Below are 57,671 nucleotides of genomic sequence, written 5' to 3'. Positions count from 1 at the left end.
ATGAAGAGCGATCCGAACATCAAGCTGCTGAGTCAACAAGGCTTGAACATTGGCTATGTCGGCTTTAACGTCGAGAAAAAACCTTTCGATAATAAACTGGTGCGTCAGGCACTGAACCTGGCCGTCGACAAAGCTTCGATACTGAAGTCGGTTTATGCCGGTTCTGGCCAGCCAGCCAAGAACGTCATCCCGCCTACCATGTGGTCTTACAATGACAAGGTCAAGGACTTCCCTTATGACCCGGCCAAAGCCAAGGAACTGCTGACCAAGGCGGGTTATCCCAATGGTGTGGAAATAGAACTGTGGTACCTGCCGGTGTCACGCCCTTACAATCCAGATGGCAAGCGCATGGCCGAACTGATACAGGCCGACTGGGCCAAGATCGGTGTCAAAACCAAGCTAACCACCTATGAATGGACTGAATACAAAAAACGCAGTAAAACTGGTGAGCAACATTCGATGATGTTTGGCTGGTCGGGCGACAACGGTGATCCGGATAATTTCTTTGAACCAATTCTGGGCTGTGAAGCCGTCAAAGGTGGTGGCAATATCCCACGTTGGTGCAACAAGGATTATGAAGACCTGATACAAAAAGCCAAATTGACACCAAAACAGAGTGAAAGAGCCAAACTGTATGAAAAAGCACAAGAAATTGTGCATGAAGAGGCGCCTTTGCTGCTGTTGGCACATTCTTTGCGTTATACCCCAGTGCGCAAGGACGTGATTGGCTTCAAAATGGATTCAACCGCCCATCACTACTTCAAAAAAGTAGACCTGGCAAAATAAGAAATACTCCGGCGTGGTGTCAGTTTGCGATGTACATGCAAATTGGCACCACGATTTTTATCGGGCTTACGCAAAACCGCCCCAGCTGCGTTGCAGCTCCCGCATTTACTAAGGCCATGTACTAAAGTACTGGCTTCGTCGCTGGCGGTGTAGTCGGGGTTTCAGGCAACATGTTGCCTTCCGACGTAACAGACCTCCCCTATAAGGGAGGTTTACCGAAAGCGATAGCCTTGCTGGGACAATTTTGCGCAAGTCCGATTTATATTGATGCTGAAAACCGGTATCCATTTATGGTTTGATGTACCGAACTCGCTGATCTGTTTTAAAAAGGTTTTTCGATGCTGGGTTTTATCTTGCGGCGCCTGGGCGTAGTCATACCCACCTTCATAGGCATCACGCTGTTGGTTTTTTCACTGATACACCTGATACCCGGCAATGTGGTGGAAGCCATGACTGGCGAACGCGGCATGGATGCCGAACGCTATGCAAAACTGATGCATCTGTATGGCCTGGATCAGCCCCTGTATCAGCAGTATTTTTCTTATCTTGGCAAAGTCCTTCAGGGTGACCTGGGACGCTCCATCATCACCCAGGAACTGGTCAGCAAGGAATTTTTTACTCTGTTCCCGGCCACACTGGAATTGTCTTTGTGCGCCATCATTTTTGCTGTCGTCCTTGGCTTGCCGGCCGGCATACTGGCAGCACTGAAGCGCAATACCTTCCTCGATTACTCTGTCATGGGCGCTTCGCTCACTGGCTATTCCATGCCTATCTTTTGGTGGGCGCTGCTGCTGATTTTGCTGTTTTCCGTGACTCTGGGCTGGACGCCGGTGTCTGGCCGTATTGATATTCTGTTCGACCTGCCGCCGGTCACAGGGCTGATGCTGGTTGACAGTCTGCTATCAGGTGAAGAAGGCGCATTCAAATCTGCGGTCATGCACCTGATTTTGCCCACCATTGCGCTGGGGACCATCCCGCTGGCCGTCATCGCCCGCATGACCCGTTCAGCCATGCTCGAAGTTTTGCGTGAAGACTATGTGCGCACGGCCAGGGCAAAAGGCATGTCATGGATGCGAGTGGTCTGGGTACATGCCCTGCGCAATGCCCTGATACCGGTGATTACCGTTATCGGCATGCAGGTCGGCACCCTGCTGGCTGGCGCGATACTGACAGAAACCATATTTTCCTGGCCAGGCATAGGCAAATGGCTGATTGAGGCGATACAAAGACGGGATTACCCAACGGTGCAAGGTGGCATTTTAATGGTTGCCACCATCGTCATTGCAGTCAACCTGATTGTCGATGTGCTGTATGGCGTCATCAATCCGCGCATACGTCACTGATGCATGAATTTTCATTCTGACTTTACCGACCTGGGCACAGATTTATGAGCAACACCAGCTTACCCGGCAATACTAGCAATAGCAGCGTGGCCAGTAACGTGACCATTGCACCACCGCACCCGCTGCTTGAATTCTGGCAGTATTTCAAACAGAACCGTGGCGCGGTCATCGGCCTGGTACTGGTTGGCGTACTGACGATGTGCGCCCTGTTCGCTGAATGGATAGCACCACATTCACCGATTGAGCAATATCGTGATGCGACCCTGGCACCGCCTGCCTGGACCCCCACTGGCAGCAGCAAATTCTTGCTGGGTACCGACCCGGTCGGGCGCGATATTTTGTCGCGCCTGATCCACGGTTCCCGCCTGTCGCTGATCATCGGACTGGTATCGGTGACGCTGTCAATGGGTGTCGGCGTGACCCTGGGTTTGGTCGCCGGTTTTTCACACAGCTGGACCGGCAGGTTTTCGCGCATGCTGGAAACCATTATCGTGCGCTTCATGGATATCTTGCAGGCACTGCCCAGCCTGTTGCTGGCGATTGCGGTAGTCGCCATACTTGGCCCCGGCTTGATGAATGCTATGTACGCGATTGCTATCGTCCTCATGCCATCCTATGCCAGGTTGACCAGAGCTGCAGTCAGCGGCGAGTTGAACAAGGATTATGTGAATGCCTCGCGCATAGCCGGTGCAGGCAATTTGCGACTGATGTTCAACTGCGTGTTGCCCAATTGCGCTGCCCCCATCATAGTCCAGGCGACACTGGGATTTTCCACCGCCATCCTGGATGCTGCTGCGCTCGGCTTTCTTGGCCTGGGTGCACAACCCCCAACGCCAGAATGGGGTTCCATGCTGGCCAGTGCCATGGAATTTATCCAGAGTGCCTGGTGGGTTGTTACCTTTCCTGGTCTGGCGATCCTGATTTCAGTACTGGCCTTTAACCTCATGGGTGATGGCTTGCGCGATGCACTCGATCCCAAGTTAAAACGCTGAACAAAGATTCAACATGAAACCATTACTGGATATTAAAAATCTGCGCGTCGAATTTGGTTCGGAATCCCAGCCATTCACCGCCGTGGATGGTCTGGACCTGAAGATAGAGCAAGGCGAAGTCGTCGGCATCGTCGGCGAATCCGGCTCAGGTAAAAGCGTGACCTCGCTGGCGTTGATGGGTCTCATCGATTTTCCCGGTCGTGTGCGTGCCGAACAAATGGATTTTGATGGCCGCAATCTGCTTAGCATGAAGGACAAGGAAAGACGGCAATTGCTGGGCAAGGATATTGCCATGATCTTTCAAGACCCCATGACCAGCCTTAACCCCTGCTATACCGTGGCATTCCAGTTGATGGAAACCTTGCGCCTGCATCAGGGTGGCAAAGAAAAAGACTTGCGCACCAAAGCCCTGGCCCTGCTTAAACAAGTGGACATTCCTGATCCGGAACGCCGCATGCATGCTTACCCACATCAATTATCCGGCGGTATGAGCCAGCGCGTGATGGTCGCCATTGCCATCGCCTGCAACCCGCGTCTGCTAATTGCTGATGAACCAACGACGGCACTGGATGTGACCGTACAGGCGCAAATGCTGGAACTGTTACTGCAACTGCAAAGTAAACGCGGCATGGCATTGATGCTGATCACCCACGATCTGGCCGTAGTAGCGCAGACCGCAAAACGGGTGGTCGTCATGTATGCTGGCCAGGTTCTGGAAACCGGCACGGTGCCAGACATTTTCAACACACCCAAACATCCGTACACCCAGGCATTGCTGGCCGCCCTGCCCGAACACAACCTGGGCAAGGCGCGGCTGCAAACCATACCTGGTGTTGTGCCTGGCCTGTATGACAGACCCAGCGGTTGCCTGCTGGCACCGCGCTGCAGTTATGCCACGGAACTGTGTCATACCGACAGACCGCCATTGCAAGGCGAAGCGAATGCGCAGGTACGCTGCCATTATCCGCTAGACGCACAGGGTGCCCCAGGTAAGGGCTGGCAAGCGATTCATATTCATCAGGCGGCATGATGCAAAATACGTCTACTCAGGCTCCGGTTTTACTGGAAGCAAAAAATCTGGCCAAACATTATCCTGTGTCACAGGGTTTTTTGCGTCCCAAAGCTTTGGCCAAAGCCCTTGACGGCGTCTCTTTTCAACTGACAGCGGGTAAAACCCTGGCCGTAGTGGGTGAATCGGGTTGCGGCAAATCCACCCTGGCACGCCAGATCACCATGATAGAAGCGCCATCGGGTGGCGAATTATGGATGGCTGGAAAAAACATTGCACATGCCGACAAGGCGACGCTGAAGCAGGTCCGGCCGCTGGTGCAAATGGTATTTCAAAACCCCTATGCCAGCCTGAATCCGCGTAAAAAAGTGGGTGCCATGCTGCAGGAACCGCTGATCATCAACACCCGCCTGTCATCTGCCGAACGCGAAGAAAAAGCGCGGGCAATGATGACCCGCGTGGGCTTGCGGCCAGAACACTATAGCCGTTATCCGCATATGTTTTCAGGTGGACAAAGACAGCGCATCGCCATTGCCCGCGCCCTCATGCTTGACCCTGAAGTGATCGTTGCCGACGAGCCAGTCTCCGCGCTCGATGTATCAATACAGGCTCAGGTATTGAATTTATTGATGGATTTGCAGCAGCAAAACGGCGTCGCCTACCTGTTCATTTCGCATAACCTGTCTGTCGTCGAGCATATTGCAGACGACGTGCTGGTCATGTACCTGGGCAAAACGGTTGAGCATGGCGACAAGCAAAGTATTTTCAAACAGCCGCTGCATCCCTACACCAGGGCATTGCTGGCCTCTACACCACGCATAGACCCGGCCCAACGCCAAGCCAAGATGATGTTGCCAGGTGAGTTGCCCTCACCGCTTGCACCACCGCCAGGTTGTGCCTTCAACAATCGCTGCCCGCACGCGAATGACCGCTGCCGACAAGAAATCCCCTTATTACGTCCGTTTGCAGACCGCTTGCTGGCCTGTCACCGTGCCGAAGAAATCAACTAAATAGTATTTTATTTGCAATCATTTTCGAAACTTTGACCAAATCTGCCGAACTTCGTTAAACTCACGCAGTCTTATGACAGCTATAGCAAGCTGCTGCGGGCAGTGATTACTTGAAACCAGCCGCAAAAAGTTTGTCGTATTTTTATAAAACACTTCACTCTCAGGAGACCCCCAAGTGAAAGCTCAAGTACTTAGCGCTATCGCGCTGATGATTGCCGGTACCGTCGGCAGCAATATCGCCTTTGCAGCAGAACCAGCCAAAGCAGCCTCCGCATCGTCTGTCTTGTTATCTGGCATAGAATCTGGTCACAATGACAGTTCCGTACGTGCGCAGGATGATTTTTTCCGTCACGTCAATGGCAGTTGGCTGAAAAATACAGAAATCCCGGCCGACAAAGCCTCTGCTGGTGCCTTCATCGACTTGCGCGAAGCAACCATTCCGCGCCTGCATGCGATTATTGAAGGTCTGTCCAAGGCAAAGAATAAACCAGGCACTGATGCACAAAAAATCGCTGATCTGTACGCCAGCTTCATGGATACCGCGCACATCGATGCATTGGGTCTGAAGCCACTGCAAGGCGAATTTGCCAAAGTAGATGGCATGACAGACAAAAAACAGATTCCTACACTGATGGCCTGGCTGAACCGTACCAGCATCGGTGCACCATATGACTTCCAGATCCACCAGGACAATAAGGATTCAACAAAATACGTGCTGGACGTAAGTCAATCCGGCCTGGGCTTGCCAGACCGCGATTATTACCTCAAGGACGACGACGCAAAACTGAAGGATTTCCGCGCCAAATATGTCCAGCATATCGAAAAAATGCTGACCCTGGCCGGTGACAAAGAAGCAGCAAAACATGCTGCCGATATCCTGGCGCTGGAAACCGAACTGGCCAAAGTACAATGGACCAAGGTTGAATTGCGCGACCCGGTCAAAGCCTATAACAAAGTTGACATCAGCAAACTCGATACTCTGACACCCGGCTATGACTGGAACACCTATCTGAGCGAACTGGGCATCAAAGGCAAGATCGATTACCTCATCGTCAGCCAGCCCAGCTACCTGACCGGCTTTAACAAAGTACTGCAAGAGACATCGCTGGATAGCTGGAAAACTTATTTCAAATGGCATATCCTGCGCTCTGCTGCTGGTCAGTTGTCGAAAGATTTCGCCGATGAAAACTTTGCATTCAATGCCACTACACTACGTGGCGTACCGGAACAGGAAGCCCGCTGGAAACGCGGTGTTCGCCTGGCCGATTCCGGCATGGGTGAAAGCCTGGGCAAGATGTATGTTGCCAGACACTTCCCGGCTGCAAGCAAAGCCAAAATGGAAAAACTGGTCAGCAATTTGCTCGTCGCCTACAAGCAAAGCATCGATACCCTGGATTGGATGAGCCCGGCCACCAAAAAAGAGGCGCAGGCAAAACTGGCGACGTTCATGCCCAAGATTGGCTACCCCAACAAATGGCGTGACTATTCCGGCTTGACTGTCACCAAGGGTGATGCAGTCGGCAATTTGCGTCACATCCGCAGCTTTGCCGCGCAATTTGAACTGAACAAATTGGGCAAACCGGTAGACCGTGACGAATGGGGCATGACGCCACAGACCGTGAATGCGTATTACAACCCGGAACTGAATGAAATCGTGTTCCCCGCAGCTATTTTGCAACCACCTTTCTTCAATGCCAAAGCAGATGATGCAGTCAACTATGGTGGCATTGGTGCCGTCATCGGCCATGAAATCAGCCATGGTTTTGATGACCAGGGTGCACAATATGATGGCAAAGGTAATCTGCGTGACTGGTGGAGCAAGGAAGACCACGAGAAATTTGCGGCAAAAACTGCCGTTCTGGTCAAGCAATACAGTGCCTTTAGTCCTATTCCTGGCTACAACGTCAATGGCGAGCTGACTCTGGGTGAAAACATTGCCGATAATTCTGGTCTGGCCATCGCTTACAAGGCTTACAAACTGTCGCTTGGCGGCAAACCGGCGCCAGTGATTGGAGGCCTGACTGGCGATCAGCGTTTCTTCATGGGTTTTGCTCAAGTTTGGCGCGGAAAAATGCGTGAAGCATCCATGATCGTGCAGTTGAAGACTGATCCACATTCACCTGGAGAAATCCGTGCGAACGGCACACTGCGCAATATGCCAGGCTTCTATGACGCCTATAAACTCAAGGAAGGTGACAAGATGTTCCTGACACCAGCCGAGCGCGTCAGTATCTGGTAAGTACCTGCCATCAGGATTTGCCGTCACGATTTTGCGTTAGCTGGTGACGGCGATGAAAAAGGCAGCACTGGAAACAGTGCTGCCTTTTTTCATACTGCAGCAGCTATCAGGCTCTGTCAGGCTCAGGCCGGTGTTTTTATTTTCTGGAAAAAAGCCAGTACATCCGATAGCTCACGGGTACGGGCAAATGAAGGCAGGCTTTGCCAGACGCGCTTGCCATAGGGCTTGGAGATCAGCCGCGGATCGCAGATCATCAGTACCCCTCTGTCCCCTTCGTCACGAATCAGGCGGCCGGCTCCCTGCTTGAGGTTGATGATGGCTTCTGGTAACTGGTGATGAACAAAACCATTCAAGCCCTTTTTTTCCATCGCTGCAATGCGGGCAGACAGCACGGGGTCATCGGGTGGAGAAAATGGCAGTTTGTCGATAATCACCAGCGACAGCGCTTCGCCACGGACATCCACCCCTTCCCAAAAACTTTGGCTACCGATCAGAACGCCATTGCCGGCGGCGCGGAATCTGTCCAGCAATTCTGTCCTGCCGGCGTCACCATGTACAAACAGGGGGAAATCCAGGCCACGTTTCTGGAATTCTTCGCGCAAGCGTTCGGCGCTGTGTTTTACCGCTTTCAAAGTCGTGCACAACAGGAAGGTGCGGCCGCCGGCTGCTTCTATCACCGGTAATGCCGCATCAATCACCGCATCCATGTATTCGTAAGAATTCGGTTGCGGCATGCCGTTAGGGACGTAGAGATAACCCTGTTCCTGATAATTAAAGGGGCTGGCCCAGGTACGGGCAGGCTCATCCCACAAACCCATTTGCGACACATAGTGGCTGAAGTCATTTTTTACCGCCATGGTGGCGGAAGTGAAGATCCAGGCGCGCGGCACGCCTTCGCGCTGCTTGTTGAAGATGGGCGCAATCGACAAGGGTGTGCGATGTAATTGCAATGAAGTGGAAAAGGCTTCTACCCACAAGACATAGTCGCCGGACTTGCCATCATCTGCGGCATTCCATTTTTCGTATTGCTCAGCCAGTAAAATGGACCGTACCCGGCACTGTTCCAGCGTTTCCGCCCTCTCCGCCTGTTTTTCCAGGACGGCGATCATGTCCTGCATACAGGTTTTCAGGGTCTCCAGGGCTTCAAAAAACGGGCTGGAAGGGGCAATCTGGTCAATCGAGTACCTGACTACATCCTGCGGAAATGCCAGCCGCAAATCACGCGCAGCACGCTCTACCGGTGCCACCAGTTTGGCCCATTCGGCACCATCCCTGGCATGCGACAGGCCTTCTGCCAATACATCACGGCATAATTCCAGCACCTGCGAGGTGGACACTGTTTCACCAAAGAACAGCGTGGCCGTTTCCGGCAACTGATGGGCTTCATCAAATATAACGGTATTCGCAGATGGCAACAATTCGGCAATGCCCGTATCTTTCAAAGCCACGTCGGCAAAGAACAGATGGTGGTTGACCACCACTACGTCCGCCTGCTGCGCTTCCTTGCGGGCTTTCATGACAAAGCAATCCTGATAATACTGGCACTCTGACCCCATGCAGGTATCTTTGGTGGACGTGACCAGGCTCCAGACCGATGCATTTTCCGGTACTCTGGCCAGTTCAGCCTTGTCCCCCGTATTTGTGGTTTTTATGAAACGGCTGATATCACGCAGATAGCCGACATCTTCGCGTGAGCTCAGGCGGCCATTCTGTATGGTTCTTTCCAGGTGGTAGTGACAAAGATAATTGGCCCTCCCCTTTAGCAAGGCTACCGACACGGGTGCCTTCAGCACTTTGCGTATGGTCGGTATATCGCGCAAATACAACTGATCCTGCAGATTCTTGGTTCCTGTAGAAACCACCACCTTGCCACCCCATAACAGAGCAGGAATCAGGTAGGCATAGGTTTTACCTGTACCTGTACCAGCCTCGGCGATCAGGGTCTTTTGCCCGGCGATGGCGTCTGCTATGGCCTTTGCCATCTCGGTCTGTGCCTGACGAGGGCGATAAGCGTTCACCGATGCACTTAATGGGCCGGTTAATCCAAAAATATGTTCTACTTCGGCATCATGAATGCCGATTGCATCCGGTGTGGCAAGTGATTCAGTCAAAATGAGGCAATCAGAAACTAACTATCAGGACAAGGAAAAGCGGATAATCATGCAGGGACATCAGGTGTCAGTTGCATCCTAAGCAGTGTAATATGGTCTTTCAGTTGTAATTTGCGCTTTTTGAGGCGACGCAGTTGCAGTTCATCGTGACTTGGATCCTTGATCAGCGTCTCGATTACCACATCCAGGTCTCTATGTTCAACCTCCAGCTCGATAATGCGTTGTAGTGTTTGTTCCGGGTGGCTCATAGTCTTCTGGTTGCAGTAAAATAAAGTTTAATTAAGGAAAGACCATTTTTGGGTTTATCCCGTTAGTTTAATCTACCAAGACGTATGAGCCAATATAAGATCGAAGCTGGAACCGGACAACATATCGGTGACCGGCAGGAACAACAAGACCGTGCCGCACTTTTTGCGGCTCCGCATGCACCCGGCTATGTCATGGCCGTGGTGGCAGACGGTATGGGGGGGAAAAGCGGTGGAGCACTTGCTGCAGAGCAAGTAGTACGGACAGCAAAACAACTCTTTGATGAATTTTACCCGGGAAACGATGTACGCAGCCTGCTAGAAAACATAGTCAACGAAGCACATACTGTCATTAAATTGTCGGGCGTATCCTCAGAAAAGGAGCCTCACAGCACTTTTGTTGCTCTTATAATAACACCGAAACAAGAAGCCATCTGGGCACATGTCGGTGATTCGCGCCTGTATCGCTTTACCGGCCCCAATTTTACCGAGAGAACCAAAGACCATTCCTATGTGGAAAAACTGGTGGATGATGGCAAAATTGCCGCTGAAGAAGCCAAGACCCATCGTTTATCGAATATCCTGATCAATGTGCTGGGTTCAAGCACCACGGCACCCTACGTCACCTTTGGTGAATACAATGAACTAAAAGCGCATGACAATTTCTTGTTATGTTCTGATGGCCTCTGGCATTATTTCGATGATCATGAACTGTCTGCTGCCGTAGCAGCCAACAGTCCACGTCAGGCTTCCGAGTTTTTGATCAGAAAAGCCAGAGACAGGGCCAACAGCCGGGGCGACAATTGCACGTTTGCGATTATCAAGCTGGTAGAACTACCAACAGAAGTCAAATCATATACCGTGCAAAAAATGCGTCGGGCGATCTGATTCTGCTAAAAGTTCACTGTCAGTCATCAGATTACGGAGCCGGCAAGAATTCATCTCTTGCCGGCTCCGCTAGTTTTCGAGCTGGCTTGTTCAGGCTGAATTACTTACCCTTGCTGGCCATCAATTCCTGATTCGCCTTGCGGTCTGCATTCACTTTTTGCACGCTTGGTCGCTCAGACATCATCTTGACGTAATCACGCGTCGGCAAATCCGCCAGGAAATCCCTGCCATAAATAATCTTGGTCGCCATGGAAATCAGGGGGAAATGCACTACCGCCACACAATCGGCCATGGTGAATTCCTTGCCACCGACAAAAGGATCAAATTTAGCCAAACTAGCAAATGCCGGGATAGTGTGCGTCAATTTTTTTTCCACTTTGGCTTTGACTTCGTCAGTGACTTTGCCGCCGAAAAAAGCTTCTGTATATAATTCGCGCGCTGGCAATTCCAGGTGCAATTCAATGAAAGTAATCAGCTCGCGTAACTTGGCGACGGCAAAAGGGTTCGCTGGCAAAAGTGGATGTTCAGGGTAAAGATTTTCTATGTAGTCGAGTATCACCTGGGATTCACACAATGAACCTTCAGGCGTTTCTATATAGGGAATCTTGCCCAGCGGTGAATGCATCAAGAGTTCTGGTGAGCGCCCGGTCCATACCAGCTTCTCTTCAAAAGGAAGCGATTTCTCGATTAACGCCAGTTTGACCTTGTTGTAATAATTACTGAGGGCGAAGCCGCAAAGTGTAATCATATATCTCCGTTTTATAGGTGGTGCCATTGCCGGTGCATGTGACATTCAGTGCACTTGCTGGCTAACAGCATATTGTTATCGTGACCGTTTGAAATACGGGATCACTCTTATTTTCCCACAAAACCAGATCAGTTTTCTTTGTCGGTACGGAAATCGATGGTTTCAAAATTGATGATGTTGGAATCTGCTTCCGGCCCTTTGACAGCCACAGGCTCCACGACTGCACGCGTCCATACTTTCGGCTTGCCTCCGACAGAGCCCATTCTTTCCAGCTCGTTGGCGACAGAAATCAGTAACAAGATATCCCGGTACACAGGCAATTCAAAGCCCATGCGCTTACCATCCCTGTCGTCGACCAGCAGACTCTCCAGGAAAGGCAGGATATCGTTGCTACCCCACAAACGGCAAATACGATTCGTCAGGTGTTCAAAATCTTCCAACTGCCGCACTGGCACAAGGGCGGGATCAGTCTCGTATTCTGGAATATTGGCATTGAAAAACACGACAAACCTGTCTCTCAGAATATCGTATTTTTCCTTGTTTCCGGTTACCCGGTACAAGTCCAGCAAATACAGCCATGGCACCGGCGATTCTGGCAAATCAATTTCTGCCTGCGGCTCCAATATTTCTATGGCACGCTGCGGGTCATTGACAGAAATCCAGAATTCGGCTTCCTGCGTCACATCTGAAATCTCTTCCACCTTGACGGATTGACCGCGTGTGGAAAAGAAATTGAATGTGCTGCTATTGCTGTCTTCCAGTGTAGGCACATAAGCTTTGCTGAATATGGATGGCGTTTCCAGTTCACCAAGATTGCTGTCAGGCGCATTTTTCTTGGCTGGCATAGTAACCTGGCGGCTGGTATCCGCGGCTTCGTCATCATCGATCTGGTACATCGAACCCGTTGTGGTTGGCCCATAGGATGCCTGGATACTGTCCACGATTTCTTCTATATTTTTCCTTGGCTCCGGTTCATGTGCACGCTCTTTCTGCTGCCACCAGGTGGCTGTAAACCGTTTATGCATGCGGCTGATGTACAGCAGGAGGAAGGCAATAATGCTCAGGCCAGTCAGCGCAAAGATGGACAAACCTATGATCCACTCCTTGGGAAAACTGCTTTCCCTGGTTTCCTCCAGAGCCGCCTTGTCCAGCTGGCTTTGGCGTTTGAGTTGTTGCGCTTCTTGTTGCAAGCTGAGGATTTTTTGCTGCTCTGATTTCAACTTGGCAGGCGCAACCTCGACTGGTACCTCATCCCGCAGCATGGCAGCAAACTGTGCCTGTGCAGCACGCAGTTCTTCTATATTCGATTGCGGGCTATTGACGGTCAGCTTATCACTCAAACGCAAGCCTGGCTCAATGATGACAACATCGTCCGACAACTTCAGTTGATCCCTGGCCGGGCGGGCATTTTTAGGTAATGGGGGTACCGAAGATTTTTCCGGGCTTTTTTTTACAGTGACGACTTCAGTGTCAGGACGTATGACTTCAGACATTTCTGGCTGAGGCTTTTCTTTCCTGACTTTCGGCTTTACTGGTCGTGGTGCTGCCACCGTATCGACAGGCGTATTTGTCACAGCCGCTTGTGGCAGATTAATGGCAGTTGGCGCTTTTTGGCTGGGAACCGGCTGCAAGGCCGACAAGGGAGGATCAAGCAAGATCAAAAATTCGCGGTGCAACTGGATTTCACACCCCATGTCCACCATGATCTTGACGGCGGGTTCCATCAACTCTTTTCTAGTTACCAGTGTCAGGAAACGTACATTGCCTCTGGTAAGCAGCGTAACGCCGGCCTGCGCCAGAAAAGCACCGTCCGTCGTTTCTACTTTGGCCTTGAAACAAGACTGATCAATCTCTGGAGCATCCCTGCCTGTAACTTCGAGTTGTGCCCGTAATGGCTGCCCCAAACCTGATTGCACAGTCAGGTTGCTAAAACCCAATGCATGTGCGTTACCCGTTGCCCCAGTTGCAAGCGCCCCCAGGCATAACAGGTGTAACGTTGATCGACGGAATGGAACAAAAATAATAGGACCTCAGAATCAGTTAATTCAGAAAATCAATTAGTCAATTGCTATTCCCGAATGTATGTTATCTGCAATCTTACTGGCTTTATAAGCATCCTTAAAGTCGTAACCAAATGAAAACATGGGTTTCACACCAAAATGCCTGTGAATTTCAACATATTTATCATTTGCAGCAACAAGCCTTATTATTTAACTCATAAAAAACAGATAGTTACCTCCATATTTTCTCGGTGAAAATGAAGTGATGGCACAAAGGCAGCGTGTTTTAATATCGCATTTAATGCTTGATTTCAAGTATTAAAATCATATTAAATGTGAGCTGATTGCCAAATGATCTGTGATACTTTCTTGTTTGCGTACTATCAAACTAATTTAATTTATAGCAACATACAAGGAAAGATTTTATTTCTTGTTAATATCAAGAATCTTTTTGGCGATGCCACGCAAAATATTGACTTCTTCCGCTTCCAGTTCGGCGCGTGCCAACATGCGCTTTAATCTGGGCATCAGCTTTTTGGGATTATCAGGATCCAGGAAATCGATAGCGACCAAAGCTTGCTCAAGATGCCTGTACATGCCATCGATTTCTTCCGCTGACGCCATCTGCCCCTGAAAACCGATATTGCTGGCAACAGGCACATCCGTATCGAATGCCATGCGGCATTCATAGGCCAGCAGTTGTATGGCCTGTGCCAGGTTCAGGGACGAATACACGGGATTGGCCGGAATATTGATCAACACATGGCAATTCACTACGATCTCATTTGGCAGGCCATAGCGCTCGTTGCCAAATATCAAAGCCATTTGCGCTGGCTGGCGCTGCACCATATCTTCTGCAAAGCGGCGCGGGCTGACCACAGGCGGCGAAAACTCGCGCAGCCTGGCACTGACTGCGGCCACGTACTCACACCCCTGCAAGGCCTCTTCTATCGTGCTGACAATGCGTGCCTGCTCCAGGATGTCTTGCGCACCACTGGCAAAAGCCACCGCTTCAGGGTGCTGCAAGGTATCGTCAAACCGGGGATTGACCAGAACCAGTTCAGAAAACCCCATGTTTTTAACTGCCCGCGCAGCAGCGCCTATATTGCCAGGATGGCTGGTTTCCACCAGGATGAAGCGCAGGCGTTGAAAAAGAGATGTGTCAGTTTTGGGCAAGTTCATTTAAAATAGCGGTATCAAGCGTTAATTTTCCATCGGTTGTGCTGATCATTGCCTGACTGACGACAATTACGCACGCTCTTTATCATTTTTGTGTAGCTTTGCAATTACCTCACTTTTCGGGTGACAGTAATTCGCATGCTGTCATTTTATCGGAAACCTTATGCACCCAATGCTGAATACGGCCATTAAAGCCGCTCGTCGTGGCGCGACGATTATCAATCGCGCATCTTTTGACCTTGATCGTGTCACAGTCACAGAAAAACATTTCAATGATTTCGTGACTGAAGTCGACAAGGCTGCCGAAGCCGCCATCATTGAAGTGTTGACCACTGCATACCCGGATCATGCCGTATTGGCCGAGGAATCAGGTGCTTCCGCTAATCTGCACGACGAAAATGACAATGTCTGGATCATCGACCCACTCGATGGCACCACCAACTTCATTCACGGCTTCCCTCAATATTGCGTTTCCATCGCCCTGCAACAGCGTGGCGTGATCACGCAATCTGTCGTGTATGACCCAACCCGCAATGAAATGTTTACTGCCAGCAAAGGCGCTGGTGCTTTCCTGAACGACAAACGCATACGCGTTACACGGTGCGACAAACTGGCCGACGCACTGATCGGTACCGGCTTTCCTTCCCGTGACTTGTCTGGTCTGGACGAATATCTGGCCATGTTCAAGGTCATGACCAGCAGATGCCAGGGTCTGAGAAGACCAGGTTCCGCAGCACTTGATCTGGCCTATGTCGCAAGCGGTCGCCTGGATGGTTTTTTTGAAAAAGGCCTGGCCCCCTGGGATATCGCCGCAGGTGCATTGCTGATTACTGAAGCTGGCGGCATCGTCGGCAACTTCTCTGGCGATTCCGATTACCTGCACAAAGGTGATGTACTGGCCGGTACACCCAAGGTATTTGCACAAATGGTCAATGCAATGCAACCGTTTTCAGCGATCAAGTAATTTCTCACGCTCCGAAAAATTGGAGCGCCCCACTGCCCCACATGCCGGACTGATGGATATCGGTCCGGCCACTTAGAAACACAGTCAAACCACATGGCATCATTCAACGAACTCGGCTTATCCGAGAACATTGTTCGCGCAGTCACCGAACAAGGCTATACCTCGCCAACCCCGATTCAGCAACAGGCTATTCCGGCTGTCATCAAGGGTGGTGATCTGCTGGCCGGCGCGCAAACCGGCACCGGCAAAACCGCAGGTTTCACCCTGCCGATATTGCAGCGTCTTTCCACTTCACCCAATGCACCCAAGGACAAAACCAGCAGGCGCCCTATCCGCGCCCTGGTGCTGACACCGACGCGTGAACTGGCTGCCCAGGTAGAAGAAAGCGTCAACACCTATGGCAAATATGTACCGCTGAATTCTGGCGTCATTTTTGGCGGCGTCGGCATCAACCCGCAAATCAAATTGCTGAAACAGGGTGTCGATATCCTGGTGGCCACGCCTGGACGCCTGCTGGATCACCATCAGCAAGGCACGATAGACCTGCGCCATATTGAAATCCTGGTACTGGACGAAGCCGACCGCATGCTGGACATGGGCTTTATCCACGACATCAAGAAAGTGCTGGCGATCTTGCCTGCCAAACGTCAGAATCTGCTGTTCTCTGCCACTTTCTCGGATGAGATCAAGACACTGGCCGACCGTCTGCTTGACAACCCGGCCATGATAGAAGTGGCGCGCCGCAATTCCACGGTGGAAGTGATTGCCCAGAAAGTGCATCCGGTTGACCGCGACAAGAAGCACCCTTTGCTGGCCCACCTGATCAAGACCCATCAATGGTCACAAGTTCTGGTATTTACCCGTACCAAGCACGGTGCCAATAAACTGGTGGAACAGTTGATTAAAGATGGCATCGCTGCCATGGCCATACACGGCAACAAGAGCCAGTCTGCACGCACCAAGGCCCTGGCCGAATTCAAGGAAGCCAGCCTGACAGTGCTGGTAGCGACCGACATCGCTGCACGCGGCATCGACATTGACCAACTGCCACACGTAGTCAATTATGACTTGCCCAACGTGCCAGAAGACTATGTACATCGCATAGGCCGTACCGGTCGCGCTGGTGCCACTGGCGAAGCCGTATCCCTGGTGTGCGTGGATGAATTCAAGTTGCTGGCCGACATAGAAAAACTCATCAAGCGCCAGATACCGCAAGAAATCATTGATGGTTTCATCCCTGATCCACACGCCAAAGCCCAGCCCATACAGTTGCGCAGCCAGGATCACAGAGGCGGCAGAGCACAACCATCAGGCCGTGGACAACGTCCACAAGGCAAACCAGCAACACCTGGCGCGGCGCAGTCAAAACCACGCCCAGCCGGCCCCCGCCCGGTAGTCAAGCAATCTGCACCACGCAGGTCGGGCAGTCGCGGTAACGGCTAATACAATCCTGCCAGCCTGCAGCAATAACAAAGCCAGCCTACTTGCGTAGCTGGCTTTTTTCTTGTTTTTTGCGACAATATGCCAGGGTATTTCATGCGCTTACCCTTCGTACACAGGCAATCCCGCAGAGTACCCCCGTAGACCACAGCAATCGTCTATGATAAGGTGCGCACCAAAATTAACGACTGGCCTGGCAAAAAATACGAAAAATAGCAGGCCCGCCGTTGACGCTGCACAAGACCTGGACAGGCCATCGCCGCATCCAAGGCAATAGAAAATACATTAATAAAATCAAGGCTTTATGAGCACAAAAGAAATTCAGCACACACCGATGATGACCCAGTATCTGCGCATCAAGGCAGATTATCCGGACACGCTGGTGTTTTATCGCATGGGTGATTTTTACGAACTGTTTTACGGTGATGCTGAAAAAGTGTCGCGTTTGCTGGGTATTACCCTGACCCAGCGTGGTAGTTCTGGCGGCGAACCGATCAAGATGGCGGGTGTGCCTTTTCACTCGCTGGAACCCTACCTGGCCAAGCTGGTCAAGATTGGCGAATCTGCCGCTATTTGTGAGCAGATAGGCGACCCGGCCACCAGCAAGGGGCCAGTGGAACGCAAGGTGATGCGTGTCATCACGCCCGGCACGCTGACTGATACCGATCTGTTGCCAGAGAAGTCTGACCGTCCTTTGCTGTCGCTGTGCATGCTCCAACAAAGAAAAACCGTCAGCATAGGCCTGGCATGGCTGTCACTGGCGAGCGGTGCCTTGAAGCTGATGGAAGTGTCCACCGATGAAAAATCGCTGCCACAGCGCCTGCAGCAAGAGCTGGAGCGCATCAGCCCAGCTGAAGTCTTGCTGTCTGGCGGCACGCTTTTGCTGGATGAACACTATAGCCAGCTACCGGGCAAATTCTCTGAACTACCCGACTGGCATTTTGATGTCAAACAAGGGCAAAAAGCCTTGCAGGATCAACTCGGCACGGCATCATTGACAGGTTTTGGGGTAGAAAACCTGAATGCCGCCCTGGGTGCCGCCGGAGCCTTGCTGCGCTATGCGGAAAGCACGCAAGGGCGCGGCCTGAAGCATGTAAATACCCTGAATGTCGAGACCGAGCATGAATTCATCGGCCTGGACACCGCCACCCGACGCAATCTGGAATTGACTGAAACCTTGCGCGGGCAAGAATCACCGACGCTGTTTTCTTTGCTGGATCATTGCCGTACCGCGATGGGCTCGCGCCTGTTGCGCCACTGGCTGCATCATGCGCGCCGTGACCAGTCAGTGGCAAGGGCCCGCCATGACGCCATCAAGGCGCTGATACAGGCAGATTCTACCGATGGTCTGGCAACCACCCTGAAATCGATTCCGGATATTGAGCGTATCACCACCCGCATTGCCCTGCAGTCGGCGCGCCCGCGTGATTTGTCTGCGCTGCGCGACGGTATGCAACATTTGCCTGGCCTGCGCAACTACGTCAGCCTGTGCATCGCCGATAACCAGACCGGCCTGCTGACCAAAGTGCTGGCTGACCTGGATACACCAACAGAATGCCTGGATTTGCTGGAGCGCGGCCTGATGCTGCAACCGGCCACCATGGTGCGTGATGGTGGCGTGATTGCCACCGGCTTTGATGCCGAGCTGGATGAATTGCGGGCATTGTCCGAAAATGCCGGGCAATTTCTGATCGAACTCGAAGCATCGGAACGTGAACGGACCGGCATTGCCAATCTGCGTGTCGAATACAACCGCGTCCACGGATTTTATATTGAAGTAACCAATGGACAGAGCGATAAAGTCCCCGACAACTACCGCCGGCGCCAGACCCTGAAAAATGCCGAGCGTTACATCACGCCAGAATTGAAAGCATTTGAAGACAAGGCCCTGTCAGCCCAGGAACGGGCGCTGGTGCGGGAGAAGATGCTGTACGAACGCTTGCTGCAAGACTTGTTGCCGCAAGTTCCTGCCTTGCAAAAAATTGCAAATGCAATTGCCCAGCTAGATACCCTGGTCAGTCTGGCCGAACATGCGACCAAGAATAACTGGTGTGCCCCACAACTGCTTGGCGAGCCGGTATTGCATATTGCCCAGGGCCGTCACCCTGTGGTGGAAAACCAGATCGAACGCTTTATCGCCAATGATTGCGATTTTTCTGCCGAGCGCAAATTATTACTGATCACCGGCCCCAACATGGGTGGTAAATCGACCTTCATGCGCCAGGTAGCCTTGATTACCCTGCTGGCCTACGTCGGTAGCTATGTACCGGCCACAGAAGCCAGCATAGGCCCCATAGACCGCATCTTTACCCGTATCGGTGCGGCAGATGATCTGGCCGGCGGACGTTCTACCTTCATGGTGGAAATGACAGAATCTGCAGCAATATTGAATGGTGCCAGCGAACATTCCCTGGTCTTGATGGATGAGGTAGGCCGTGGCACCTCCACTTTCGATGGACTGGCGCTGGCCTGGGCCATTGCCAAACACCTTATCCAGGTATCCCAAAGCTATACCCTGTTTGCCACGCATTATTTTGAACTGACGCAATTGCCCGAGGTGCATCCATCAGCCGAAAACGTGCATTTGTCAGCGGTGGAGCATAAGGAAAATATCGTTTTCTTGCATGCGGTGCAGGCCGGGCCAGCTTCGCAAAGCTATGGCTTGCAGGTGGCGCAGTTGGCGGGCATACCGCAAGCCGTCATCAGATCGGCACGCAAACACCTGGCTGACCTGGAAGCACAGTCACTGCAATCGACCTCGCAGTTTGATTTGTTTTCATCAGCGGTGGCAGCACCGAAACCCGAGCCCGATCCCGTCGATAACACTCCTGCCAATACCGAATTGCTGGAAACCCTGGATTCCATGGAACCAGATAGCATGACGCCCAGGGAAGCTCTGGCAGCGCTGTATGAATTGAAGGGCCTGCTAGGTAAAAACTGATATCCGGTTGTATCCAGCTGCATCCAGTTATGTCCAACTGAATGCAAAATTGAAAATGCCGTTGTATTCAACGGCATTTTCATTTAACACTAGTGCAACTGGTGGCTGCGATATTCGCCGTCCGCGCCATCGTCGTCTTCATCATCGTCATGATGATGGCCATGGGCACCATGTACATGGCCATGAGCGATTTCTTCTTCCGACGCTTCGCGCACATCGTCGACGGTCAGGCTGAAACGCAAGGCAATGCCAGCCAGAGGGTGATTACCATCGAGCACCACTTTATCTTCAGCGATATCGGTGATGGTAAAAATATGGGCGTCGTCATCTTCAGAATCTGAAGACTCTCCGGATTCTTCTGGCATACCTTCGAACTGCATACCAACTTCAAGTGGAGAAGGGAAACGCTCGCGCGGCTCAACCTTGACCAAGGCGGCATCATAATCACCAAAGGCATCTTCAGGATTGAGCTGTATCGTGGCACTAAAGCCTTTTTCCTTGCCTTCCAGGGCTTCTTCTATCTTGGGAAAGACCTGATCGTACCCGCCATGCAAGTACACCATAGGCTCTTGCCCGTCTTCAATCAGATTGTCTTGTGCGTCTTTCAAGGTGTAGCGCGCGGTAACAACTGAATTTTTGCCTATCTTCATAGCAATTCCTTAAAAATTTATCTGCTTCCGGATTATACCCGTCTAGTCGAGTGCTTTGCCTCGGCCTATAATGCGGGCATGAAAAAAATCACCTCATCCCTCCCCTTGCTTGGCGGCATCTCAGCCGAAGAGTTTCTCAGTGAATACTGGCACAAGAAACCTTTGCTGATCCGTCAGGCCATTTCCGGCTTTCAGCCTTTGCTGGCCAAGACCGATTTGTTTGACATGGCAGGTCGCGACGACGTTGAATCCCGCCTGATCAGCTTTTTTGGCAAACATTGGGAAATGCAGTCCGGCCCACATCAGCACATACCAGTCAAGGAAAAGAAAGACTGGACTCTGCTGCTACAAGGCGTCAACCTGCACAATGATGCGGCAGACGCCCTGCTGAGGCAATTCCGCTTTATTCCCGATAGCAGGCTGGATGACCTGATGATCAGCTATGCGGTGGATGGCGGCGGCGTCGGACCGCATTTCGATTCTTATGACGTCTTCCTGCTGCAGGCATATGGTCAACGAAAATGGCGCATCGGCGCACAAAAGGATTTAACTCTGATAGAAGGCATGCCTTTGAAAATTTTGCGCAACTTCAAGGCTGAGCAAGAGTTTGTGCTGGAACCCGGCGATATGCTGTACCTGCCGCCCAACTATGCGCATGATGGCGTGGCAGTCGGCGAATGCATGACTTACTCCATCGGTTTCCGTGCTCCGTCTTACCAGGAACTGGGCGAATCTTTCTTGCATTTCATGTCTGAATCCATAGACTTGCCAGGACGCTATGCCGACCCTGACTTGAAATCCAGCGCCAAACCGGCTGAAATCAGTACAGAAATGCTGAACGATATCTCGGCCGAAATCGCCAAGATACGCTTCACTGATGATGACATCCTGATCTTCCTGGGTGAACACCTGACCGAGCCCAAGCCCAGCGTCTTCTTTAACGGACCAGAGAAACCATTGCCGCCCAAGCGCTTCCAGCAATCTGCCATCAAGAATGGCTTGAAGCTGTCGCGCAAATCCCAGATGTTATACAAAGGCAAACATGTCTTCATCAACGGCGAATCCTTTGCTGTTGGCAGGGAAGACAAGATGTGCCTGACGCAGCTGGCGAACCAAAGGGAACTCGATGGTAGCGATATCACAAATATCTCCGCCGACGTGCTGGAAGCATTTTGCTTATGGTACGAAGATGGCTGGCTAGAAATCCGTTAATTGCCGAAAAACAACGAAAATACATGTCGCAGCGCAGCATTCAAATTAAAATTTGAAAAAAAATTTTCGTCTTTTGAAGGCTTATTTTCAAGTAAAAGTTGGAAACCACGACTAAAATTGCCCTCTAACCTATAAATAATGACAGATTTGAGTGCAAAAATGCATCTATGCCTATTCCAACAATGGAAATATCATTATAATTCCGGGTTAGGAAACTTTCGTAGGGGCCGAATGTCGTTTTGGCGAGAAGCTCGCGAATTAACCTATAGAGCGATAATTACCGGTAATTATTCATCGCAACGTTTTGATCTTCTTTTTTGATCTATTTATTGAAAGTACAAACATGAAAAAATCACTCTTGCTCGTTTCCCTGTTGGCAATCGCTTTGGCTGCTTGCGGCAAAAAAGAAGAGGCAGCATCTGCTTCTGCAGCAGCTTCCGTAACAGCGCCAGCTCCAGCATCTGCTCCAGCAGAAGCCCCAGCAGCAGCTCCAGCTCCAGCAGCAGCATCTGATGCAGCAGCAGCTTCTGGCGCAGCGCCAGCAGCTTCCGCAGCAGCATCTGCTCCAGCAGCAGCTTCCGCATCTGCATCCAAGTAATTTTTAATTACTTAAGAAAAACCGGCCCTTGGGTCGGTTTTTTTTCGTCTTTTACAAACCTGTCGGTCGCATTTTCTGGTGGCACGCATGCTGATATCAGCAGCATGCCATAGCAAAGGAAACGCAGCGCTGGAAAAAAGTGAAAGAAGTGAAAGATACAAAAAAAGCCACGACAAGTCGTGGCTTTTTTTAAATGGATTACTTATTTCTTCAATACCAACTCGCCAGGCAGGCTATGCAGATAGGCCGCAATGTTTTGAATGTCATCATTCGACAATTCTTTTGCCTTCGGGCCCATGGTCGCATTGCTACGGCCATTGGCACTCGCCACATCGCCACCACGCTTGTAAGATTTCAGGGCTTGCGCCAGGTAATCAACATGCTGCCCAGCCAGTTTTGGATAAGATGGATCTTTCGGGTTACTGAAATTGACGCCGTGGCAAGAAGCACAGTCGAATTTTATAACCGCAGCTTTGCCGGCTTCAATATTGCCACCTGCCAGTGCTGCGAAAGATGCCATAGACAACAGCGTTGCCAACACAATAGATTTCTTCATGGTTCGCTCCTGTTTTTATTTTTGTTGGGAATAGTAAGCTGCCAGATCAGCGATGTCCTGTTCGGACAGGCTGCCAGCAATACCACGCATGCTAGGATGCTTGCGATCACCTTTTTGATAGGCTTTCAAGGCATTTTCAATGTACTTGGCGGATTGGCCACCGATCATGGGCACTTGATACACTTCCGGGAAGGTAGCCTTGTAACCTGGAATGCCGTGGCAACCTATACACATAGCGATTTTTTTGTCGGCAGCATCTTTAGCATTGCCAACCGGATCTGCTGCCGCAGCAGCTTGAGCGAGACTCGCCATGGCGAGGAGTGCAAACAATTTTTTCATAGTAGCGATTATTAATTTAGCTGGCAGATCAATAAATACAGTGTTTTGATATAACTCAGCATTTTAGCCGATTACGACCAGATTTGCGCAAAAAACCTGCCCTCTATTATCTGTTGAAAGATGAAAATGCTGCATTTATGCAATCCGGCATGGCGTTTTTCATGCGCGCTCCAGACTTTCATCGCGATTGCTTTCGCAAAAAAAGAACAGGCGTTCACAAGAGGGCAAATTCTGGCTTATACTCTTCAAACAGTTTTATGACGCAATGCATGTTATTCGTGCGTGGCCACCTGTGTGGTTTTGCGTAAATCCTAAATATAAATTCCGGGTACAAACCATGACGCAAGTCCCTAATAATTTACGCTTTGACGGTGCCGATAATTATGTCGCCACCGATGACCTGAAACTGGCCGTGAATGCAGCCCTGAGTCTGCAGCGCCCGCTATTGATCAAGGGCGAACCCGGCACCGGCAAAACCATGCTGGCCGAAGAAGTGGCCGCCGCCCTCAACATGCCGCTGATGCAATGGCATATCAAATCCACGACCAAGGCCCAGCAAGGTCTGTACGAATATGATGCCGTCTCGCGCCTGCGCGATTCACAACTCGGCGATGAAAGAGTCAAGGACATCCACAATTACATCATCAAGGGTGTACTGTGGCAGGCCTTTACAGCCGACGAGCCGGTGGTATTGCTGATTGATGAAATCGACAAGGCCGATATCGAATTCCCGAATGACCTGTTGCGCGAGCTCGATCGCATGGAATTTTATGTCTATGAAACGCGTGAAATGGTCAGGGCCAAACATCGCCCACTGGTCATCATCACGTCGAATAATGAAAAAGAATTGCCAGATGCCTTCCTGCGTCGCTGCTTCTTCCACTACATCAAGTTTCCTGACAAGGAAACCATGCAGAAAATCGTCGACGTGCATTTCCCGAAACTGAAATCGGATTTGCTGGCACAAGCCCTGCAGACTTTTTATGAAATCCGTGATGTGGCCGGCTTAAAGAAAAAACCATCCACTTCAGAATTCATAGACTGGCTGAAGCTCTTGCTGGCTGAAGACATTCCATTGGAAGCCATGCGCAGCAAGGATAATAAAGCCATTGTCCCACCGCTGCACGGTGCCCTGCTGAAAAATGAACAGGACGTGCATCTGTTTGAACGCCTGGTCTTCATGTCACGCACCAATCGCTAAACAACGTGCTGATCTAATCAACACTCCCAGCATTATCGAATAAAAAAATGGCACTGCCATATCTTTGGATATGCAGTGCCTTTTTAATATTACCGGTATTTATACCAATGCTTCGTCTGTGCGATTGCTGTCAGTATCCTGTCATTATATTTTGATGCTTCATCTTGCTCAGAACAATCTCAGAATAGTTATTGCGTCTGCTTCAACTGTTCCAGGATGGCCGGATTTTCCAGCGTAGAGATATCCTGGGTAATTTCCTCGCCCTTTGCCAGCACACGCAACAAGCGACGCATGATTTTACCTGACCGTGTTTTCGGCAGGTTATCACCAAAACGGATTTCCTTGGGTTTGGCAATTGGTCCAATTTCTTTCGCCACCCAGTTGCGCAATTCTGTTGCTATCTGTTTCGCTTCTTCGCCGGTAGGACGTGAACGTTTCAGAACCACGAAAGCACAAATAGCCTCACCGGTGGTTTCATCTGGTTTACCGACCACGGCAGCTTCGGCAACCAGCGGATTGGCGACCAGTGCCGATTCAATTTCCATGGTCCCCATGCGGTGTCCGGAAACATTGAGCACATCATCAATACGGCCGGTAATGGTGAAGTAGCCGGTATCCTTATTGCGGATGGCACCATCGCCCGCCAGATAGACCTTGCCACCGAATTCTTCCGGAAAATAACTCTTCTTGAAACGCTCAGGATCACCCCAGATGGTACGTATCATCGATGGCCACGGACGTTTCACCACCAAAATACCGCCCTGCCCGTTTGGTAAATCATGGCCTGTCTCATCCACAATCGCGGCCATAATGCCAGGCAAAGGCAAGGTACAGGAACCTGGCACCAGCGGCGTCGCACCTGGCAATGGGCTCATCATGTGGCCACCGGTTTCGGTCTGCCAGAAAGTATCAACGACCGGGCAATTGCCACGGCCGATATGGTTGTAATACCACATCCAGGCTTCGGGATTGATAGGCTCACCGACGGAACCCAGCAGGCGCAGTGAAGACAGATCGAACTTGTCCGGATGGATAGCTGCATCGCCATCAGCCGCCTTGATCAGGGAGCGGATAGCCGTTGGTGCGGTATAGAAAATAGTCGCCTTGTGTTTTTCTATCATGCTCCAGAAGCGGCCTGCATTCGGGAAGGTAGGCACACCTTCAAACACAATTTCAGTTGCGCCCGCGGCCAGCGGACCATAGGTAATATAGGTATGGCCAGTGACCCAGCCGATGTCAGCAGTACACCAGAACACGTCTGCTGGCTTGATGTCGAAGGTCCATTTCATGGTCAGAATCGCCCACAGCAGATAACCGCCTGACGAATGCTGCACACCTTTTGGCTTGCCGGTGGAACCGGACGTATACAGGATGAACAAGGGATGTTCGGCGCTGACCCATTCAGGTTCGCAGACTGCAGATTGGGTGGCAACCAGTTCATGCATCCACAAATCACGTCCTGCGGCGACCTTGATGTTACCGCCAGTGCGTTTGTAAATAATGACATTCTTTACTTTTTCACAATCGCCAAGTGCCAGTGCCTCGTCCACAATGGTTTTGAGTGGCAGATGTTTACCGCCACGCACTTGTTCGTCCGCCGTGATGACTGCCACTGCACCCACGTCCACAATACGTTCTTGCAGCGACTTGGCAGAAAAACCACCAAACACCACCGAATGCGTCGCACCTATGCGGGCACAGGCCTGCATGGCAACAACACCTTCTACCGACATCGGCATGTAGATAACGACGCGGTCACCCTTGACTATGCCCAATGATTTCAGCCCATTGGCAAACTGACAGACTTTTTGATGCAGCTCCTGGTAAGTGACTTTGGTGACATCGCCACCATCCGCTTCAAATATCAGTGCGACCTTGTCAGCATTGCCATTTTGCAGATTCACATCGAGGCAATTGTAGGAAACATTCAGCAAGCCATCTTCAAACCATTTGTACATCGGCGCATTTGATTCGTCGAGTGTGGTTTGGAAAGGTTTGTGCCAGTGCAGATTTTCACGCGCCAGGCGGGCCCAGAAGCCTTCATAGTCCTGTTCGGCTTCCTGGCACAATGCATTGTAAGCATCCATGCCCGAGATAGCGGCGTTGGCGGCAAAAGCGGCAGGTGGATAGAAAATGCGGGATTCGGCTTTGCCTTCGTGTTGAGCAGCATTTTGAGCAGCATTAAGGTCAGACATTTGTATCTCCAACTTGTTATAGTTTGATTGAAATCATCACTACCATTGAGCCAGCACAAAATTCTTATCGATCGATAAGTCATTTCACGCACTCCGGCGAGCCTTCATGACCCATTCTGCATTCAGTATAGGCGTCAGATCAGCACAGCTGCCATGCACAAAGTAGTTTTTACACACGCCAACCTTAAACTTGGAGACTTACTCAGGCCTTACGGTTGCTTTTATGGAAAATAATACCACAAAGATACCATTCAATTGCCACTACATCCTGAACATTTCAGCCTTACCACACGAGCCCTGCCGGGCCATGTAAAATATCGCTTTGCCTTACATCACGCGTTCCCCTGTTGCCCATCAAGCAGATTGTAAACATGTCAAAACCAGAATCTCCAGTAAAACTTTCCCCTCTTGCCAGCTTGATTTTTTTCAGCCGCTGGCTGCAACTTCCTCTGTATCTGGGTTTGATACTCGCACAATGCGTGTACGTCTTTCATTTCTGGGTTGAACTGGTCGATTTGATCGGTGCCGCCATGGGCAATGAAGCAGCCCTGAAACATATCGTCGATGCCGTTGCTACCGGCAGCGTCAAACCGACCAAGCTGACTGAAACTACCATCATGCTGGTGGTACTGGGCCTGATTGACGTGGTCATGATTTCCAACCTGCTGATCATGGTCATTATTGGTGGCTATGAAACCTTTGTATCCCGCCTGGGGTTGGATGGCCACCCTGACCAGCCAGAATGGCTGTCGCACGTCAACGCATCCGTGCTGAAAGTCAAACTGGCGATGGCGATCATCGGCATCTCGTCTATCCATTTGTTGAAGACCTTCATCAATGCAGGCAATTATGAGCCGCATGTCGTGTTGGCACAGACCGGCATACATCTGGTGTTTTTGTTATCTGCGCTGGCCATTGCACATTGCGACCGGATCATGACCCAAACTGCGCAAGCAGCCAGTAAGCATTAAAGTACAGAATATTGCGCGCCTCCATACTTAGAGATATACCGTTTTCCTTCACCTAGCCAAGAGCCATATCATGACAGTCATCAAGCAAGACGATCTGATCGAATCCGTAGCCGCTGCGCTGCAGTACATCAGTTATTATCATCCAGCCGACTATATCGCCCATCTGGCGCGCGCCTATGAGGCAGAACAAAGCCCGGCCGCCAAGGATGCCATTGCGCAGATTCTGACCAATTCGCGCATGTGCGCCGAAGGCCGTCGCCCGATCTGCCAGGACACCGGCATCGTCAATGTGTTTCTGAAAATCGGCATGAGCGTGCGTTTTGAAGGCTTCAGCGGCTCCATTATCGATGCCGTGAATGAAGGCGTACGTCGTGGCTACAATGATCCGGACAACAAGCTGCGCGCCTCCATCGTCGCCGACCCGCACTTCGAACGTAAAAATACCAAGGACAACACACCGGCTGTCGTGCACATGGAACTGGTACCTGGCGATACGGTGGATGTCAAAGTCGCAGCCAAAGGCGGTGGTTCTGAGAATAAAACCAAGTTCGTCATGCTGAACCCGTCTGATTCCCTGATTGACTGGGTCATGAAAACCGTACCTACCATGGGCGCGGGCTGGTGTCCTCCTGGCATGCTGGGCATAGGCATAGGCGGCACCGCCGAGAAAGCCATGCTGATGGCGAAAGAATCCCTGATGGATGACATCGACATGTATGAACTCAAGCAACGCGGCCCGCAAAACAAGACCGAAGAATTGCGTATTGAACTGTGCGACAAAATCAACGCGCTTGGCATCGGTGCACAAGGCCTGGGCGGCTTGACTACTGTACTCGATGTCAAGATCAACATGTACCCTACCCATGCCGCATCGAAACCCGTTGCCATGATCCCGAACTGCGCGGCGACCCGCCATGCGCATTTCGTACTCGACGGTTCTGGTCCCAGCTATATCGAACCACCAAAACTGTCTGACTGGCCAGATGTAAGCTGGGCACCTGATACAGAAAAATCCAAACGCGTAGACCTGAATACCCTGACCAAGGAAGAAGTCGCGTCCTGGAAACCAGGCCAGACCCTGCTGTTGAACGGCAAAATGCTGACCGGCCGCGATGCCGCTCACAAGCGTATTCAAGACATGCTGGCCAAAGGTGAGCAGTTACCTGTCGATTTCACCAACCGCGTGATTTACTACGTCGGCCCGGTTGACCCTGTACGTGATGAAGCAGTTGGTCCGGCTGGCCCGACGACAGCTACCCGCATGGATAAATTCACCGATATGATGCTGGAAGAAACCGGTCTGATTTCCATGATAGGTAAGGCAGAACGCGGCCCGGTCGCCATCGAATCCATACGCAAACACCAGTCTGCCTACTTGATGGCAGTCGGTGGTGCCGCTTACCTGGTATCGAAAGCAATCAAATCAGCTACCGTAGTTGGTTTCGCTGATCTGGGCATGGAAGCCATTTACGAATTTGATGTCGTCGACATGCCAGTCACGGTTGCTGTTGATTCCACAGGTACATCTGTCCACAATACCGGCCCTAGAGAATGGCAGGCTAAAATCGGCATTATCCCGGTCAGTGCCTGAGTACGTACCTGACATGAACACCCCTGCATGACACACGAAACCTCTGCGCCTATAGGGGTGTTTGATTCCGGAATTGGTGGCCTGTCAGTTTTACGGCACATACAACAGACATTGCCGAATGAATCTCTGTTGTATGTGGCCGATTCCGGTTTTGCGCCCTATGGCGATAAATCTGCGGTGCTGATACTCGAACGCAGTATCGCGGTGACAGAATTTTTGCTCAGCCAACAGATCAAGGCCCTGGTGATCGCCTGCAACACGGCGACGGCTGCTGCCATTGCCCATTTGCGTCTGCATTATCCCGAACTGATTATCGTCGGCATGGAGCCCGGTCTGAAACCTGCAGCCTTGCTCAGCCAGACCAAAACCGTCGGCGTCCTGGCGACACGCTCCACCCTGCAAAGCGATAAATACCAGCGCCTGCGCACGCAGTTAAGTGTAGAAACCGGGGTTGAATTTATTTCGCAGGCTTGTGTTGGCCTGGTTGATCAGATTGAGAAAGCGGATATCAATTCAGAACAGATACGCATCCTGCTAAAACAATACCTGACACCTTTACTGGATGCCAATGCCGATACCCTAGTGCTGGGTTGTACGCATTACCCCTTGGTTGCCGATCTCATACGTGAACTTATACCCGAACTTATACCTAAACTTATGACCCAGCATGTCGCTGGCAGCACAGCAGTGCAACTGGTGGATACCGGCCAGGCGGTCGCCCTGCACTTGCAACGCCTGTTAGTACAGCGTGGGCTGGACATGAACACTGATGTAAAACCTGCTTTTACAGCCTACGCTAGTGGCAATATTGAACGCTTACAGCAGGCCTGTGCAAAATGGCTGAACATCGCGCCCAAGGATGTCCGCATGGCAGCGCTAAATACCTGATCTTCAGCACTTGCACCCTGGATCACAAAAACTTACTGCCTCATCACCGGTGCCGGCAACACCAGATTCGTTGCCTTGGAAATGGCGCTCCACAGCACACCAACAACCGCATTCCAGACCTTTTCTATGGTCACCATCAGCAAGCCGCGCAAGGTTTTTGCAAAACTCAGGGCCATGTCTTCTAAACCGTCCAGGAAAAACTGCTGGGTTTCCGGGGTAATCTGCTTGGTTAATATGCCGGTGCTTACCAGCCCTGCTTGTTGTGCAATGGCTTTTAACTGCTGCTGGGTGAAGCCACGCAAGGCAGTCACGTCGGTTTGTAAAACGCCTGTGGCCGCAGCCTGCATATCGGCGACAAGTTGATCAAGATCAAGTGACATGATGTTCTTCCTTTTGCATATTACTGCAAGTTATCTCTACAAGTTGCGCTGCAAGTTGCGCTGCAAAATCAGCACAACAAATTAGCGCTGCAAGAAATTTTCGTAAGTGATGGCCTGATCCAGATAGATCACGGCCTGGCCTTTGAATGCCAGCACCTCATAGACTGTCACACCTTGCTTGCGGTCGGTATCGCGCATTTTGCCCAGGGTGTCCGAGACTTTCTTGATCGCATAGGCACTGGGTGGCGTGCTGTCATCATCTATCATGCCCGTGCTGCCGCGCTTGTCGAGTGCGCGATTGATGGCATCGGTCACTTTGTTTTTTGGCATGGGGCGGGCACCGGCTTGCAGACTCAGTGCGTCCAGCCGTCCTATGAGTGAATTATATTGATCAGCACGACTGGCGAAGCTGCTTTTATCCGTACCATTTGAAGCACTGGCAAACAGGATCATGGTATCGGTATTGGCGGCAGCCAATCCAGCAACCACAGTTTTATCATAGGCTGGGGCCAGTTGCGTGGCGCAGGCAGCCAGCATCATGCATAGGCCAAGCAGCCATAAACGCGTCAATAACAGGATACTTGTAGTCCGCTTCATGGCTCTCCACATTTCATGCTGTCAAAAACTTTATCTTAACATCATGGAATGCAATTTCAACCAAACTACTTATACTGCCAGGTGGTTTTATTTTAAGGAGAGAAAGAAGCCGCAATACGTTTCGTGGCTGCATCATATTTTTCACGATTGCTGCTGGCATAAGTCCATTGAAACAGACTGCACCATTTTCCATCAGTCATCAATTTCTCGTAAAAAATCTGCTGGCCGTTGTTGCCACCGTTATTGCCACCTTGGATACCAGAGACAACTGCAAAATGTTTGCCCTTGGCATGATAAGTTATTTGCCTGGCATCCTTGGTCTTATTTTTTTCTGCTTTGGCAAGGAACTCTGCAGGCGTGGTGTCCCATTCTTCTATGCAGGCGCGCGCATACACTCTCAGTTCGGCATCCTGTTTTGCTGACAAAAACACCTGGCCATCGCCATTGGCCGCCTCACCCTGCGGCTGCAAATAATCGGGATAATCAATCGCAAACCCGTAGCGCTGATTGACATAGGTTTTGTAGACCGTGTCTGCACTGGCAGAAAAGCTAAGGCAGGCAAACAGGAAAATGAGGGGACGCAGTCGCATTTTCAATTCAGACGGCCCTCATTCCCACACAGAGAACAAGGGCCTGCAAAAGCTTAAGCCAGCACTGCAGCAATGGCACTGGCCGTTGCTTCGACATTGCCAGTGTTCAAGCCGGCAACACACATGCGGCCAGAACGCACCAGGTAGACACCAAATTCTTCCTTCAGGCGATCACATTGTTCTGCCGTCAGACCGGTGTAGCTGAACATGCCACGCTGGGTCAGGAAGTAGCTGAAATCACGGCCTGGCAGTTTGGCGCTCAGTACATCATGCAATTTATGACGCATGAGCTGGATACGGTCGCGCATGGCTACCACTTCAGCTTCCCACATAGGGCGCAGTTCAGGGTCGCTGAGAACTCGCGCCACCAGTTGGCCACCGTGCAAAGGCGGGTTGGAATAATTGCGGCGTATCGTTGCCTTCAACTGTCCCAATACATTCACGGCCTGTGCTGCGTCCGGGCACACCACACTCAGTGCACCACAACGTTCACCATACAAGCTCATGCTCTTGGAGAAAGAGTTGGCGACAAAGAAATTCAAACCTTCATCCGCCAGCAGACGCACGGCGTAGGCATCTTCTTCAATGCCATCACCATAACCCTGGTACGCCAGATCCAGGAAGGCAATCAATTCACGCTCTTTCAGCACAGGCACCAGTTGCTGCCACTGTGCCTTGCTCAAATCAACACCGGTAGGGTTATGACAGCAGGCGTGCAGCAAGACGATGCTTTTTTTCGCTGCACCTTTCAGAGCTTCCAGCATGGCATCAAAACGCAGGCCGCCAGTCGCGGCATCATAGTACGGATAGGTTTTGACCGTCAGGCCACAACCTTCAAATACGGCACGGTGATTATCCCAGGTGGGGTCACTGACCAGCATGCTACTTTCAGGGAAATAGCGTTTGATGAAATCACCACCAACCTTCAGGCCACCACTGGAACCGACCGATTGTATAGTCACCACACGGCCAGCCTTGACCGCCGCATTGTCGGCACCAAACAGCAAATGCTGAACTGCTGTACGGAAATTGGCCGCACCTTCCATAGGCAAATAAGGGCGGGCACCGGCATCGGCCACCACCTTGTGTTCTGCTGCGCGGACGGAAGGCAGCATGGGAATCTTGCCAGCATCATCAAAATAAATACCGATGGACAAATTGATCTTGTTCGAACGAGGATCTTTGCCAAACGCCTCGTTCAGGGACAAGATGGGGTCGCCAGGGTAGGCTTCGACGTGCTGAAACATGATAAAACTCCAGATGGTTGGACATAAAATCAAAGCGGCATTGCTTGCATTTTCACCAAAATAACATGCACTGACAATGTGCGTCATACCGCTATTGTGACACAAGCCACCTTCAGCTTAGGATACAGCTGCCCTCTCACGTCAGTGAAAACTGTATTTTTCTGATTCAAACCGACATAAAAAATGCTGCCACCTATCACAGGTGGCAGCATCAATTACCGCACAGCAATGTGATTAGTGCCCGTGCGAGTGTTCCTCGGCTTCTACTGGCATATCACCACCGTTTTTACCCTCAAAAAAGAAAGGCTTGCGGGTTTTAGGTGTTTTCCCAATTTCATTCATGGTCGCTGATTCGTACAAGCGCCCATTCAACATGACATGGCTGACACGGTCTGACACCCGTATGTCTTTCAACACATCACCATCGACGATCATCAAGTCTGCCAGCTTGCCGGTTTCCAGCGAACCCACATCCTTGTCCAGCCCCAGATAGCGCGCACCGTTGATGGTGCCACTGCGTATCGCTTCCATCGGTGTCATGCCACCTTTGACCAGGGTCCAGAGTTCCCAATGGGCAGCCAATCCTTCACGCTGGCCATGCGCACCCAGATTGACCGGCACACCAGCACGCTGCAATGAGGTTGCCGTTTCTGCGACCCTGAGGACATTGAAATCTTCTTCCGGTGCAGTTTCACGCCTGACGCTGCGCGGTTCCAGTAACGATTTGGGAACATATCTGGTCAGCAAAGGATGTTTCCATACGTCCGTGTGCGCATACCAATAGTGTTCACCATCCAGGCCACCATAGGCAACCCCCAGTGTAGGCGTGTAACCAACCTGGGTTTGTGACCATAATTGCCGGACATCGTCATACACTTTTTCGACGGGCAAAGCATGTTCAACGCCGGTGTGGCCGTCGACCACCATGGTCATGTTGGTCTGGAATAATGAACCACCTTCAGGCACCACCATCATTTGTGTCTGCCGTGCCGCTTCCAGGACTTGCTGGCGTTGCTCGCGTCGTGGCTGGTTATAGCTCTTCACCGAAATTGCCCCGGCTGCCTTCAGGCGCTTCAGGTGCGTCAAGGCATCATCCAGGTTATTCACGATGGCGGCAAAATTACCCTTGGCACCGTACAGTATGGTACCGGTCGAGTAGATGCGTGGCCCCAACACCTGCCCGGCCTTTTGCAATTCACTCTGGGTAAAGATCTCGCCGGTATCGTTGGAAGGATCGTGGATAGTCGTTACCCCAAACGCCAGCGACGCATAGTTGACCCAGCTTTGCTGCGGGATAATGCCACTTTCCCCCATACCGCCATGCCAGTGCACATCAACCAGCCCCGGCAATATGGTTTTACCTTTCGCATCTATCTGAATGGCACCATCGGGCATGGCCACATCACTGGCCTTACCTATGCTGGCTATGCGATTATCCCTGACGACGATGCGGCCATCGTCAATCACTTCATCGCCTTTCATGGTGACTATCCTGGCACCGGAAATCACCGTCAGACCGGTGGGCTTGTCGGCCTGTTGGCGGAAACCTATCTTGACGCCCTGCTCCGCCGGTTTGGGCAATTCAGCCGGTGCGCCGGGTACAAATGCAAAGGCGTCTTTCAGGTCGCGGCTGAATAATTCATCACCCAAAGAAAAATGAATGCGCTTGCTGTCACCCGACCAGTGCAGATACTGCCCGGCATTCACGTCCAGCTGTTTGACTGGCAAGGCATCCATCTTCTGCCCTATGGTAACGGCCTTGCCCGCCAGCGGTAACGGTGTGACATAGGCATGATAACGCTCACCGAATGCCAGCCATTCACCATCTGGCGAAATCGCAAATTCACCGGCAAATTCGCTTTTTGCCACAGGTTGTTCAGGCTTGCCGTCCAGCGGCAGCCGTACCAGCAAAGTGGTCCAGTCAACCTCACCGGTATACTGGGTGCGTGTTACATACACGGCGTCACTATCTTTGCCAAACTGGGGGGCACTGCCCTCGTCCGTCAGCAGGCGTGGCTCGGATTTGCCATCGACGCTTGCCAGAAAGACGCCCGTCTCCATCCCAAACCAGGGTGAGGTCAGGAAACCACCCTTGGCTTTGACATAGGTGACTTGCTTGCCGTCCGGTGAAAAACGCGCCTGTATATATTTGCCTGGCGCCTTGGTGACCACGGTTTCTTTGCCGCTGGCCAGATCCATCACCCTGACTGAACCCAGTTTTTCATCATTCCAGCTACTGAAAACCACTGATTTGCCATCGCGCGAAAAACTGGGGAAGAATTCAAAATGGGTATTTTGCGTCGTCAGACGGTGCGGCGTGCCATTTGGCAAGTCTTTGACATAGATATGCCCCAGTGCCGAATACACGACTTTATCGCCCTGCGGTGCCACATTCACCCAGCGCAACTGATGCACATCAAACTGATCAGGCGCAACCTCATGCGGGAAACGCAGGGCATCACGGACTTCACGCGTGTCTTTCACATGGAAAGGAATTTCCACAGCCTTGTGAGAATTGTTAGAGAACGGATCAAGACGCCAGATCTTGCCCTTGGCCCAGACCACGATTTCCTTGCTGCCGGGCATCCAGGCAAACGCTGGATAAACACCTTGTATGGCCCAGGATTCCTGCATGTCACGTTCCAGTTCCGGCCAGGCTGCGACCTCTTCACCGGTCTGCAAGTTCTTCAGGAATAAGGTGGACTGGTTGCGCACGCGGCGTACAAACGCCAGGTATTTGCCGTCTGGCGAAGGAACCGGACGTACTGCGCCACCGGGGCCGCTGACCAGGACCTTGACCTTGCCATCCTGCATATCGCGACGGAAAATCTGGTAAATCTGCCCGTTGGAATTTTTATTGTATTCAAAGGAAGTGCCAGGTGTAGTGTCTTGCGAATAATAGACATAGCGTCCATCCGGCGAAAATGCCGGCTCACCCAGATCTTTTTGCCAGTTTGGCTTTTCATTCAACTGCACGCCAGTACCACCGCTTTGATGGTACAGCCAGATTTCACCAGACCCCAATGAGCGGGTGCCAGTATAGTGCTTGCGCGCTGCAATATATTGGCCGTTCGGATGCCAGACCGGGTTATTCAAGAGACGAAAGTCTTCCTTGCTGACCGCATGCGCATTGCTGCCATCAACATTCATGACCCAGACATTGTCACCACCACCAGCGTCAGACATGTACGCAATCTGCTTGCCGTCAGGTGAAAAACGCGCCTGCATTTCCCAGGCCATGGAATGGGTCAGCGCCGTCGCTTCGCCGCCAGCAATCGGCAGCGTATACAAATCACCCAGCAGATCAAAGACCAGTTGTTTGCCGTCGGGGCTGACATCCACGCTCATCCAGGTGCCGCTGCGCGTGTCGATATTGACTGTTCTGCTTTCGCCAGGAGGATGATTGACATCCCATTTCTTTTTCTCTGCATCCGGCTTGGCAGTTGGTTCTGCCGCCAATGCCGGCAAACACAGCATGACAGCCCATGCCACCGGCAATAGTCGTGAAACACCCATACACTTCCCCCTCGTTAGTTTTTACCTGGTTTTGATCTGGTTTTTCTTTGGCTCTTATTTGGATCTTATGTGCCTCTTATGTGCCTCTTATTGGCTTTTTTGATAGCCAATAATGACAGGCAATAATATATCCAAAGCATATCAGCCAGATCGTTTCAGATGCATCCTCAGGCAAAAAGTTCCCTATGACAAGCTGTCACCATGTTGTATTCCCCGGCAATATCTTGAATTACAACAAAGCAGCATGCCATAAGCCGTCAAATCGACTGGCATCAGGTATGATTTGAGCAATTGCATCCTGTCCATGACCATGAATCTATTTGCGCTAGAGGACGAAGTAACACAGCTTGCTGCCAGGCTGACTTCAGCACATGGTCTGGAAAAATTCATGACACAGTTAAGTCTGGCCTGGCATTTGCGGCAAAGGGATAGCCGACGTGCCTCTGAACTTGCCGCCCTGGTATTGACAGAACTGGCTGAGCTGGATGCGCCAGAAACCCTGCGCAGGCAATTTCATGCCCGCCTTTGCCTGGTCAGGTCAGAAATTGCCGCCCTGTATGGCAACCTGGCTGCCGCCGAACATTTGCTGGCCGACAGCATAGCTGTTTTCACCGATCTCAACGACACAACTGGCCTGGGTGATGCGTGCCTGACCGACGCCGCACTGGCACTGGAGCAGGGAGATGCCGGGCGTGAAGCACGGGCCTGCAATAATGCCATTACCTGGTACACGCGGGCCAATGACCAGCTCAGGCTCTCCATTGCAGAATCCTGGGCCATCTATGAACTGGCATTTTATGACCCGATGGCAGCCGCTGTCAGGCATGCCGCCTTTGACAAGCAACACCAGCAGGCATCCCACCCGGCAGTGGCCGCCCATCTGGCAGCGGCACAGGGCGTCATCCAGGGTCGGCGTGAACCGGCCCGGGCGTCGGTCTATTATCTGCAAGCCAGCGAACTGGCCCGTCAGGCCGGCTTGATACGGCTGGCGATTATTTCTGCTGGCAATTCTGGCGAATCGATGCAGGCCGTGGGTGATCTTGAAGGTGCTGCCGGTGTCTTTGATTGGGCGGCAGAACGCGCCCATGAAACCGAATGGCCAGCCCTGGTCGGCTATGCCATGTCCCATCTGGGTAGTCTGTTGCGACAATTGGGACAACTGGAACGCAGCCAAAAGACACTGGAAGAGGCACTCAATGGCTTCTCGCATGCACCGGGGGGCATCAATAAAGCCATCGTCAATGCGGAACTGGCCGAGTGCCTGTTATTGCAGGGAGAAACCGAAAAAGCCGTGCTGGCATTCAGTGCAGCCATCAGCCTGTTTCGTGCCGCCCATTCCATGGACGACTTGCCACAGGCATTGATACGTTATGCACGCGCCCTGTCCATTGCTGGCCAGGCCAGTGATGCCCTGGATGCGATAGAAGAAGCACGAACCCTGATCCACCTGCACCAGTTCACCGCCCTGGGTGTAACGCTGAACCAGACACTGGCAGAAATCCATGCACGCCATGTAGTCAGCCTGCCAGACAACATGGATGCGCCAAATGCCACCATCTATTACCTGGAAGAGTCACTGCAGACTGGCAAACTGACCGAGGGCTGGCAAGCCAGCACAGAATTGCTGATGGCATTAAGCAATGCCTGGTCAGATATCGGCGACACCGGCAAGGCATTGGCATATGCAAAAATGGCTGTCGCAGCAGAACAGCGTGAAAGTAAAAAACAGGCCAATAACCGCACCGCCATGGCACAGGTCCGGCATGAAACCGAACTGATACGTGCCGAAGCCGAACAACACAGACTGATTGCCGCGTCAGAAGCGCGGCGCGCCGCCACCTTGCAAGAAGCAGGTGCCACCCTTGAGCGGCTGGGCAAGATCGGCCAAAAAATCACCTCCAATCTGGAGCCGGAAGCAGTCTTTGAAGCGATACATCATCACCTGAAAGATTTGCTGGATGCCACCACTTTCATCATTTACCTGTTATCCGACGATGGCAAGACCCTGACCCAGGCCTTTGGTATAGAAGAAAATTTGCCGCATCCCTATCACGAAGTCGCCGTCAACGATGAGCGCGCCTTTAGCGCCCGCTGTGTCAATGAAAAACGCGAAATCAGGCTGGAGCTGCAGGCCGACAATGATTTTGCCGCCGTCCGGAATACCCTGCAGACGCTCAGTCTGCTATTTGCTCCGCTGAGTATCAATGAACGCATTCTGGGTGTGATGACAATACAGACACCGCGCGAGCATGCCTATGGCGAACGCGAGTGCCTGGTGTTTCGCACCCTGTGTGCGTATGGTGCGATTGCGCTCGATAATGCCAATGCCTATCGTGAATTGCGGTTGACCCAACAACAACTGGAAGCTGCCAGCATTACCGAAAGACAGGCGCGCAAAAAGGCCGAAGATGCCACACGCTTGAAGAGTGAATTCCTGGCCAACATGAGCCATGAAATCCGCACCCCCATGAATGCTGTCATCGGCCTGGCTCACCTGGCCTTGCAGACCAGGCTGACGCCCAAGCAATACGATTACGTCAGCAAGATCCATCATGCCGGCGAATCGCTGCTTGGCATCATCAATGACATCCTGGATTTTTCAAAAATAGAAGCGGGCATGCTGGATGTTGAATGCATCCCGTTTTCCATAGAAGAAGTATTGACCGGTATCTCCACGGTAACCAGCCAGAAGGCAGCTGAAAAACAGGTCGACTACCTGGTTCATGTCGATGCCAGCGTACCGGCCAGCCTGCGTGGTGATCCTTTGCGTCTGGGCCAGGTATTAATCAATCTGGTGAATAATGCAGTCAAATTTACCCCGGCAGGTGGCAGTATCAATATACATGTGCACAGTTTGCCAAAACCTGCACACGCCCCCAACACGTCACTGCTACGATTTTCCGTCAGCGATACCGGCATAGGCATGTCGACAGAACAGCAACAGAATCTGTTCCAGCCGTTTACCCAGGCAGATGGATCGACCACCCGTAAATATGGTGGTACTGGCCTGGGCTTGTCCATATCACGTCGTCTGGTGGAATTGATGGGTGGGGAAATTAGCGTCCACAGCGTTGAAAACCAGGGATCGACCTTTGCCTTTGAACTGGCTTTCGACGCCGATGCCCATCCTGTCAACAGACAGCATCTGCCAGGCAACTCATCTGCCCAGCACGAAAAACACCGGCCTGCACAGCTCTCACAGAACCATGCTGGTCGTCGTGTCTTGCTGGCAGAAGATAATCCTGTCAACCAGCAAATTGCGCTGGAACTCTTGAGCATGGTTGGTATCAATGCCGATGTTGCCGAAAATGGCAAGGAAGCAGTCCGCCTGGCGCTGGCCTCTGCCCCCGGTTATTACGCCATGATTTTCATGGATTTGCAGATGCCTATCATGGATGGCCATGAAGCCGCCGCCCTGATACGCAAAGAAACCCAATTTGACGACACCCCCATCATTGCCCTGACTGCGCACGCAGTTGGCGATATTCGTGAACGCTGCATGCGCGAAGGCATGCAGGATTATCTGACCAAACCGGTGCAACCAGAAGCATTGTTCAGGATAGTGTCGCACTGGATCACAGGTGACCCCGAACAGACCGAGCAGATCAACATCGCGTTGGCAGCACCGCAGGAAGAATCAGACATCATCTTGCCGCACTTTACGCAACTGGATACCCGCCAGGGCCTGCATTACATGGGTGGACGTCAGGATTTTTACCTTAACATGCTGCACCGTTTTCAACAAAGCCAGTCAGACACCCTGCCCGAAATGCAACGCCTGCTGCATGCCAACGATGATAAAAACGCAGAAAGATTAAGCCATACCCTGAAAGGACTGGCGGGCAGCATAGGCGCAGTGGAATTGCAAAAAATCGCTGCCGAGATGGAACTTGCCCTGTCCGATGTAAAAGACCGGGAAGCAATTTTTGCTTTGCAAGAACGACTGCAGCAATCACTGAATGCTGTCCTCGATGAACTGACAGCGCAACTGCCAGACAGGCTACCCAGACCGGCGGAAGCGGCAGTCAGCGAACTTGAGGCGAAACAATTGCTCTCTGATTTATATCGTTTATTGCTGGCATCCGATGGCGACGCACAAACCCTGTTTGATGAACACCAGAATGCCATCGCAAGCCAACTGAGTACTGACAGCATGGTACAGCTCAGGCATTTCATGCATCAGTTTGAATTCGAGGCGGCAGCCGGGGTTATTGCCCAACAGTGATTGCAGGCAGCACGCTAAATCAGCTTGCGCTCTGTCAAACTGCTTATCCGGTCTTCGGCAATACCCCAGTCACGCAAAATAGCTGCGCTATGTTGTCCTGCTGATGCGGGTGGCAAGCCCAGCTCTGGGCTGGTGCGGCTGAATCTGGGTGCGGGTGCTGGCTGGGTCACCCCGTCCACATCCATAAAATTAGCCCTGGCCTGATTATGCGGATGTGTCGGTGCCTCTGCCATATCCAGTACCGGGGCAAAACAGATATCCGTCCCCTCCATCAATGCGCACCATTGCTGCCTGGTCCTGGTTTTGAACAGGGCCGCACATTTCACTTTTAATTCTGGCCACTTGCTGGCATCCATTTGCACTTCAAAGGCAGGGTCTGCGATGCCAGCGACTTGCAATAACAGAGCATAAAACTGTGGTTCTATCGAAGCGATGGAAATGTATTTGCCATCGGCACAGGCATAGGTATCATAAAAATGGGCGCCCCCATCGAGCATATTGGCGGCACGCTGGTCATTCCAGGCACCGAAGGCACGGAAACCGTAAATCATGGCCCCCAGCAAGGCAGAACCATCGACCATGGCAGCATCAACAACCTGCCCCTTACCGGAATTGCGTGCCTCCAGCGCGGCGCAGACCACCCCAAATGCCAGCATCATGGCACCGCCACCAAAATCACCCACCAGATTAAGCGGAGGTACAGGCGGTGTATCTGCCCTGCCCATGGCATGCAGCATGCCGCTGAGTGCGATGTAGTTCAGATCATGCCCTGCCGCTTGTGCCAATGGCCCATCCTGCCCCCAGCCGGTGATGCGCCCATATACCAGGCGGGGATTGGCGTGCATGCATGGTTCCGGCCCCAGCCCCAGCCTTTCCATGACGCCAGGCCGAAAACCTTCCAGTAAAATATCTGCCTGCCCCAACAGTTCCAGCACCAGTGCCCTTGCTTCTTCCTGTTTCAAATCCAGCGCCAGCGAACGCCGGCCACGCGCCATGACATCGTATTTGCTGCCCAGCATGGGGAAAGGATTATTGCTGCCCGCCGCCAGTTTGCGGTCTATGCGTATCACTTCCGCCCCCATGTCGGCCAGCATCATGGCAGCAAACGGACAAGGGCCCAGACCCACCATCTCAATGACGCGTATTCCTGCTAAAGGTCCTGCCATATTTCATCCTTCATCTGTCGTTTTGCTCTGCCTGACTATTTACAGATTGCGCGCAATAATTTCTTTCATGATTTCATTCGCGCCACCATAGATACGCTGCACCCTTGCATCCACATACATTTGCGCTATGGGATATTCCATCATATAACCATAGCCGCCAAACAATTGCAGGCATTGGTCGATGACCTTGCATTGCAGGTCAGATATCCAGTATTTGGCCATGGAAGCCAGTTCGGTATCCATGCGTCCTTCCATCATATCGACGATGCAACGGTCAATGAAGGTACGGGCGATGGTTGCTTCAGTCTTGATTTCTGCCAGCACAAAACGGGTGTTCTGCATCTCGATCAAGGCCTGCCCAAAGGCCTTGCGTTCGCGCGTATGCGCTATGGTCAGGCGCAGTGCCCGCTCTATGGCGGCAACACCGGCCACACCAAGTATCGTGCGTTCATACGGCAATTCTGTCATCAACTGGCTGAAACCCTTGCCTTCCACACCACCCAGCACGCGTTCAAGCGGCACACGTACGTCGTCAAAGAACAGCTCGCAAGTGTCCTGGCCTTTTTGCCCTATTTTTTCCAATATGCGACCAACGCGGTAACCCGGGCAATCTTTGGTTTCGACCAGTATCAGCGAAATCCCCTTGGCACCGGCATCCGGGTCGGTCTTGCTGACGACCACGACCAGGTCAGCCAGATAACCATTGGAAATAAACGTCTTGGACCCATTGATGACATAGCTATCGTCCTGGCGCAGGGCGCTGGTGCGTATGCCTTTCAGATCAGAACCGGCACCTGGTTCTGACATGGCAATGGCAGCCACCATTTCACCACTGGCCAGCCTGGGCAGGTAATAGTGCTTTTGTTCTTCCGTACCCTGATTCAAAATGTAGTGGGCGACGATGGCATGCACATGAATGCCCAGGGCCATGTCACCGGCATAGGTCAGCTCTTCAAAAACGATGGCCTGATGCGCAAAGCTGCCGCCTGATCCCCCATATTCTTCGGGTATGTCTGCCAGCAATATGCCCATGGTGCCCGCCTTGTTCCAGACATCGCGGTCCACGTGCTGCTGTTTTTTCCAGCGATCCTGATGCGGGATGACTTCGGCATCGACAAAACGACGCACGGCGTAACGAAAGCTGTCCAGTTCTGGTGTCATCCAGCCAGGCTTGGTTTGCATGGTGTCTCCATCGTTTATCGTTAGCTGCTTATCGTTAGCTGCTTATCGTTAGCTTACTTGTTAGCTGGCTTTCAAGCTTGAATTGCCGCAAACCTGCTTTAAGGTTACCATCTTCGCCAGCCATTAGACATCATCCCTGATTTGCAGGATATTCTGCTTGCAGTGATGGAACAGGGCATGCAAAGCTCATTGCAGGAAATTGAACAACTGCGCCTGGCCGATTTACCGCCACGCCTGGCTTTTCAGCGTCTGATAGAAGTGCACCTGAACACTCTGCTGGCACCGGATCATGATTTTATTGCTGTCTTGCTGTATGAATGGCGTTCGCTGGATAAACCTGCCCGTGCTGGCATCCTTGCCCTCAAGAACAGGTACGAAGTGATGTGGGAACAAACCATCGTCGCCCTGCATGCTTCGGGCGACTGGGCCATGCCGACACCACTGGACAAATTGCTGATGTTTGACACCCTGAACTGGACCGCCCAATGGTATCGCCGTGGCAGCGGCATCGATGGAATCGGCATAGAGGAACTGGCTGCACAATGCGTGCAATTCATCTTGCGCACCAAAACCACAAGCACGTCCTAATTCTCAATACCGATTTCCAGCTTGCGGGTGTCAATAATCAGTTTTTTGCCTAGAAACAGCTTGTTCCCAACCATGCCACCCACCCCCAGGCTACTGATGGCAGCCTCTTGCAGCAAGCCCATATCCTGGATATAGCTGATTTCCCTGATGGGCAGGGTCAGCCCCGCCATTTTTACCGTGGCATCGCTGGCGACCGTATGGGCAGTCAATATTTTGTCCCAGGAACGTATAGGATAACTGATGGGAACAGCATCTTTCCTTGCCAGCCGTTGAAAGGTTTTTTCATTGCTGAGCCAGGCAAAGGCACTGGAACCACTGTCATACATGACGGTTTTATCCGCACCGTCAAAATGCACTGGCATAAGTATCCTGCGACCGCTGAAACTGAAAGGCACAAATTGCGTACCAGCGCCAACCAGCGCATCGCGCTTGCGGGCCAACTGGATCAGGTTTTTCTTGAAATCCAGCGCCACTACCCTGCCATCAATCAGGTCTGCTCCTATGGTCCCAAGCAGTTCTATGCTGTCATCACCCCAGTTAACGCCAGCACCTTCACGCGGCATGATGCCAACATTCCTGGCATTGACTTGCATGTTGCCCAAAGTAAAATTGAGACTGGCAATCTTGTCGGCTGAATACGGAATACGGTATTTCTCTGCAATCGACTTCCATTTATTCGAATACACAATGGTGGATGGATGTCCGAGATCAAACTGCATGTAAAACACTTTACCCCCTGCCCCCGCAAAATGCACAGGCACAAGCATGGCAGCATGCTCTAATGGTGGCAAAGGCGGTGGACGCGGTATGGCACTCCAGAGGATGGCAACCTCCCCCTCATCTGCAGCCAGTTGGATTTGTGCTGGTGGTATTGTGGGGCCGGACGAACAGGCTGGCAGGAGCAGTGCTATAGAGATCAACAATGGCGAGAACAGCAGCCGTAATTGACTGACCGGATAGATGGTGTGCAGGCTTTGCATTTAAAACCTCCAGCTACTGAAGCACATTTGCCGGAAGACTTTCCGGCAAATGTGCTGGCAAATAAGATGCTTATGCAGGATTACGTTTTGAAAACAGTGCCACCAGACCAACAATCAGCAGGATGGGGAATAACAGTGGCAAGAGTGCCAGGGCGATAGAGCCAAGGACGACGGCAAAGATGAAGAACAATAAAATGCCTACCCCTGCCAGCACCACCCCCGTCAGGCCCAGTGCAAACAACAAGGCAAGTGCACCTATGCCGCAGGCAAGGACGAAGCCGAAAAAGCCACCAACCACACCCATCTCATGGCCATTGACATGCATGTTCACATCACTGAACGAACCTATGCTGATGAAAGCCAGCAGCATAAGGAAAAACAGGATCAGTGCAGTGCGTTGGTTGGAAGTCATGATGTGCCTCTCTTGAGTGTGGTTGGGCTTTTCAAAGCCAGTGATGTAGATCGATGTAGTTATCTTAGACACCACCATCCTCATCTGCCATGCGCTTGCGACAGAATGCATAAATCACGGGTCAAGCAGTCAATTTGACGGAAAATCTGTAGTGAAGAAAAGGAGAAAGCCGACTTAAAGCCGGCTTTTTTTGGGGGCAGTTACCTGCCATTAAATAGTCAGCCTTACTTATCGCCAGCCCCGATTGTTCCCATTGCTGCCAGTGTGGATACCCTGACCGGGAAAACCGGCTGCCGCATGTCAGGGGCTTGCCATCCAAACAAGAATTGACAGGCGGCACCACAGATGCGCCCCTGGCAGGCACCCATGCCAGCCCTGGTCATCAGCTTGGCGCTGCGCCAGTCGCCATGCAAGGCCAGTTGCTGGGCGCTGACATCTTCGCAACGGCAAACCAGTGTGTCTGGCTGACATAGATGACGCCATTCTTCATCGGTGGCAAAGCTGCTATTGAGCAGCGCGGCAAATACCCGCGCCTGGTCGCGCATGGCCAGCGCTTCGGCGTTGATGGCCTGCCCCGTGGCTGCCAGGCCAGCAATATGCCCTTCCGCCAAAGCTTTATCGACACCGCCTATGCCACAGGCTTCACCGGCGGCCCAGATTGCAGGCTGGCTGCTGGCCTGGTGTGCATCTACCTGAATACTGCCGTCTTTGAATTCGCAAGCCAGCAGGCTACCAAGCTCAAGGTTGGGTAGCAGCCCAAAGCCGCAAGCCAGAAAATCACAGGGCAGGTCCAGTATCTTGCTGCCATGTTGCAAGCTGATGCTGCTTAACTGATGCTCGCCATTGGCCTTGATGACCCTGGCGTCATGCCGGTAAGCGATTTGTTTCAGGTGCCAGAACAATTTCACAGCCTGCAGGAACTTGCCCCGATGATGACGTAGCAAAGTCAGCAAGAAACGCATCAATTCGCCAGTACTGCGATGCTCTGCAATAGCAATCACCCTGGCCCCTGCCCGCCTTGCGGTGTCAGCCACTGCCAATAACAAGGGGCCACTGCCAGCGATCACCACACGCTTGCCGTTTACCGGCATACCACCTTTGATCAGGGCTTGCAGTCCGCCTGCCCCGGTAACACCGGGCAGTGTCCAGCCAGGAAAAGGCAGCAACAGCTCGCGCGCGCCGTTACAGAGTATGAGTTTTTGCCAGCGTATTTTTTGTGCGCCATCGACGGTTTCCAGCAAAAATTCCTGCTCGCTGGCCCGGGCCACGATACGTGCGCCGTACACCATGCGCAGGTTGGAGCGCTGGCTGAGTGTGTCCCACAGTGCCTGTGCGCGGCTATCGCGCCACTGCCCTGCTACACCACTCAATATCTGGCCACGCCAGATCTGGCCACCAGGTGCCGGATTTTCATCGATGACGGTCACCATGCCTGCCTGCGCCGTGGCGGCCAGCGCTGCCGCCAGCCCGGCCGGCCCGGCACCTACAATCAGCACGTCAGTAGAAAAAGGCAAGATTGTAGCGATCATCATTGACCGCCATATTCTGTATTGATGACCATGCCTGAGCAGCAATATTCCTGACAAGCCAGGCGATGTGGCTGGCCATTGATGCTGACCCGGCATTCCTGGCAAACGCCCATGCCACACACGGCAAAGCGTGGCTGGCCAGATACCGATACATGGGTCTGCTGATGCTGGTATTGTATTAATGCCGCCGCCACGGTCATGTCACTGCGGCTTTCAACGGGCTGGCCGTTGATCCATATGTGTGCCTGTACGGCAGTTTGCTCAGGCATAGTTGACACCCTGTTCGGGAAAAAAACGTGCGGGCCGATAGGCAGTGTCATCAATCCTGGCAGGACGTCCGGCAATCTGGTCGGCCAGTATCTGTGCCGTAGCCAATGCTGTCGTGACACCCAGTCCTTCATGCCCTGCTGCGACCCAGATACCGGGCAAAAGCGGGTGTGGCCCTATCACAGGCTGTCCATCGGGAGAAGCCGGACGCATGCCAGCCCAGGCACGGATAATCTGCATATCTGCCAGACAGGGTAATAATTGCATGGCGGTCTGCAGCACCGCACCCAGGGCACGCGGGTCTATGCTGGTATCCGTCTGCCTATCCTGGCGGCAAGAACCCAGCAACCACTGGCCGGTCGGACGTGGCTGTATGTTGGCAGCGACGGCCAGGGCATCTGCCGTGACTGCCGCCTGGCCATAGTTCATGCTGACAATCTGGTGGGATAAACGTCCGGGGTAACGATCGGTGATGGCAAGATGCCCCTTGCGACCAAATATGGCGATCTCTGGCAAGAGCCTTGCCACATCCAGACCAGCGGCGATGACAATGACATCTGCTGACAGCCTGCTACCGTCTTGCAGCTTCAGGCTGGCTGCATGAACGCTGCTGACCTGCTGCCCCAGCAATAGCTGCCCACCCTGCTTGCGCAATTGTTGTGCCATGAAATGGGCAATCTGCGGCGGATAAACCACGCTATCACCCACCACCCGGACGCCACCAGCCAGACCGGGGCGCAAGGCTGGTTCCAGTTTTTGTACCTGCGCACCAGTCAGGGCATCTGCCTGCCAGTCGCGCGCATTCAAGGTAGCGGCCCTGTGCTGTGCTTCTGCCAGTTGCGCCTCATCCTCGGCCACCCACAGGGTGCCACAGGGGCTGGGTTCGCCAACGCCAGGAAATTCGGCAAAAAACTCGCGCCATAAGCGCAAAGACAAGAGGCACAGATCAAGTTCCTGGCGACTTTCATCCAGTGCCACCAAATGCCCCATGCCAGCCGCCGTCACACCACAACCGGGCGTGGCAGCGTCAATCAAGCCTACCTGAAAACCGTCTTGCTGTAATTTGAGCGCGCAGGCACTGCCGACTATGCCTGCCCCTACCACCAGCGCCCTTGGCTTGATACTCATCACTGCCCCCATCCTGACCCAGCCTGTCAGTTAGGCACAGGCAGCGCAGGCAGCACAGGCAATACCGGACGGCTTGCCAGGGCTGCGTTGACGATCTGCTCCACACGTGCACGCAAGGCACCATCCAGTGGCAGACGCGGTGCCCGTACCCTGTCGTTGGAATCGATCACCAGGGCTTCCACCAGTTTGATGTTCTGCACCAGGTAGGTGGAAACATCCAGATCCAGCAAAGGACGGAACCAGCGGTAGATATCCAGCGCCTCGGCATACCTGCCAGCCTGTATCAGGCGATAAATTGCCACCGTTTCATGCGGAAAAGCCACTACCAACCCTGCTACCCAGCCTTTGGCACCGGCAGTCAATGCTTCAAACGCCAGATTGTCCACGCCAGTGAACAAGTCATAACGGTTGCCCAGGCGGTTGATGATTTCTGTGGTGCGGCGAATGTCATCCGACGATTCCTTGACGGCCACAAAGCGCGCATCGTCAGCCAGTTCTTCCAGTATGTCGGTGGTGACATCGACGCGATAGGCCAGGCGATTGGAATAAATCATGATGGGCAAATCACCCGCCGCGGCAATGCTGCGCAGTGTGGCGACGGTCTCACAATGATTGGTATGGTAAATGGTACTTGGCACCACCATCAAACCATCGGCACCCGCTTTGGCGGCTTTTTCTGCCAGGGCACAGGCATCGCGCGTCGCGGCTTCAGCCACGGTCATAATTGCCGGCTTGTTGCCTGTGACCTGCTTGGTCAGCTTCAATACATCGATGCGCTCTGCATGCGACAGCAGCGGGCCTTCACCCAAAGAGCCACAGGCAATCAGGCCATCGCAACCGGCATCCATCAGGTAGTGGAAACAACGTTCCATCTCTTTGAAATCGAGACTGTCGTCGGGATTGAACTTTGTCGTTACTGCAGGAATGACACCTTGCCACATGGTATTTGCCTTGCTTTCTCCGGCGAAGACCGGTTAATTTTGAAAATCACTCAAAGAAACCCTGCGCTGACAACTTGCCGAAGAAATCGATCACAGCAAAAACAAAGCTTAAAATGAAGCGATTGGAAGCGAGTGGTAGCGAATTAAAGCAATTGCGCAGCTGTCAGGCTTGAACGTGAGAAAGTGTAAGCCCGCCGGGGGCAGCAGTCTTGATGTTTGTAAGTGTTTTGAAAGACGAAATCGGCATAGTCGCCATGGGGCGGCGACCGCAGGCTCGCAGAGTGTCACAAATTACGAATCAGGCAAGAATGACGTCGCCACCCTTGCCCCTATAGCCAGAATAAAGATTGAACTTGGTTCAGCTCGCCGACACCAAAAAGAACACCCCAGCCATGGCGATGCCTGCACCGGCAATACGTGGCAACTGGCTGGCCATCCATTGCTGCGCTGTCTTGCCCGCCATCCAGCCGATGACATGGATCAACACAGTCGCCACTACAAAGCCGCTGCCATATAGCAATGCAGATGCATTTGCCGGCATTTCCTGGCCATGTGCGTAGCCATGCGCCACTGCAAACACGGATACCATGGCCATACCTGCACCAACAGGCAATTTAACCGCAAAGCTGATCAGCAAGCCAAGCACCACGACAGAAGCGGCAATACCGTGCTCTACACCCGGCAATGCGATGCCCGCCAGGGCCAGCGCGCCACCGGCGACCATCATCAAGGGAAAGCTGGCCGGTATCAGCCAGGCCCGTGCATGCTTTTGCTGCGCCGCCCAGATACCTATCGCCAGCATGGCCAGCAAATGATCGAACCCGGTAAACGGATGGAGAAAGCCATCCAGCAGCGCATTCATGGTATGCAGCACACTGTCATGCGCCGACGCTGGCAATGTGGTCATGGCAAGGCTCAGTGCGATGATCGCGCCCAGGGATTGCGATTTGCTTGGTTTCATGCGTTTCTCCCGATTCCAGATTAAAAATTAGTTTTTGACTTCGTCCAGCATGCCTTGCTTGCGAATGAAGCTGACCACCGCTTCCAGCCCGTCACCCGTACGCAGATTGGTAAATACAAAGGGGCGTTCACCACGCATGCGTTTGGCGTCTTGCGCCATGATGTCCAGATTGGCACCTACATGTGGTGCCAGGTCGGTTTTATTGATGATCAGCAAATCAGAACGGGTGATGCCAGGCCCGCCTTTACGCGGGATTTTTTCGCCACCAGCCACGTCGATGACATAGATAGTCAGATCAGACAATTCCGGGCTAAAGGTGGCCGCCAGATTGTCGCCACCTGATTCCACCAGTATCAAATCCAGATCCGGAAAATCTGCACTCATGCGGGCTATCGCTTCCAGGTTGATCGATGCATCTTCACGTATGGCGGTATGCGGGCACCCCCCGGTTTCCACGCCCATCAGACGTTCTGCAGGCAAGGCATCGGCACGCAGCAGGATTTCCATGTCTTCCTTGGTATAGATGTCATTGGTGATGACCGCCATTTCATACTGGTCACGCATGCTTTTGCAGAGCATTTCGCACAATGCGGTTTTACCTGAGCCGACCGGGCCACCTATGCCTACGCGCAAAGGATTCGGTTCTGAAGAGCTTATATTTTGGGTGTTCATTTATTTGTTTCCTGTTTTAATTTTTATGATCGGTATAGCCGGCTGTATTGCACCTCATGCTGCATGGACAGCAAAGACAGCCCGGGTGCCCAGTTGGATAATTGATCATCTTCCAGTTCTTGCGCCAACTTTGCGGCTTTTTCCAGTTCGGGGCGCAGCGACAGCAATAAACGCTGTCCGGCCACCTGACCCAGAGGGATGGATTTCACCCCGACCAGCACCTGATTTTCTGCCCATGAGAACAGCATGCCCAGCAAGACCGATTCTGGCGGCACCTGCAAGGCAATGGCAGCAGCAGCCAAGGCAGTGGGCAAAGGCAATTCATGCTGTGCCAGCAAAATCGCCAGCAATTCAGCATCCGCAATCTTCAGGTCATGCACCAGTTTGCCCAGCGAATAACCCATTTGTATGCTCTCTGCACGAAATTCTGCGGCATCCCTGGCGGCGATGAACAAACTGGTCCAGTGTGAGACGGCGACCAGATCTCTTTCACCAAAAGCCTGCAACAAACGCCACAATACCGGCGCTTCAAAACGAGCCACCACTTCATGCAGGCAATTGACGATCCATTCCCTGGCTGTGGCTTCATTACGCACCAGGCCTTTTTCTATCGCCGCTTCCATCCCTTGCGAATAGCTATAGGCACCGATAGGCAAAGACGGGCTGGCCAGTTGCAACAGGTGGAGTAAGGCTGCAGACTGCATGCTTAAGCCTTGCTGTCAGAAGGACGATGTATGCGCTGCCGTAAAGGTATCGGTGCCAGCGGATTATGCGGATGCCCATCATCGCCCGCATGATGATGGCCGCCACCATAGGCACCTGATTCCGGCTCGAAACTGGCCTGCTCTTCGGTGACGACGGCGCCCAGCCCCTGCAACATTTCCTTCAACACCGGGTCTTTGCGTATGCGCAAAAAACCATCGCCGACCTGGGCCTGGGTATGCCGGTTACCCAGATGGAAGGCGCAGCGCAATAAATTAAAGGCAGTATCACATTCCACTTTATACGTCGGTTCAGCGGCGGCAATGACTTCAATCACGCGGCCATCATTGCCCAGCATCAGGTCACCATGGCGCATGACTGTGCCGCGCACGGTAAACACCGCCACATCTTCACCACTGGCCAGGGTGGCGCGCAAGCGGCTTTTTTCACGCAGTTCATACGGCAAGACCAGTTGCCCGGCTATGCTGTCGGCAGTCTCGATTTTTGTTTGTAATGTCAGCATCTTTTAAAATAAGAAATAGCGTTGGGCCATGGGCAGGATTTTTGCCGGTTCACAGACCAGCAGTTCCCCATTGGCACGGACTTCATAGGTTTCCGGATTCACTTCCATGGTCGGCGTCAGGCTATTGTGTATCATGTCCTTTTTGCGAATCTGGCGTGTGTTCTTGACAGCGATCAGGGTCTTGTTCAGCTTCAGTTGTTCTGCCAGACCGGCATCCAGCCCCGCCTGCGATACAAAGGTGAAAGACTTTTTCAGTCCACCACCAAAGGCACCAAACATCATGCGGTAATGCACGGGTTGTGGCGTTGGTATCGATGCATTCGGGTCACCCATCTGGGCAGCGGCGATCATGCCACCCTTGACGATCATCGATGGTTTCACGCCAAAGAAAGCCGGCTTCCACAAGACGATGTCGGCAATCTTGCCCACTTCCAGCGAGCCAACTGCATGCGCGATGCCATGGGTAAGCGCCGGGTTGATGGTGTATTTGGCGATATAACGTTTGACGCGAAAGTTATCATTACGCGCATTGTCTTCCGCCAGCGAGCCGCGCTGTTGCTTCATCTTGTCTGCCGTTTGCCAGGTACGCATGATGACTTCACCGACACGGCCCATGGCTTGCGAATCTGAAGACATCATCGAAATGGCACCGATGTCATGCAAGATATCTTCAGCAGCAATAGTCTCGCGCCGTATGCGCGATTCGGCAAAGGCAATGTCTTCGGCGATTGCCGGGTCAAGATGGTGGCAGACCATGAGCATGTCGAGATGCTCATCCAGGGTATTAACGGTGTAAGGCCGGGTTGGATTGGTGGATGACGGCAACACATTCGCCTCGCCCACCGCCGCAATAATATCCGGCGCATGGCCACCACCCGCACCTTCAGTGTGGAAGGTATGGATAGTCCTGTCCTTGAATGCCGCCAGGGTATGTTCCAAAAAGCCACCTTCGTTGAGCGTATCACTATGAATGGCAACCTGCACATCCATCTGGTCTGCCACGGTCAGGCAATTGTCGATGGCTTGCGGCGTCGTGCCCCAGTCTTCATGCAGCTTCAGGCCGATGGCTCCGGCCCTTACCTGCTCTTCCAGCGGTAAAGGCAGGCTGACATTACCCTTGCCCATAAAACCCAGATTCATGGGAAAGGCATCTGCCGCCATCAACATGGAATGCAAATGCCAGGGCCCCGGGGTGCAGGTGGTTGCTGCCGTGCCAGTGGCCGGGCCTGTACCGCCACCCAGCATGGTGGTGACGCCACTCATCAGCGCTTCTTCAATCTGTTGCGGGCAAATAAAATGGATGTGTGAATCAATACCGCCAGCGGTCACGATCTTGCCTTCACCGGCAATGATTTCTGTCGCGCCACCAATGGCCATGTCCACGCCAGACTGTATGTCAGGGTTGCCGGCCTTGCCTATGCAGGCTATCAAACCATTTTTAATACCAATATCTGCCTTGACGATGCCCCAGTGATCAATAATGACCGCATTGGTGATGACCGTATCCATGACTTCGGCATGTGGTCTTTGTGACTGGCCCATGCCGTCACGAATCACCTTGCCACCACCAAACTTCACCTCTTCACCGTAAATGGCAAAGTCTTTTTCAATTTCTATGAACAGGCCGGTATCTGCCAGACGGATGCGGTCACCTGTGGTCGGGCCAAACATTTCAGCATAAGCGTGACGCGAAATTTTCATAGCGCCCCCATCACTTTGCCGCTGAAGCCATAGACTTTTCTGTCACCAGCCAGTGCCACCAGTTCTATACTACGATGCTGCCCCGGTTCAAAACGGATAGCCGTACCCGCAGCAATGTTCAGGCGCATGCCATAAGCCAGTTGACGTTCAAATTGCAGGGATGGGTTGGTTTCATAAAAATGGAAATGTGAACCTACCTGTATCGGCCTGTCGCCGCTATTGGCCACAGTAATACTGACGACAGTGCGACCCACGTTCAGTTCAATGTCCCCATCCTCTATCAGGGTTTCGCCTGGTATCATTGTCTTCTCCTAAGGAATGGGGTGATGGACGGTAACCAGCTTGCTGCCATCCGGGAAGGTTGCTTCAACCTGGATATCAGGAATCATTTCCGGCACGCCTTCCATGACATCGGCACGGCTGAGTATTTGCGTACCTTCCGACATCAGTTCTGCCACCGTCCTGCCATCGCGCGCGCCTTCCATGATGGCTGCGGTGATCAGGGCGACTGCTTCCGGGTAATTCAATTTCAGGCCCCGTGCCTTGCGCCGCTCCGCCAGCAAGGCAGCGGTAAATATCAGCAATTTATCTTTTTCTCTGGGTGTCAGATCCATATCTTCTTTCTTGTCATCTGCGTAGTAACTGCGCTTTCCCATTATTTCGGTTGATTTTCAAAATAACAAGTAGTCAGATACTGAATATCAACTTTTACTACTCAAACATTATTAAAAGCAACACAGCAAGTTTTGAACCAAGCATAACTAAGCCTCCGCAAGCCATATTGCAGGACTGCGCACCAAATAAAGGCGAGTTATCACCAATAGGGTGCAATTTTAATAAATATCAGATTAACAGCCCTGCAGAAAAATAGTTGGAACTTTTGAGCCTACTCAAGGTAATACATACAAGAGACTTTGTTCCACCAAAACCAAATCCAAGCTGAAGACAACCGCAGACGAATGAAAACAGACACCGGGGATACAGACTCCAGCTTGCTAAGGCAAATGCGTGATGGCGATGCTGCGGCATTCCAACGTCTGTACCAACGCCATCAGGGGCCGATTTATCGCTATGCCCTGATGCGCTGTAGCCAGAGCGCACTGGCCGCCGATGTCGTGCAGGACGTATTCATGGGCTTGCTGACAAGATCGTATCGCTATGACGCTGGCCTGGGTAATTTGCAAAATTTTTTGTTTGGCGTTGCCAGAAACCTGCTGCTGAAACAGGACCAGGCCCAACGCCGCCATCAGCCGCTGCCAGGTCTGGGGGATGAAGACCAGGAAGAAGTATTGATGAGCGAAACGGCAGAAGCCTCAGACGCCATCTTCAGCCAGCAATTGACAGAACATGTAAGACAGGCAGTGAGCGTGCTGCGCCCGCATTATCGTGACGTGATTATTTTGTATGAGCTGCAAGAACTGTCGTATGCAGAAATCGCCGTTATTTGCAGCATAGACATAGGCACCGTGCGTTCTCGTTTGTCCAGGGCACGTGCCGCCATCCTGCAGTACAGCGACAGAATGGGATGGCGCACAGAACTGGCCATGCGCACGACAACAGCATCAGCAACCGCATCAAGAGCAAACGCAACAATGACAGGAACAGAACAATGACAGCCCCAGGAAACGCCATCGACGATGCAGGCAGCATGGACGCCGCGCTGGACAGGCAATTCAGCATCCTGCGTGAAGAACTGCAACAACTGGATGCCCCAGCAGCAACTGAACAGCTTTTATTGCAAGCCTTTGCCAACCAGCAAGCCAAAGACAAAAAGCAGGCGCGCATCAGGCGCTGGCACCCATGGCTGGGCGGCATGTTGACAATGGGTGGCAGCCTGGGCCTGTTCATGATGATGGTGCTGGCCCCTACCCACATGCAAGACCCGGTACCACCCAATACTGCCTATGCCAACGCAGATTTGCCACCCTTTAATTTGCCACCCTTCATCGCCCTGGTGCCACTGGATCGCCTGAACAATGAAACACCGCGCATGCTGGAAGCAGAAGTACCCGCGGCCTGGCTGACCAGCCTGGGCATGCCGGTCAACCCCGAAATGGCCGGCGACCTGGTACAAGCCCAGATGCTGGTGGATGCAGACGGTACACCCCTGGCCATGCGCCTGCTCAAATATTAAAAACCCTTTTCCAGCACTGACTGAAACACTGACTAAACAAACAGATTTTTAAGCTAACCGACAAAAAAGGACACAACATGAACGGCAAACTCCCCCTCTTTATTCTCCTCGGATCTTCCTGGGCAATGGCACAAGCCAACGTCATCAACGACAATGCGGCACCAGAACCGGCAGAAGAAAAACAGTCCGGCCAACGGATAGAAATAATACAGGTGACCCCAATGGCACCGATGGCACCTCTAGCACCAATGGCCCCCATGAGCCCAATGACGCCCATGACACCAATCACTCCCCTGCCGCCCTTGGCCGCACTGGCAGATATACCCGATGGCAAACACATCAACACCATCATATCTTCTGCCATGAGCCAGGCCTTTTCCGGCATGCAAGGCATGCAATCCATCAAGCCGGTAAAGAATGCACCCTACAGTGCAGAGATTGTCACAGAAAAAACCCAGACCCTGGCAGACGGCAACCAAATCAGCAATAAAACCACCAGCGTCAGCTACCGGGATAACGCAGGCCGCACCCGTCAGGAAATCCGCGACAGCAAAGGCACCGTACAACACATCCTGATTGTTGATCCGGTTGACAACGTGCGTTACCTCCTCATGCCAGAAAAAAAGACAGCCACCAAAATTAGCGTCGGTAAAGAGCTTGACGACAAACTGGCCAGCGTCAAAGAGAAACTGGAAAAAATGAAACAGGAAGGCAAAACCGTCCACGTAGAAACCCTGCGCAACGGTGATGAAGTCACAGTCAAAAGAATCGAACGCAAAAATGGCGACGACAAAGCCGAAGGCAGCAAAGACACGCGTGAACAAGTCCAGGTCAGGGTAATACGCGCCGGTACTGGTGCTGCCACTGTTGTTGCTGGTGCCAGCACAGGCAGTGACTTGCAAATAGCCCATGCCGAAACGCTGCAACTGACCAGCAATTTTGCCGACTTGATCAAAATGGGCCCACTGCCCATGGCCTTCACCGACACCCGCTGGACAGCAAAAGGCAATACCAAAGACCTGGGTAGCCGCGACATAGATGGCGTGCGAGCCGAAGGGAAAATGCGCTCTTACCAAATCCCCGCAGGCGAAATCGGCAATAAAAACGCCATCACCGTCAGCTCAGAAACCTGGTATTCACCAGAGCTGCAAATGACCGTCTATTCCAAACAAAGCGACCCCCGCACCGGCGAATGGAGCTACCGCCTCAACAACCTGAAACGCACCGAACCAGCATCCAGCCTGTTCAGCATCCCGGAAGGCTACACCGTCAGGGAAATGCCTACTGCATCAAGGATAGTGATAGAAAAACGGGAAGAGAAAAAGCCTTGAGGGTTGGGCTTGATAAGATTTTTTTTGATGCCGGAACAGAAATCAGGGAGCGTGGACTGGTTTCTGTCCCGGCATGCTGCGTGTCGCAGCAACGCGTAAATGGCATCAAGACTCTATTCAATTAATGCCACAGTTTGAATATGTGAAGCACAGGAGGCCTGCAACATGGCGGCACTGTATGGAAATCCTTTATTGGGCTTCTCAGCCGCACTATACCCAATATTTTGAAATAATTCTGCAAATGACCTGCATCGTTTTACACCAACAGCTCTCCAATCCAGATACCAAGCCTCCCATTCGCCGTCACTACTTATTTCTGCTGGATTTAATGCAATAAAACCATCACCATCAATATATCCGACAGAAATCAGATCAGAGATGTGGCTTCCAACATAATCTAAGGGATCGGCCTTCATACAGCCATCATCCATTACACCATACTGATAATATTCTTTATCGCCCTGCCTTCTGTCGGTGTCACTCCAATATTCAATATCGCCGTTTTGCTCTTCATAAAAAGTCATGACGGAATCTGGTGGCCAAAAATTAGAATTTGGCAAAGGGCCTGCAAAAGAGAGTTTATATACTCCTTGAGAAACCATTAGGAAATGTAGGTACGACTTCGGTAGTTGCTTTCCAATTCTTTCCTCAATTGGAAATACCATTTTCAATACATTGAGCTTCCCCTGAAATTTAGTTCCCCAAAGGTGACGTAAAATAAACGTAACTTTGGAAAGACAAATGATGAACAGGATACCCAAAAAAGCTTATACGACCGAATTCAAAGAACTGGCCGTCAAACG

The 57,671-nt window shown here is 52.2% G+C and carries 51 protein-coding genes (1 of these 51 running past the window's edge); 21 read left to right on the top strand and 30 right to left on the bottom strand.

Annotated elements, in window-relative coordinates:
* From ACO0LM_RS00255 to ACO0LM_RS00230, 6 genes are all read left to right on the top strand, one after another.
* Nucleotides 1-786 carry the 3' end of an ABC transporter substrate-binding protein gene (locus ACO0LM_RS00255; RefSeq protein WP_423033191.1) on the top strand. It extends 822 nt beyond the left edge of the window, so 786 of the gene's 1,608 nt are visible here — the last part of the coding sequence; the start codon falls outside the window, past its left edge; its stop codon occupies nucleotides 784-786.
* 338 nt (nucleotides 787-1,124) lie between these two features.
* The gene (locus ACO0LM_RS00250; RefSeq protein WP_423033189.1) at nucleotides 1,125-2,129 is read left to right on the top strand and encodes an ABC transporter permease subunit; all 1,005 of its coding nucleotides are present in this window, start codon (nucleotides 1,125-1,127) and stop codon (nucleotides 2,127-2,129) included.
* 44 nt (nucleotides 2,130-2,173) lie between these two features.
* Entirely contained in the window at nucleotides 2,174-3,121 is a 948-nt protein-coding gene (locus tag ACO0LM_RS00245; RefSeq protein ID WP_423033187.1) for an ABC transporter permease subunit, read from the top strand.
* Between the two features lie 13 nt (nucleotides 3,122-3,134).
* Nucleotides 3,135-4,151 carry an oligopeptide/dipeptide ABC transporter ATP-binding protein gene (locus ACO0LM_RS00240; protein WP_423033185.1) on the top strand — a complete coding sequence of 339 codons (1,017 nt, stop codon included), beginning with the start codon at nucleotides 3,135-3,137 and terminating at the stop codon, nucleotides 4,149-4,151.
* A complete protein-coding gene (locus tag ACO0LM_RS00235) occupies nucleotides 4,151-5,140 on the top strand; it encodes a peptide ABC transporter ATP-binding protein (protein ID WP_423033965.1) in 990 nt (329 codons plus the stop codon). The genes ACO0LM_RS00240 and ACO0LM_RS00235 overlap by 1 nt, the downstream gene beginning before the upstream one ends.
* Nucleotides 5,141-5,315: 175 nt before the next feature.
* The gene (locus ACO0LM_RS00230) at nucleotides 5,316-7,379 is read left to right on the top strand and encodes a M13 family metallopeptidase (RefSeq protein ID WP_423033183.1); all 2,064 of its coding nucleotides are present in this window, start codon (nucleotides 5,316-5,318) and stop codon (nucleotides 7,377-7,379) included.
* A gap of 122 nt (nucleotides 7,380-7,501) precedes the next feature.
* Here the strand turns inward: ACO0LM_RS00230 and ACO0LM_RS00225 are convergent, their stop codons facing one another.
* Together ACO0LM_RS00225 and ACO0LM_RS00220 are read right to left on the bottom strand one after the other, a co-directional pair.
* Nucleotides 7,502-9,493 (bottom strand): ATP-dependent DNA helicase, encoded by a 1,992-nt coding sequence (locus ACO0LM_RS00225; protein WP_423033963.1) that lies wholly within the window; start codon nucleotides 9,491-9,493, stop codon nucleotides 7,502-7,504.
* A gap of 44 nt (nucleotides 9,494-9,537) precedes the next feature.
* Nucleotides 9,538-9,738 carry a YdcH family protein gene (locus ACO0LM_RS00220; RefSeq protein ID WP_186945196.1) on the bottom strand — a complete coding sequence of 67 codons (201 nt, stop codon included), beginning with the start codon at nucleotides 9,736-9,738 and terminating at the stop codon, nucleotides 9,538-9,540.
* 84 nt (nucleotides 9,739-9,822) lie between these two features.
* Here ACO0LM_RS00220 and ACO0LM_RS00215 point away from each other — a divergent pair, with 84 nt between their 5' ends.
* Complete coding sequence (locus ACO0LM_RS00215) at nucleotides 9,823-10,623, top strand: PP2C family protein-serine/threonine phosphatase (RefSeq protein ID WP_423033181.1); 801 nt, start codon at nucleotides 9,823-9,825, stop codon at nucleotides 10,621-10,623.
* 100 nt (nucleotides 10,624-10,723) lie between these two features.
* Here ACO0LM_RS00215 and ACO0LM_RS00210 read toward each other — a convergent pair whose 3' ends face one another.
* The 3 genes from ACO0LM_RS00210 to ACO0LM_RS00200 form a co-directional block, all read right to left on the bottom strand.
* Nucleotides 10,724-11,371, bottom strand: a complete 648-nt coding sequence (locus ACO0LM_RS00210) for a glutathione S-transferase (RefSeq protein WP_423033179.1) — start codon at nucleotides 11,369-11,371, stop codon at nucleotides 10,724-10,726.
* Between the two features lie 128 nt (nucleotides 11,372-11,499).
* Entirely contained in the window at nucleotides 11,500-13,287 is a 1,788-nt protein-coding gene (locus ACO0LM_RS00205; protein ID WP_423033177.1) for a type IV pilus assembly protein FimV, read from the bottom strand.
* Between the two features lie 507 nt (nucleotides 13,288-13,794).
* Complete coding sequence (locus ACO0LM_RS00200; RefSeq protein WP_423033175.1) at nucleotides 13,795-14,553, bottom strand: RNA methyltransferase; 759 nt, start codon at nucleotides 14,551-14,553, stop codon at nucleotides 13,795-13,797.
* Between the two features lie 169 nt (nucleotides 14,554-14,722).
* Between ACO0LM_RS00200 and ACO0LM_RS00195 the strand changes: the two genes are divergently transcribed.
* The 3 genes from ACO0LM_RS00195 to mutS all read left to right on the top strand — a co-directional run bounded on the left by ACO0LM_RS00195 (nucleotide 14,723) and on the right by mutS (nucleotide 19,895).
* A complete protein-coding gene (locus ACO0LM_RS00195) occupies nucleotides 14,723-15,514 on the top strand; it encodes an inositol monophosphatase family protein (RefSeq protein WP_422982526.1) in 792 nt (263 codons plus the stop codon).
* Between the two features lie 93 nt (nucleotides 15,515-15,607).
* Nucleotides 15,608-16,957: a DEAD/DEAH box helicase gene (locus ACO0LM_RS00190; protein WP_423033173.1), complete on the top strand. Its 1,350-nt coding sequence runs from the start codon at nucleotides 15,608-15,610 to the stop codon at nucleotides 16,955-16,957.
* Between the two features lie 301 nt (nucleotides 16,958-17,258).
* Nucleotides 17,259-19,895 (top strand): DNA mismatch repair protein MutS, encoded by a 2,637-nt coding sequence (gene mutS / locus ACO0LM_RS00185; RefSeq protein WP_423033171.1) that lies wholly within the window; start codon nucleotides 17,259-17,261, stop codon nucleotides 19,893-19,895.
* A gap of 89 nt (nucleotides 19,896-19,984) precedes the next feature.
* Here the strand turns inward: mutS and ACO0LM_RS00180 are convergent, their stop codons facing one another.
* A complete protein-coding gene (locus ACO0LM_RS00180) occupies nucleotides 19,985-20,545 on the bottom strand; it encodes an FKBP-type peptidyl-prolyl cis-trans isomerase (RefSeq protein WP_423033169.1) in 561 nt (186 codons plus the stop codon).
* A gap of 78 nt (nucleotides 20,546-20,623) precedes the next feature.
* On the opposite strand from ACO0LM_RS00180, the gene ACO0LM_RS00175 reads away from it, so the two are divergent.
* Together ACO0LM_RS00175 and ACO0LM_RS00170 are read left to right on the top strand one after the other, a co-directional pair.
* Nucleotides 20,624-21,757 (top strand): JmjC domain-containing protein, encoded by a 1,134-nt coding sequence (locus tag ACO0LM_RS00175; RefSeq protein ID WP_423033166.1) that lies wholly within the window; start codon nucleotides 20,624-20,626, stop codon nucleotides 21,755-21,757.
* A 343-nt stretch (nucleotides 21,758-22,100) separates the two neighbouring features.
* The gene (locus tag ACO0LM_RS00170) at nucleotides 22,101-22,355 is read left to right on the top strand and encodes a hypothetical protein (protein WP_423033164.1); all 255 of its coding nucleotides are present in this window, start codon (nucleotides 22,101-22,103) and stop codon (nucleotides 22,353-22,355) included.
* Nucleotides 22,356-22,557: 202 nt separating this feature from the next.
* On the opposite strand, the gene ACO0LM_RS00165 is transcribed toward ACO0LM_RS00170, so the two are convergent.
* Together ACO0LM_RS00165 and ACO0LM_RS00160 are read right to left on the bottom strand one after the other, a co-directional pair.
* Complete coding sequence (locus tag ACO0LM_RS00165; RefSeq protein ID WP_423033162.1) at nucleotides 22,558-22,911, bottom strand: c-type cytochrome; 354 nt, start codon at nucleotides 22,909-22,911, stop codon at nucleotides 22,558-22,560.
* A gap of 15 nt (nucleotides 22,912-22,926) precedes the next feature.
* Nucleotides 22,927-23,250, bottom strand: coding sequence for a c-type cytochrome (locus ACO0LM_RS00160; protein ID WP_423033160.1), 324 nt, complete (start codon nucleotides 23,248-23,250; stop codon nucleotides 22,927-22,929).
* 337 nt (nucleotides 23,251-23,587) lie between these two features.
* Between ACO0LM_RS00160 and ACO0LM_RS00155 the strand changes: the two genes are divergently transcribed.
* Nucleotides 23,588-24,451: an AAA family ATPase gene (locus tag ACO0LM_RS00155; RefSeq protein WP_422982074.1), complete on the top strand. Its 864-nt coding sequence runs from the start codon at nucleotides 23,588-23,590 to the stop codon at nucleotides 24,449-24,451.
* Nucleotides 24,452-24,639: 188 nt separating this feature from the next.
* Here ACO0LM_RS00155 and acs read toward each other — a convergent pair whose 3' ends face one another.
* Complete coding sequence (acs, locus tag ACO0LM_RS00150) at nucleotides 24,640-26,646, bottom strand: acetate--CoA ligase (RefSeq protein WP_423033158.1); 2,007 nt, start codon at nucleotides 26,644-26,646, stop codon at nucleotides 24,640-24,642.
* Nucleotides 26,647-27,017: 371 nt separating this feature from the next.
* Between acs and ACO0LM_RS00145 the strand changes: the two genes are divergently transcribed.
* From ACO0LM_RS00145 to murI, 3 genes are all read left to right on the top strand, one after another.
* On the top strand, nucleotides 27,018-27,617 hold the full coding sequence (locus ACO0LM_RS00145) for a TIGR00645 family protein (RefSeq protein WP_422982078.1): 600 nt from the start codon (nucleotides 27,018-27,020) through the stop codon (nucleotides 27,615-27,617).
* A 70-nt stretch (nucleotides 27,618-27,687) separates the two neighbouring features.
* Nucleotides 27,688-29,208: a fumarate hydratase gene (locus ACO0LM_RS00140; protein WP_423033156.1), complete on the top strand. Its 1,521-nt coding sequence runs from the start codon at nucleotides 27,688-27,690 to the stop codon at nucleotides 29,206-29,208.
* 27 nt (nucleotides 29,209-29,235) lie between these two features.
* Nucleotides 29,236-30,096: a glutamate racemase gene (gene murI / locus ACO0LM_RS00135; RefSeq protein ID WP_423033154.1), complete on the top strand. Its 861-nt coding sequence runs from the start codon at nucleotides 29,236-29,238 to the stop codon at nucleotides 30,094-30,096.
* Nucleotides 30,097-30,128: 32 nt separating this feature from the next.
* On the opposite strand, the gene ACO0LM_RS00130 is transcribed toward murI, so the two are convergent.
* From ACO0LM_RS00130 to ACO0LM_RS00110, 5 genes are all read right to left on the bottom strand, one after another.
* A complete protein-coding gene (locus ACO0LM_RS00130) occupies nucleotides 30,129-30,476 on the bottom strand; it encodes a hypothetical protein (RefSeq protein WP_422982084.1) in 348 nt (115 codons plus the stop codon).
* A gap of 81 nt (nucleotides 30,477-30,557) precedes the next feature.
* Nucleotides 30,558-31,073 (bottom strand): hypothetical protein, encoded by a 516-nt coding sequence (locus tag ACO0LM_RS00125; RefSeq protein ID WP_423033152.1) that lies wholly within the window; start codon nucleotides 31,071-31,073, stop codon nucleotides 30,558-30,560.
* Between the two features lie 92 nt (nucleotides 31,074-31,165).
* Nucleotides 31,166-31,663, bottom strand: coding sequence for a hypothetical protein (locus ACO0LM_RS00120; protein WP_423033150.1), 498 nt, complete (start codon nucleotides 31,661-31,663; stop codon nucleotides 31,166-31,168).
* 53 nt (nucleotides 31,664-31,716) lie between these two features.
* Nucleotides 31,717-32,910 (bottom strand): aromatic amino acid transaminase, encoded by a 1,194-nt coding sequence (locus ACO0LM_RS00115; RefSeq protein ID WP_423033148.1) that lies wholly within the window; start codon nucleotides 32,908-32,910, stop codon nucleotides 31,717-31,719.
* Nucleotides 32,911-33,144: 234 nt separating this feature from the next.
* Nucleotides 33,145-36,426: an amidohydrolase family protein gene (locus tag ACO0LM_RS00110; RefSeq protein ID WP_423033146.1), complete on the bottom strand. Its 3,282-nt coding sequence runs from the start codon at nucleotides 36,424-36,426 to the stop codon at nucleotides 33,145-33,147.
* A gap of 304 nt (nucleotides 36,427-36,730) precedes the next feature.
* Here ACO0LM_RS00110 and ACO0LM_RS00105 point away from each other — a divergent pair, with 304 nt between their 5' ends.
* Nucleotides 36,731-40,651 (top strand): ATP-binding protein, encoded by a 3,921-nt coding sequence (locus tag ACO0LM_RS00105; protein WP_423033144.1) that lies wholly within the window; start codon nucleotides 36,731-36,733, stop codon nucleotides 40,649-40,651.
* Nucleotides 40,652-40,665: 14 nt separating this feature from the next.
* Here ACO0LM_RS00105 and ACO0LM_RS00100 read toward each other — a convergent pair whose 3' ends face one another.
* A complete protein-coding gene (locus tag ACO0LM_RS00100; RefSeq protein ID WP_423033142.1) occupies nucleotides 40,666-41,817 on the bottom strand; it encodes a CaiB/BaiF CoA transferase family protein in 1,152 nt (383 codons plus the stop codon).
* A gap of 39 nt (nucleotides 41,818-41,856) precedes the next feature.
* Complete coding sequence (locus ACO0LM_RS00095) at nucleotides 41,857-42,999, bottom strand: acyl-CoA dehydrogenase family protein (RefSeq protein WP_423033140.1); 1,143 nt, start codon at nucleotides 42,997-42,999, stop codon at nucleotides 41,857-41,859.
* Nucleotides 43,000-43,176: 177 nt separating this feature from the next.
* Here ACO0LM_RS00095 and ACO0LM_RS00090 point away from each other — a divergent pair, with 177 nt between their 5' ends.
* Nucleotides 43,177-43,587 (top strand): hypothetical protein, encoded by a 411-nt coding sequence (locus ACO0LM_RS00090; protein ID WP_423033138.1) that lies wholly within the window; start codon nucleotides 43,177-43,179, stop codon nucleotides 43,585-43,587.
* Here ACO0LM_RS00090 and ACO0LM_RS00085 read toward each other — a convergent pair.
* From ACO0LM_RS00085 to ACO0LM_RS00025, 13 genes are all read right to left on the bottom strand, one after another.
* A complete protein-coding gene (locus ACO0LM_RS00085) occupies nucleotides 43,584-44,567 on the bottom strand; it encodes a hypothetical protein (protein WP_423033136.1) in 984 nt (327 codons plus the stop codon). The genes ACO0LM_RS00090 and ACO0LM_RS00085 overlap by 4 nt on opposite strands.
* Nucleotides 44,568-44,637: 70 nt before the next feature.
* Nucleotides 44,638-44,979: a hypothetical protein gene (locus ACO0LM_RS00080; RefSeq protein ID WP_423033134.1), complete on the bottom strand. Its 342-nt coding sequence runs from the start codon at nucleotides 44,977-44,979 to the stop codon at nucleotides 44,638-44,640.
* A gap of 224 nt (nucleotides 44,980-45,203) precedes the next feature.
* Entirely contained in the window at nucleotides 45,204-46,511 is a 1,308-nt protein-coding gene (locus ACO0LM_RS00075; RefSeq protein ID WP_423033132.1) for an FAD-dependent oxidoreductase, read from the bottom strand.
* On the bottom strand, nucleotides 46,508-46,777 hold the full coding sequence (locus ACO0LM_RS00070; RefSeq protein ID WP_423033130.1) for a 2Fe-2S iron-sulfur cluster-binding protein: 270 nt from the start codon (nucleotides 46,775-46,777) through the stop codon (nucleotides 46,508-46,510). Before ACO0LM_RS00070 ends, ACO0LM_RS00075 begins: the two co-directional genes overlap by 4 nt.
* Nucleotides 46,770-47,903, bottom strand: a complete 1,134-nt coding sequence (locus tag ACO0LM_RS00065; RefSeq protein WP_423033128.1) for an NAD(P)/FAD-dependent oxidoreductase — start codon at nucleotides 47,901-47,903, stop codon at nucleotides 46,770-46,772. The genes ACO0LM_RS00070 and ACO0LM_RS00065 overlap by 8 nt, the downstream gene beginning before the upstream one ends.
* A gap of 26 nt (nucleotides 47,904-47,929) precedes the next feature.
* Entirely contained in the window at nucleotides 47,930-48,844 is a 915-nt protein-coding gene (locus tag ACO0LM_RS00060) for a dihydrodipicolinate synthase family protein (protein ID WP_423033127.1), read from the bottom strand.
* A 358-nt stretch (nucleotides 48,845-49,202) separates the two neighbouring features.
* The gene (locus tag ACO0LM_RS00055; RefSeq protein ID WP_423033126.1) at nucleotides 49,203-49,805 is read right to left on the bottom strand and encodes a HupE/UreJ family protein; all 603 of its coding nucleotides are present in this window, start codon (nucleotides 49,803-49,805) and stop codon (nucleotides 49,203-49,205) included.
* A gap of 27 nt (nucleotides 49,806-49,832) precedes the next feature.
* Nucleotides 49,833-50,477 carry an urease accessory protein UreG gene (gene ureG, locus ACO0LM_RS00050; RefSeq protein WP_423033124.1) on the bottom strand — a complete coding sequence of 215 codons (645 nt, stop codon included), beginning with the start codon at nucleotides 50,475-50,477 and terminating at the stop codon, nucleotides 49,833-49,835.
* Between the two features lie 23 nt (nucleotides 50,478-50,500).
* Nucleotides 50,501-51,181, bottom strand: coding sequence for an urease accessory protein UreF (locus ACO0LM_RS00045; protein WP_423033122.1), 681 nt, complete (start codon nucleotides 51,179-51,181; stop codon nucleotides 50,501-50,503).
* Nucleotides 51,182-51,183: 2 nt separating this feature from the next.
* Nucleotides 51,184-51,702: an urease accessory protein UreE gene (ureE, locus tag ACO0LM_RS00040; RefSeq protein WP_423033120.1), complete on the bottom strand. Its 519-nt coding sequence runs from the start codon at nucleotides 51,700-51,702 to the stop codon at nucleotides 51,184-51,186.
* A gap of 3 nt (nucleotides 51,703-51,705) precedes the next feature.
* Complete coding sequence (gene ureC, locus ACO0LM_RS00035) at nucleotides 51,706-53,403, bottom strand: urease subunit alpha (protein WP_423033118.1); 1,698 nt, start codon at nucleotides 53,401-53,403, stop codon at nucleotides 51,706-51,708.
* Nucleotides 53,400-53,705, bottom strand: coding sequence for an urease subunit beta (locus ACO0LM_RS00030; protein WP_422982117.1), 306 nt, complete (start codon nucleotides 53,703-53,705; stop codon nucleotides 53,400-53,402). The genes ureC and ACO0LM_RS00030 overlap by 4 nt, the downstream gene beginning before the upstream one ends.
* Nucleotides 53,706-53,714: 9 nt before the next feature.
* Nucleotides 53,715-54,017, bottom strand: a complete 303-nt coding sequence (locus ACO0LM_RS00025) for an urease subunit gamma (RefSeq protein WP_110253278.1) — start codon at nucleotides 54,015-54,017, stop codon at nucleotides 53,715-53,717.
* Nucleotides 54,018-54,362: 345 nt separating this feature from the next.
* Here ACO0LM_RS00025 and ACO0LM_RS00020 point away from each other — a divergent pair, with 345 nt between their 5' ends.
* The 3 genes from ACO0LM_RS00020 to ACO0LM_RS00010 all read left to right on the top strand — a co-directional run bounded on the left by ACO0LM_RS00020 (nucleotide 54,363) and on the right by ACO0LM_RS00010 (nucleotide 56,868).
* On the top strand, nucleotides 54,363-55,016 hold the full coding sequence (locus ACO0LM_RS00020; protein ID WP_423033116.1) for an RNA polymerase sigma factor: 654 nt from the start codon (nucleotides 54,363-54,365) through the stop codon (nucleotides 55,014-55,016).
* Nucleotides 55,013-55,537 carry a hypothetical protein gene (locus ACO0LM_RS00015; protein ID WP_423033114.1) on the top strand — a complete coding sequence of 175 codons (525 nt, stop codon included), beginning with the start codon at nucleotides 55,013-55,015 and terminating at the stop codon, nucleotides 55,535-55,537. Before ACO0LM_RS00020 ends, ACO0LM_RS00015 begins: the two co-directional genes overlap by 4 nt.
* Nucleotides 55,538-55,614: 77 nt before the next feature.
* Nucleotides 55,615-56,868: a hypothetical protein gene (locus ACO0LM_RS00010; RefSeq protein WP_423033112.1), complete on the top strand. Its 1,254-nt coding sequence runs from the start codon at nucleotides 55,615-55,617 to the stop codon at nucleotides 56,866-56,868.
* Nucleotides 56,869-56,981: 113 nt separating this feature from the next.
* On the opposite strand, the gene ACO0LM_RS00005 is transcribed toward ACO0LM_RS00010, so the two are convergent.
* On the bottom strand, nucleotides 56,982-57,629 hold the full coding sequence (locus ACO0LM_RS00005; RefSeq protein WP_423033110.1) for a hypothetical protein: 648 nt from the start codon (nucleotides 57,627-57,629) through the stop codon (nucleotides 56,982-56,984).
* Nucleotides 57,630-57,671: the final 42 nt, after the last annotated feature.

It is taken from the genome of Undibacterium sp. Di26W (genome assembly GCF_049340265.1).
GTDB lineage: Bacteria > Pseudomonadota > Gammaproteobacteria > Burkholderiales > Burkholderiaceae_D > Undibacterium.
This window is presented reverse-complemented; position numbering and strand designations above follow the sequence as displayed.

Excerpts from the sequence above, each read along its gene's own strand:
- ACO0LM_RS00080 (WP_423033134.1), bottom strand. The coding sequence starts at position 44,979 with ATGACTTCCAACCAACGCACTGCACTGATCCTGTTTTTCCTTATGCTG.
- ACO0LM_RS00120 (WP_423033150.1), bottom strand. The coding sequence starts at position 31,663 with ATGCGACTGCGTCCCCTCATTTTCCTGTTTGCCTGCCTTAGCTTTTCT.
- mutS (WP_423033171.1), top strand. The coding sequence starts at position 17,259 with ATGAGCACAAAAGAAATTCAGCACACACCGATGATGACCCAGTATCTG.
- murI (WP_423033154.1), top strand. The coding sequence starts at position 29,236 with ATGACACACGAAACCTCTGCGCCTATAGGGGTGTTTGATTCCGGAATT.
- ACO0LM_RS00140 (WP_423033156.1), top strand. The coding sequence starts at position 27,688 with ATGACAGTCATCAAGCAAGACGATCTGATCGAATCCGTAGCCGCTGCG.
- ACO0LM_RS00170 (WP_423033164.1), top strand. The coding sequence starts at position 22,101 with ATGAAAAAATCACTCTTGCTCGTTTCCCTGTTGGCAATCGCTTTGGCT.
- ACO0LM_RS00070 (WP_423033130.1), bottom strand. The coding sequence starts at position 46,777 with ATGCCTGAGCAAACTGCCGTACAGGCACACATATGGATCAACGGCCAG.
- ACO0LM_RS00030 (WP_422982117.1), bottom strand. The coding sequence starts at position 53,705 with ATGATACCAGGCGAAACCCTGATAGAGGATGGGGACATTGAACTGAAC.
- ACO0LM_RS00045 (WP_423033122.1), bottom strand. The coding sequence starts at position 51,181 with ATGCAGTCTGCAGCCTTACTCCACCTGTTGCAACTGGCCAGCCCGTCT.
- ACO0LM_RS00130 (WP_422982084.1), bottom strand. The coding sequence starts at position 30,476 with ATGTCACTTGATCTTGATCAACTTGTCGCCGATATGCAGGCTGCGGCC.
- ureC (WP_423033118.1), bottom strand. The coding sequence starts at position 53,403 with ATGAAAATTTCGCGTCACGCTTATGCTGAAATGTTTGGCCCGACCACA.
- ACO0LM_RS00075 (WP_423033132.1), bottom strand. The coding sequence starts at position 46,511 with ATGATGATCGCTACAATCTTGCCTTTTTCTACTGACGTGCTGATTGTA.
- ACO0LM_RS00145 (WP_422982078.1), top strand. The coding sequence starts at position 27,018 with ATGTCAAAACCAGAATCTCCAGTAAAACTTTCCCCTCTTGCCAGCTTG.
- ACO0LM_RS00180 (WP_423033169.1), bottom strand. The coding sequence starts at position 20,545 with ATGAAGATAGGCAAAAATTCAGTTGTTACCGCGCGCTACACCTTGAAA.
- ACO0LM_RS00175 (WP_423033166.1), top strand. The coding sequence starts at position 20,624 with ATGAAAAAAATCACCTCATCCCTCCCCTTGCTTGGCGGCATCTCAGCC.
- ACO0LM_RS00215 (WP_423033181.1), top strand. The coding sequence starts at position 9,823 with ATGAGCCAATATAAGATCGAAGCTGGAACCGGACAACATATCGGTGAC.
- ACO0LM_RS00095 (WP_423033140.1), bottom strand. The coding sequence starts at position 42,999 with ATGCAAACCAAGCCTGGCTGGATGACACCAGAACTGGACAGCTTTCGT.
- ACO0LM_RS00235 (WP_423033965.1), top strand. The coding sequence starts at position 4,151 with ATGCAAAATACGTCTACTCAGGCTCCGGTTTTACTGGAAGCAAAAAAT.
- ACO0LM_RS00250 (WP_423033189.1), top strand. The coding sequence starts at position 1,125 with ATGCTGGGTTTTATCTTGCGGCGCCTGGGCGTAGTCATACCCACCTTC.
- ACO0LM_RS00020 (WP_423033116.1), top strand. The coding sequence starts at position 54,363 with ATGAAAACAGACACCGGGGATACAGACTCCAGCTTGCTAAGGCAAATG.
- ACO0LM_RS00190 (WP_423033173.1), top strand. The coding sequence starts at position 15,608 with ATGGCATCATTCAACGAACTCGGCTTATCCGAGAACATTGTTCGCGCA.
- ACO0LM_RS00055 (WP_423033126.1), bottom strand. The coding sequence starts at position 49,805 with ATGAAACCAAGCAAATCGCAATCCCTGGGCGCGATCATCGCACTGAGC.
- ACO0LM_RS00110 (WP_423033146.1), bottom strand. The coding sequence starts at position 36,426 with ATGGGTGTTTCACGACTATTGCCGGTGGCATGGGCTGTCATGCTGTGT.
- ACO0LM_RS00210 (WP_423033179.1), bottom strand. The coding sequence starts at position 11,371 with ATGATTACACTTTGCGGCTTCGCCCTCAGTAATTATTACAACAAGGTC.
- ACO0LM_RS00025 (WP_110253278.1), bottom strand. The coding sequence starts at position 54,017 with ATGGATCTGACACCCAGAGAAAAAGATAAATTGCTGATATTTACCGCT.
- ACO0LM_RS00220 (WP_186945196.1), bottom strand. The coding sequence starts at position 9,738 with ATGAGCCACCCGGAACAAACACTACAACGCATTATCGAGCTGGAGGTT.
- ACO0LM_RS00015 (WP_423033114.1), top strand. The coding sequence starts at position 55,013 with ATGACAGCCCCAGGAAACGCCATCGACGATGCAGGCAGCATGGACGCC.
- ACO0LM_RS00195 (WP_422982526.1), top strand. The coding sequence starts at position 14,723 with ATGCTGAATACGGCCATTAAAGCCGCTCGTCGTGGCGCGACGATTATC.
- ACO0LM_RS00165 (WP_423033162.1), bottom strand. The coding sequence starts at position 22,911 with ATGAAGAAATCTATTGTGTTGGCAACGCTGTTGTCTATGGCATCTTTC.
- ureG (WP_423033124.1), bottom strand. The coding sequence starts at position 50,477 with ATGAACACCCAAAATATAAGCTCTTCAGAACCGAATCCTTTGCGCGTA.
- ACO0LM_RS00010 (WP_423033112.1), top strand. The coding sequence starts at position 55,615 with ATGAACGGCAAACTCCCCCTCTTTATTCTCCTCGGATCTTCCTGGGCA.
- ACO0LM_RS00240 (WP_423033185.1), top strand. The coding sequence starts at position 3,135 with ATGAAACCATTACTGGATATTAAAAATCTGCGCGTCGAATTTGGTTCG.
- ACO0LM_RS00065 (WP_423033128.1), bottom strand. The coding sequence starts at position 47,903 with ATGAGTATCAAGCCAAGGGCGCTGGTGGTAGGGGCAGGCATAGTCGGC.
- ACO0LM_RS00200 (WP_423033175.1), bottom strand. The coding sequence starts at position 14,553 with ATGAACTTGCCCAAAACTGACACATCTCTTTTTCAACGCCTGCGCTTC.
- ACO0LM_RS00100 (WP_423033142.1), bottom strand. The coding sequence starts at position 41,817 with ATGGCAGGACCTTTAGCAGGAATACGCGTCATTGAGATGGTGGGTCTG.
- ACO0LM_RS00090 (WP_423033138.1), top strand. The coding sequence starts at position 43,177 with ATGCAAAGCTCATTGCAGGAAATTGAACAACTGCGCCTGGCCGATTTA.
- ACO0LM_RS00125 (WP_423033152.1), bottom strand. The coding sequence starts at position 31,073 with ATGAAGCGGACTACAAGTATCCTGTTATTGACGCGTTTATGGCTGCTT.
- acs (WP_423033158.1), bottom strand. The coding sequence starts at position 26,646 with ATGTCTGACCTTAATGCTGCTCAAAATGCTGCTCAACACGAAGGCAAA.
- ACO0LM_RS00060 (WP_423033127.1), bottom strand. The coding sequence starts at position 48,844 with ATGTGGCAAGGTGTCATTCCTGCAGTAACGACAAAGTTCAATCCCGAC.
- ureE (WP_423033120.1), bottom strand. The coding sequence starts at position 51,702 with ATGCTGACATTACAAACAAAAATCGAGACTGCCGACAGCATAGCCGGG.
- ACO0LM_RS00245 (WP_423033187.1), top strand. The coding sequence starts at position 2,174 with ATGAGCAACACCAGCTTACCCGGCAATACTAGCAATAGCAGCGTGGCC.
- ACO0LM_RS00155 (WP_422982074.1), top strand. The coding sequence starts at position 23,588 with ATGACGCAAGTCCCTAATAATTTACGCTTTGACGGTGCCGATAATTAT.
- ACO0LM_RS00085 (WP_423033136.1), bottom strand. The coding sequence starts at position 44,567 with ATGCAAAGCCTGCACACCATCTATCCGGTCAGTCAATTACGGCTGCTG.
- ACO0LM_RS00115 (WP_423033148.1), bottom strand. The coding sequence starts at position 32,910 with ATGTTTCAGCACGTCGAAGCCTACCCTGGCGACCCCATCTTGTCCCTG.
- ACO0LM_RS00105 (WP_423033144.1), top strand. The coding sequence starts at position 36,731 with ATGACCATGAATCTATTTGCGCTAGAGGACGAAGTAACACAGCTTGCT.
- ACO0LM_RS00160 (WP_423033160.1), bottom strand. The coding sequence starts at position 23,250 with ATGAAAAAATTGTTTGCACTCCTCGCCATGGCGAGTCTCGCTCAAGCT.